This window comes from Streptomyces hiroshimensis (assembly GCF_014650335.1).
GTDB classification, from domain to species: domain Bacteria; phylum Actinomycetota; class Actinomycetes; order Streptomycetales; family Streptomycetaceae; genus Streptomyces; species Streptomyces hiroshimensis.
On sequence record NZ_BMUT01000007.1, the window covers coordinates 305,819 to 363,489 of the forward strand.

The following is a 57,671-nucleotide window of genomic DNA, read 5'->3' on the forward strand; positions in this document are numbered from 1 at the left end:
AGGTCCTGGGCGAGGACGAACACGTCGTTCCACAGGCGGGCTTCGTAGCGGTTCTCGAGCTTGGGGAGGTAGAAGTAGGGGCCGTACCCGGCGTCGATCTGCCGCCGGGCGCAGTGGAAGAAGTACAGGCCGAAGTCCACGAGCGCGGCGGGGGCGGGGCGGCCGCCGACGGTCAGGTGCTCCTCCGTGAGGTGCCATCCCCGGGGCCGGACCATGATGGTCGCGAGCCGGTCGCCGAGCTCGTACCGCTTGCCTTCGGGGGTGGTGAAGCCGATGCGCCGCTCGATCGCATCGAGCAGGTTCAGCTGGCCGCCGATGACGTTGTCCCAGGTGGGCGAGGTGGCGTCCTCGAAGTCGGCCATCCAGACCTGCGCGCCGGAGTTGAGGGCGTTGACGGTCATGCGCCGCTCGGGCGGGCCGGTGATCTCCACGCGGCGGTCGGTCAGGCCGGGCGCGGGCGGTGCGACGCGCCAGACGGGGTCGGTGCGGACGGCGGAGGTGACGAGGGGGAAGTCGAGGGCCGCGCCGGAGGCGAGGAGCAGGGCCCGGCGGCGGCGCTCCCTGAGCAGTTCGGTGCGCCGGTCGGCGAAGGCCGCGACGAGGCGGCCGGTGAAGTCCAGGGCCTCGGGCGTGAGGATCTCGTCGTGGCGCTCGCCCGGCGGGCCGAGAACCTCGACGCGGCCGGTCGGTTCGGTGGTGGGCATGCGGGGTCTCCATCGGCGGAGCGGTGGGGGCAGGACGAGGACGGGTCGTCCTCGCCCTCGTCCTGCCCTCGTCTGGGCGTGAACCGGCGTGGTGCCGGGGCGGGGTGGACGTGAACCGGCGTCGTGCCGGGGCGGGGCGGGCGGCTCCTAGTGGAACTGCTCCTCCTCGGTGGAGCCGGTCAGCGCGGTGGTGGAGGAGGCGGGGTTGACGGCGGTCGAGACCAGGTCGAAGTAGCCGGTGCCGACCTCGCGCTGGTGCTTGACGGCCGTGAAGCCGTCGGCCTGGGCGGCGAACTCGCGCTCCTGCAGCTCGACGTAGGCGGTCATGCCGTGCTCGGCGTAGCCGCGGGCGAGGTCGAACATGCCGTGGTTGAGAGAGTGGAAGCCGGCGAGGGTGATGAACTGGAAGCGGTAGCCCATCGCCCCGAGCTCGCGCTGGAACTTGGCGATCTGGTCGTCGTCCAGAGCCGCCTTCCAGTTGAACGAGGGCGAGCAGTTGTAGGCCAGCATCTTGCCCGGGTACCGGGCGTGGAGGGCCTCGGCGAACTCGCGGGCCTGCGCGAGGTCCGGCGTGCCGGTCTCCACCCAGATGAGGTCGGCGTACGGGGCGTAGGCGAGGCCGCGGGCGATCACGGGCGCCATGCCGTTCCCGACCCGGTAGAAGCCTTCCGCCGTGCGCTCGCCGGTGCAGAACCGCGCGTCGCGCTCGTCGACGTCGCTGGTGATGAGGCTGGCGGCGAGCGCGTCGGTGCGGGCCACGATCAGGGTGGGGACGTCGGCGATGTCGGCGGCGAGGCGGGCGGCGTTGAGAGTGCGGATGTGCTGGGCGGTGGGGACGAGGACCTTGCCGCCGAGGTGTCCGCACTTCTTCTCGGAGGCGAGCTGGTCCTCGTAGTGGATGCCGGCCGCGCCGGCCGCGATCATCGCCTTGGTGAGCTCGAAGGCGTTGAGCGGGCCGCCGAAGCCGGCCTCGGCGTCGGCGACGATCGGCGCGAGCCAGTCGACGGCGGTGCCGGTGCCGGTGCCGGTGCCCTCGGCGGTGGCTATCTGGTCGGCGCGCAGCAGGGCGTTGTTGATGCGCCGCACCACCTGCGGCACGGAGTTGGCGGGGTAGAGGCTCTGGTCGGGGTAGGTGTGCCCGGCCTGGTTGGCGTCGGCGGCGACCTGCCAGCCGGACAGGTAGATCGCCTGCAGCCCGGCCTTCACCATCTGCACCGCCTGGCCGCCCGTGAGCGCGCCGAGCGCGTGGATGTAGTCACGCTCGTGCAACTGCCGCCACAGGCACTCGGCACCGCGGCGGGCCAGGGTGTGCTCCTCGCGGACGCTGCCGGACAGCCGGACGACGTCCGCCGCGCTGTAGGTGCGCTCGATGCCCTTCCAGCGAGGGTCCGTCGCCCACCGCTGCGCCAGTGCTTCCGCCGCCGTCTGTGCCTGCGCCATGTTCGTCTCCCGGTGTCGCGTTCCGGAGCGTGTCCTGAACCGCGTCGAAGTTCCGTCGATCCTGCGATCTGTCAATCCTGCGAAGGGAAGCAGGGGAATCCGCCCCCTTGAAAAGTCATGTGAAAAGTCATGGCCCGCCGTGCCTGGGCCGGGGTACGCAAAGGCTCTGCCGCCTCGGCTCTCCTCGGTTCCTGCGGGCCTGGCTACGACTCTGGCAGTGGCACTGAGTGCCATCAAGGGTGGCCTTCTGCCAAGTGTTGCGAATCTTCTCCGCGCGTTCCGCCAAGTCTGCGAAGGTTCAACTCCGCACTCGAAGACGGACAGAAGACCGACGCAAGACGGACGCAAGACGGACAGGAGTCGACGGTGAGCAAGACGTACGCAGGAGCCCGGCTGCGGAGGCTGCGCGAGGAGCGGCGGCTCAGCCAGGCCGAGTTCGCCCGCGTCCTGGCCATATCCCCGAGCTATCTGAACCAGATGGAGCACGATTCCCGGCCGCTGACCGTCCCCGTCCTGCTGCGCCTGACCGAGGCGTTCGGCGTCGACCCCGCCTTCTTCTCCGAGACCGACACCACCCGGGTCCTGGCCGACCTGCGCGAAGCGCTCGCCGACGAGATCTCCGCCGCCCGCGTCTCCCCGTCGGACCTGTCCGAACTCGCCTCCCGCCTGCCCGCGATCGCCTCCGTCCTGCTCGACCTGGGCCGCCGCAACCAGGCCCTGACCGAGCGCCTGGCGGAAGCCTCGGACGGCCGGGGCGGCGCACCCGGCCCGGCCGCGCAGCGCTCCCCGCACGAGGAGATCCGGGAGTTCTTCTACCGCCGCCAGAACTACCTCCACGACCTCGACGTCGCCGCCGAGAAACTGGCCGCCGGCCTCGGCATCCGCCCCGGCGGCGTGCTCCCGGCCCTGACCACGCGCCTCACGCAGCGCCACGCCGTACAACTGACCACGGACTCCGGCCGCCTGCACCACTACGATCCGGCGCGCCGGACCCTGTACCTCTCCAACCGGCTCCGCCCCGGCCAGCGGGCCTTCCGGATGGCCACGCAACTGGCCCTGCTCGAATTCGCCGACGAGCTGTCGGCGCTCGCCTCGGAGGACTACGACGAGGGCTCCACCACGTGGTCGCTGGCGCGGATCGGCATCGCCAACTACGTGGCGGCCGCGCTGATCCTGCCCTACAGCGCCTTCCACGCGACGGCCGAGGAGCTGCGCTACGACATCGAACGGCTCACCGACCGCTTCGGAGTCGGCTACGAGACCGTCTGCCACCGGCTCAGCACGCTCCAGCGTCCGCGGCTGCGGGGCGTGCCGTTCTCCTTCGTCCGCGTCGACCGCGCCGGCAACATGTCCAAACGCCAGTCGGCGACCGGCTTCCACTTCTCCCGCGCGGGCGGCACCTGCCCCCTGTGGAACGTCTACGAGGCCTTCGCCGCCCCCGGCCGCATCCACGTGCAGATCGCCTCCATGCCCGACGGGCAGCGCTACCTCTGGACCGCCCGCACCGTGACCCGCCAGCGCGGCGGCTGGGGCGAGCCCGGCAAGACGTTCGCCATCGGACTCGGCTGCGAGATCCGGCACGCCGCCCGCCTCGTCTACTCCGACGGCCTCGACCTCGGCAACGCCTCCGCCGCCACCCCCATCGGCATGGGCTGCCGCATCTGCGAACGCCTCGACTGCCCCCAGCGGGCCGTACCCCCGCTCGGCCGCCCCCTCGCCGTCGACGAGAACAGCAGCACGTTCGTGCCGTACCCGGTGGCGGACGAGTGATCGCGCCGCGGTCAGGCGGACACCACCCCCGGACGGCGCACGCTGAGCGCAGGCTCGGAAGTGTCCACTCCATACTGTCCGAGGTTGAGAACGACGCAGTCACACACCCGATAGGTCAGCAGCCCGCCCGTCCCCATCCGAGGAGCCCCGCATGAAAATGTTGATCAACGTCCCCGAGACCGTCGTCCCCGATGCCCTGCGGGGTATGGCCGCTGCGCATCCCGAGCTCAGCGTCGACGTCGAGCGGCGCATCGTCGTGCGGCGGGATGCGCCCGTGGCGGGGAAGGTGGCGCTCGTGTCCGGGGGCGGGTCCGGGCATGAGCCGTTGCACGGGGGGTTCGTGGGGGCCGGGATGCTGGATGCCGCGTGTCCCGGGGAGGTGTTCACCTCGCCCGTGCCCGATCAGATGGTGCGGGCCGCCGCTGCCGTGGACAGCGGCAAGGGCGTGCTGTTCATCGTGAAGAACTACACGGGTGACGTCCTCAACTTCAACATGGCCGCCGAGCTGGCCGAGGACGAGGGCATCCAGGTGGCGAGCGTGCTCGTCAACGACGATGTCGCCGTCACCGACAGCCTGTACACGGCCGGCCGGCGCGGTACCGGTGCCACGCTCTTCGTGGAGAAGATCGCCGGCGCGGCGGCCGAGGAAGGGGCGCCGCTGGAGCGGGTGGAGGCGATCGCGCGGCGGGTGAACGAGGCGTCGCGCAGCTTCGGCGTGGCCCTCGCCTCCTGCACCACTCCCGCCAAGGGCGGTCCCACCTTCGACCTGCCCGCCGGGGAGCTTGAGCTCGGCGTCGGGATCCACGGTGAGCCGGGGCGGGAGCGCCGCGCGATGATGACGTCGGGCGAGATCGCGGACTTCGCCGTGGACGCCGTGCTGGCCGATCTGCAGCCGAGCGGCCCCGTGCTGGCGCTGGTGAACGGGGCCGGAGCGACGCCGCTGCTGGAGCTGTACGGCTTCACCGCCGAGGTGCACCGGGTGCTGCGCGAGCGCGGCGTGCCGGTGGCGCGGACGCTCGTCGGCAACTACGTCACCTCCCTCGACATGGCCGGTGCCTCGGTGACGCTGTGCCAGGTGGACGAGGAGCTGCTGCGGCTGTGGGATGCGCCCGTGCAGACGCCCGGGCTGCGCTGGGGGCGCTGACCCGCCGTTCGGCGTCCCCCGCTTCAGCGCCGCGTACTCCTCGAAGGCGGTCCGTTCCTTGCTCGACGGTGACAGCCGCTACTTGACGTTGACCGCCGCCCACGTGGCGGCGACCGTCGCGTACTCGTCGCCGTTCGTGCCGTAGAGGTCGGCCGCGGCGCGCAGGGTCGCGGCGCGGGCTGCCGCGTAGTTGGTGTTCGAGGTCATGTACACCGTGAGCGCGCGGTACCAGATCCGCTCCGCGGCGGACCGGCCGATGCCCTTGACGGGCTTGCCGTCGTACGTGGGGCTGTCGTAGGGGACGCCGTTGATGACCTTGGGGCCGCTGCCCTCGGCGAGCAGGTAGAAGAAGTGGTCGGCGGGGCCGCTGGAGTAGTGGACGTCGATGCCGCCGATGCCCGGGTACCAGTAGTCCTTGGAGCGCCCGTCCTTCGAGGGCTTGTCCATCCAGCCGGTCGCGGTGTTCCCGAAGATGTCGGTGCCCTCGCCGGTGAGGTAGTCGCCGGGGTCGTTCGGGTTGTTCGCGAAGAACTCGGCGGCCGCGGCGAAGATGGTGCTGGTCGCCTCGTTGAGGCCGCCGGACTCGCCGCTGTAGGTCAGGTTGGCGGTCGCCTCCGTGACGCCGTGCGTCATTTCGTGGGCGGCGGTCTCGATGGTGATGAGGGACCGCCCGTTCCCGGTGCCGGTGCCGTCGCCGTACGTCATGCAGCCGCTGCCGGAGGACCAGAAGGCGTTGGCGTAGTGGTCTCCGTAGTGGACCCGGCTGCAGGTACCACGGCCGTTGCCGTAGACGCCCTTGCGGCCGTGCGTGCCCAGGTAGTAGTCCCAGACGACGGCCTGGACGTAGTGGGCATCGACGCCGGCACTCTGCCGGCCGCCCTCGCACCATACGTTGTCGGCGTCGGTGAACAGCGTGCCGCTGCCGGTGGTCGCGCCGTTCATGTCGTACGTCTTGTGGTTGCCGCGCTTGGGGTCGTTGAGCTCGTAGAGGCCCGTGGTGGTGTTGCGGGTGGTGTCGAGCGTGACGTTGCCGTAGGAGCTGCAGCCGCGGCCGGTGGCCGGCTCGCCGGCGGACCGGGCGCCTGCGGGGCCGGCGCTCGCGGGGCCGGCCTGCAGTCCGGACACGAGGAGGACGGCGGCGGCCGGGAGAGCCAGGGCGAGGGCGAGGGGCTTTCTGCGGGACTTTCCGAGCGGCATGGCGGCACCTTCTTCGGCTTCTTCGGGCTGCGGGGGTGCGCTGCGACGGTGAGGGGCTGTGCCTGTGGGGGAAACGTGGGCAGGAACGAGCGTGCCACCGTATGCCGCTTCTTGTCAGGATCCCGACAACAAATGTCAGTTGTGCGGCACCTGCGATCCGTTCGGCCCGTGCGGCGCGTGCCGGAGATAGGCGAGGACGGCGCTGACGCGCCGGTGCAGCTGTGGTATTTCGGCGAGGCCCAGCTTGGCGAAAGTGGAGTTGACGTGCTTCTCGATGGTCGACTCGGACAGCCGCAGGGACTCGGCGATCGCCCGGTTCGTCTTGCCCTCCGCCATGTGCCGCAGGACGTCGAGCTCCCTGCGGGTGAGCCGCGACAGCGGGGCGTCGGCGGCGCGGGCATGGCTGCCCATCAGCACTTCCACGATGCGCGGGTCGACCACGGAGCGCCCGGCGGCCACCTCGCGCAGGGCGCGCAGCAGTTCGTCGACCTCGCCGATGCGCTCCTTGAGGAGGTAGGCGAGACCGTCGGTGCCGCAGCGGAAGAGGTCGAACGCGTAGTTCTCGTTGGCGTGCTGGGAGAGCACGACGACGCCGATGCCCGGGTGGCCGGCGCGGATGGCGTGCGCGGCGGTGATGCCCTCGGTGTGGTGGCCGGGCGGCATGCGGATGTCGGCGATGACGACGTCGGGGCGGAACCGCTCGACGGCGTCGAGGAGTTCGACGGCCGTGCCGACGGCGGCGACGACGTCGGCCTGGCCGGTGTCCTCCAGCAGCCGCCGGGTGCCTTCGCGCACCAGGTAGTGGTCCTCGGCGATGACGACGCGCAGGGGGCCGGACAGGTCAGGCACGGGTCTCCTCCCTCACTCGCTCCAGGAGCCGGGCGCGGATGGTGGTGCCGGCGCCGGCGCCGCTGGTGATCGTGAGCTCGCCGCCCACGGCCTCGATGCGGTCGCGCATGCCGGTGAGCCCGGATCCGCGGGTGGTCTCGGTCGGGAATCCGGTGCCGTCGTCGCGGACCTCCACCAGGAGCCGGCCGTCGCCGCGGGCGATGGAGATGGTGACGTGGGTGGCTCCGGCGTGTTTGAGCACGTTGGTGAGCGCCTCGGAGACCAGGTAGAAGGCGGATTCCTCGATGTCGAGGGCGAAGCGCAACCCGCCCAGCGACTCCGCGCTGTGGACGGTGACGGGGATGGGCATCCGGCGGGCGCAGGAGGTCACGGCGGCCACGAGGCCCTGGTCGGTGAGGATCGGCGGGTGGATGCCGTGGGCGAGTTCGCGCAGCTCGTCGATGACGCGGTAGGCGTCGTCCTGCATCTCGGTCAGGGCGGCGTCGATGTCGCCGCCGCGGTGCAGGCGGTTGCGGGCGAGGGCCAGTTTGGCGACGAGGGCGACGAGTTCCTGCTGGATGCCGTCGTGGAGGCGGCGCTCGATGCGGCGGCGCTCGGTGTCCTGGGCGTGGACGATGCGGGCGCGGGAGGCGTCGAGCTCGGCGGCCTGGCGCTGCACCTCCTCGACGCGGGCGCACAGCTCGGCGGTGAGGCGTACGTTGTGCACGGCCAGGGCGGCCGAGCGGGCCAGGGTTTCGCCGATGTCGTGGTCCTCGGGGGTGCAGCGGCCTTCGGCCTTGGGTCCGTAGGTGATGAGGCCCAGGACGTCCTCTCCGTACAGGAGGGGGAACTCCCCGAGGGGCGCGGCGCCGGCGGGCCGTTCCCCGGCTTCGGCGGCGGACACGGGCAGGCCGTCGCCGCCGAGCCGGACGGCGACCCACTGCAGGTTCAGGCCCTCGCGCAGGCCGGTGGCGAGCTGCGGCGCGAGCCGGTCGAGGTCGTAGGCGTGCTCCAGCGTGGTACCGAACTGGACGAGGAGCTCGAACCTGCTCAGGCGCTTGCCGAAGACGCGGCGCTCGGCGAGGGCGTTGAGGCGGGCGCGCAGCGGCTGGAAGAGGGCCGTGGCGACGACGGCGACGAGCAGGGACAGGCCGATGGGGAAGTACTGGCCCGCGGTGAGCCCGAGGGTCAGCGCCATGCCCAGGTACCAGCTGTTGATGATGAGCCACAGGGATCCGTAGACGGCCGAGCGGCGCAGCACGAGGTCGACGCCGAGGAGGCGGTGGCGGAAGGCGGCGTAGACGATCACGAGGGAGACGGACACGTACGGCAGCGCGCCGAGGACGGCGCCGACGAAGTAGAGCACGCCCTGCTCGCCCTGCCAGGAGCGGAAGAGCCGGGAGGCGGCCCGGGCCAGCAGGATCGCCGCGCCGGGGGCGGCGAAGGGCAGCAGGGCGGCGACGTCCCGGCGGCCGGCGGCGTGGGCGCGCAGGCAGCGTACGACGAGGAGGACGGCGCCGAGGCCCGGCATCCACGCCTCGGGGTAGTAGAAGACGATGTAGTGGACGGTGAGCTGCGACATTCCGGTCAGGGGCAGCAGGAAGGGCAGGGCCAGCAGGCCCCACAGGGCGCGCAGGATCCGGCGCTCGTAGGGGAAGAGGACGGCGCCGTCGGGCAGCAGGGCGAGCAGCCGCACCAGGAGGATGCTGACGATCAGGTCGAAGGACTGGCTGAGGATCTGGAGGCCGAAGTCCGCGGGCAGGAGGAGGGCGTAGGGGCGCGGGCGGAGGTTCCAGCCGAAGGCCCGGATCAGCAGGCTGGTGCTGTAGCGGATCGCAATGGTCACCGAAAGCCAGGTACCGATCAGCAAGAGGCGCCTTGCGACCGGACTTGACGGTGCGTGCCACCAAATGAACAGACCGGCGAAATAGCACGGGAGAACGGAACCCAGGATCCACGGCAGCGTATACCGATTCTGCAACTGCGTCGTCCCGATGAGCGTTGCCCAGAGCATGCACAGTCCGCCGCATACGGCGATGATGCGCATCCCCCCGCTTCGGGCTCCTGCCATAAAGGACATTATCGCGGGCCGTCCCAACGGCAGTCCAGAGAAGTAATCCTCCGACGTGCATGGCGGAAAACCTCCATGCGCATTGGAGGGCCCCGGGGTGCCCAGGAAAGACGGCGCCCAGCAGACTCGGAGCATCGCATCAGGGAAGTCGCGGTACGGGGGAGACCGGACCCGGGCCGGAGCGCCCGCCGGGGCGCCCGGGCCCGGTCTGCCGGCCCGCCGCCGGCCTTTCGGCTTCTCCGAGTTCTTCGGGTCCTTCGAGTGCTTCGAGTCCTTCGAGAACGGGGTGGCTGCCATGAGTCGTTCCTCCGGTTCTGAGTCCGGTCCTGAGCCTTCTTCCGAGCCTCGCGTTGAGTCCGGGACCGAGGACGAGCCTGAGTCCGGGACCGAGGCCGGGCCCGAGGTGGTCGTCTGGGACACCACCTACGCCTGTCCCCTGCGCTGCTCGCACTGCTACTCGGAATCGGGCCGCCGCCCGTCCCGGCAGCTGAGCCCACCGGACATGCTGCGGGTCGCCGACGCCCTCCTCTCGCTCGGCCCGCGGGTCGTCGCCCTGTCCGGCGGCGAACCCCTTATCGTCCAGGGCATCTTCGAGGTGGCCGCGCGGCTGCGCGACGCAGGGGTGAAGATGTCCGTCAACACCAGCGGCTGGGTGATGAACCGGGCGCTGGCCGAGCGCCTCGCCGACCACTTCGACGAGGTCATCGTCAGCCTCGACGGGGCGACGCCCGAGGTGCACGACCGCATCCGGGGCCGGGCCGGCTCCTTCGACCGCGTCATGGCCGCGCTGGCGCTGCTGGACGAGGTGGCGCAGGAACGCCTGGCGGCGGGGCGGAAACGCCTGGTCTTCGGCATCGACTGCGTGGTCATCCGCAGCAATTTCGGCCAGCTGGAGGACTTCGCCGCCGACATCGCCCACCGCTTCCCCCGGCTGCGCAGCCTGGCCTTCAATTCGGCCGTTCCCGAAGGGCTCGCCAGCCGCCGGGAATTCTGCCGCCGCGAACTCCTCGACGACGCCCAGGTGGCCCGGCTGACCGGCGCGGAACAGCTGGCCCGGCTGCGCGAGCTCGCCCCCGCGTCGGTATCGGTCTTCACCACGGACAACTTCAATCTCGTCATGAACCCCGAGCGGGTGTCGCGCCGCGTCGACACCCTGGTGATGCAGGTGGAGCCGGACGGCAGGGTCCGCGGGATCCCCGTCTACGAGGGGACGGTCGGCAGCCTCCTCGAGGAGCCCGCGGCGCTGCTGTGGAAGCGCACGCTGGCCCGGCTGAGCGATCCGTTCGTGGTGGAGACCCTCTCCTCGGTGCACTCCATGCAGACCTGGGCCGAGGCCGTCCGGCGCATGGACCTCCACTTCGGCTCCCGGGAGGACCTGGCGAGGATCGCCCGGCGCTCGGTCCGGACCGATCCCCCGGAATTCGCCGCCTTGATGCGATGAGCGACGCTGTTACGCGATGACCGGCGTTGCGAAATCGTGGTTGCGCAATGGGCTTTTCCCATCGATCGGCGTTACGGACAACAGCTGCGGGTGCGTGATATCCGGTCAGAATTCTCCTCGGAATGGAATTCCTCGCCGCAACCGAACGGAGGGGCCGCCATGATGAAACTCAAGGACTACGACCGCTTCTACCGGGCGGACCCCGACTTCTTCGAATTCCCCGAGCGGCTCGACGACGTCGGGGAAAGGCTGCCCGCGGCGCTCCGTACGCCGCCGAAGGGCTGGGACCGCACGGACGCCGGCTGGTGGGTGACCCTGCGGCCGCGGGCGGCGACAGCGGGACCCGGGGCGAGGGGGACACGGGCGAAGGCGGCGGAACTCCCCGCGCAGGGATGGCGGATCCACGTCTCCGTGACGCTTCCCCACCTGCCGCGGGCGGCGGAGATCGTCCGCGGCTTCTGTCTCCGGAGCGGCATCCCCTTCGACCTCGTCCGCAGCGTCCCCGCCGCCCGGGCGCTGGGGGACGAGCACGCCGAGCGCCTCACCGGCGGCGACCTGATGACGCTCTACCCCGCCGACGAGGCCGCGCTGGCCGGTGCGCTCACGGAGCTCACCACCTTGCTGGAAACGCTCCCGGGCCCGTACGTCCTGGGCGGCCTGCGACACCGTTCCGGCCCCCTGTACGTGCGCTACGGCGCCTCCGGGACGCGGCGATGTCCCGACGGCGCCGGAGGCGGCGACGGCGGGGCCTATGCGCCCGGTGACGAGCCCGTCCTGGTCCCCGCGCTGGAGCGCCCCGACGGGAGTCTCGTCCCCGAGAACCGCCGCCCGGTCTTCCGCTGCCCGGACTGGGTGCCCCTGCCCGGGATCCTCGGCCCGGATCTGGAGGCGCTGCACGCCGCGCCCGACGGCCCGTTCCCCTACCGGGTGCGACGGGCGCTGAACGTCACCAACGGCGGCGGCACCTACCTCGCGTCCTGCACCAGCACCAGCGCCAGCACCACGGTCGTCCTGCGCGAGGCACGGCCCCACGCCGGTCTCGACCTGCGCGGCGAAGACGCCGTCACCCGCCTCGCCCGCGAACGCGCCGTCCTCGCGCAGCTGGCGGGCCTGGACTGCGTTCCCCGCGCCCTCGGCCACCATGTCCACGCCGGGCACCACTTCCTCGCCGTCGAGCACATCGAGGGCCGCACGCTGGCCGAGGCCGCGGCCGCCGGATTCCCGCTGACCTCGGACGAACGAGCCGCCAAGGAGGCACCCGGGTACGCGGCGTGGGCCCTGGAAACCGTGGACCGCATCGCCGACGCCCTGCGCGCGCTCCACGCCCGGGGCGTGCGCCTCGGGGAGCTCAACCCGAAGAACGTCCTCCTCCGTCCCGACGGGCGCGTCGTCCTCGTCGACTTCGAGACCGCCACGGACCTGACCGACGGCCGGGCTCCGGCACTGGGCGAAGAAGGTTTTACGGCTCCGCCCGGCCTGCGGGGCGCGGACGCGACGGCCTTCCTCCTCGACTCCCTGCGGCTGTGGCTGCTGCTGCCCGTCCCCTACCGCAGCCCTGCCACGGTGCGTGTCCTCACCGCGGCCGTGGACGAGCTGTATCCGCTGCCCGCGGGGTTCGGGGGCAGGCTGCTGACCGGGTTGCAGCCTGCATACGGAAACGACGCCGCCGCGGAGAACTCGGAGGACCACGCCGGGATGCTCGCCGCGGAGCGCCCCGACTGGCCGACCGTCCGGGACTCCCTGGTCGCCGGCATCCACGCCATGGCCACACCGGAGCGCGAGGACCGGCTCTTCCCCTGTACACCGACCGGCCCTGACGCCCTGGGCGGTTACGCGTTCGACTACGGCGCGGCCGGGGTCCTCTACGCCCTGCACCGGGTGGGCGCGCAGGTGCCACCGGAGTACGTCGCATGGCTCGTGGCCGCCGCCGAGCGCGACCGCGATCCGCGGCCCGGCCTGTACGACGGACTGCACGGCGTCGCCCTGACCCTCGACCTGCTCGGCCACCGCGAGCAGGCCCTCGGCGTCCTCGCCCGCTGCCGCCCGCTCGACGCGCAGGTGATCCGCCCCGACCTGGCGGGCGGCAAGGCGGGCATCGCCCTGAACCTGCTGCGGTTCGCACGGCTCACCGGGGACGCAGCGCTCCACGAGGGCGCAGTGCGTACCGCCGCTGAGCTGGCCGGGCTGGTCACGGCCGGTCCGCTCGCCGCCCGGCGCGGTGTCCCCCCGCCCTGCGGCCTCCTGCACGGCGCGGCGGGGATCGCCCTGTTCTTCCTGCACCTGTACGAGGAGACCGGAGCGACGCGCTACCTCGATCTCGCCGACCGCGCGGTGGGGTACGACGCCGACCGGTGCACCGTCCGGCCCGACGGCGCCCTCACCCTCTTCGACGGCACGCATCACCTGCCGTATCTGCACGGCGGGAGCAGCGGGCTCGCCTTCCCCTTGCAAGGCCTGCTGAGGCACCGGCCCGGCGGCGGCAGGGCCGCGACGCTCGCCGCCGTCCGGCACACCTGCCGTGCCCTGTACGTGCGCAACTCCGGGCTGCTGCGGGGGCGGGCGGGTGCGATCGCCACGCTCGCGGCGCTGGACGGCCCTGTGGCCGCCCGCGGGGACGGCCCCGGACACGGGGACGAATCCGCGGTGCTCACCCAGATCCGCCGTCTGGCCTGGTACGCGCACTCCTACCGCGGGCACCTCGCGTTCCCGGGCTTCCGGATGCTGCGGCTTTCGGCGGACCTCGCCACCGGTTCGGCAGGCGTCCTGCTCGCCCTGGGCTCCGCGTTCGAGGGTCACGGCCCCGCCCTGCCGTACCTCGACCCGCGGCCACCGACCCCACGAGCCGAAGAGCGGAGGTGATTCGGATGTCGGAGATCCTGGACCTGCAGGAGCTGGAGGAGGAGACCCCCTCCCTGTGGCCCTGTGCCAACAGCTCGCACAGCTCCCTCGGCATGGCCTGACGCACCGTTCCGCCGCGCCGCGCCGCCGGGCCGCGCCGGAACGTGCCGGATCCATGCGATGCACCGCCCCGAGAGGAGGTGAAGCACATGTCGGAGATCCTGGAGCTGCAGGAGCTGGAGGAGGAGACCCCTTCCGTGTGGCCCTGCGCCAACAGCTACGAGAGCGCTCGCGGCGTCGCCTGACGCTCCGTTCGCCGTAGAGACTGCCGGCCGTGGGCTGCCCGCGGCCGGCAGGTCGGAAGACGTCGGCAGACACCGGAAGGCACCGGAAGGCACCCGAGTCCGGGAGGGAAGGTCACCATGCTCGCTCAGGGTCATCTCGTCGCGGACCCCTTCTTCGTGGAGAGCCTCGACCGCATCGAGGACGCCGCCGACCGCTTCGCCCGCGCGGCCGGTCCGCCGCCTCCGGGCTGGCAGCGGGCCGAGCGCGGCGGCTGGGTCAACATCCACCGCCCGGAGGCCCGGCTGCCCCGGCAGGGCTGGAAGATCCACGCCTCCGCCACGGCCGCCCGGGCGGAACACGTGATCGACACGGTCTGGGACTACTGCGCCGAGCGCGGCATCTGCTTCAAGTTCCTGCGCAGCGCCACCGTCCTCAAGCAGGTCAACAGCAAGCAGGCGCCGCGCTCGGCCGGGGGCAAGCTCGTCACGGTGTACCCCTGTGGCGAGGAGGAGCTGGAGCGGACGCTGACGGACCTCTCGGCGCTGCTGCGCGGCATCGAGGGCCCGTACGTCCTGAGCGACCTGCGCTGGGACGAGGGCCCGCTGTACGTGCGCTACGGCGGCTTCAGCCTCGCCTACTGCTTCTCGCACGAGGGCGAGTACGTACCGGCGGTGGAGGGGCCCGGCGGCGTGCTCGTGCCCGATGTGCGGGGCACGTCCTTCCGGGTGCCGCCGTGGGTGGAGGCGCCCGCCTTCCTCGCCGCCCGCATCCGGGAGGCCAAGGCGAGCGCGCCGGGCGGGTTCCCGTACCGGGTGGAGAAGGCGCTGCACTTCTCGAACGGTGGCGGTGTGTACCGCGCCGTGGAGGCGGAATCCGGCAGGCGGGTCGTCCTGCGCGAGGCGCGGCCGCACGCCGGTCTGGACGACAGCGGCACGGACGCCGTCGCGCGGCTGGAGCGCGAGCATGCGGTGCTGCGGCGGCTGGCCGGCCTCGACTGTGTGCCTCAGGTGTACGCACGGACGCGGCACTGGGAGCACCACTTCCTCGTGGAGGAGCTGATCGAGGGCGAGACCCTGCAGGAGGCGGTCGGCAGGCGGCACCCGCTGTTCCGGCACGGCTCCGGCGAGGAGGAGGTCGCCGCGTACACGCGGTGGGCCTGCGACGTCCTCGGGCGGATCGAGAAGGCCGTGGCCGAACTGCACGCGCGCGGGGTCGTCTTCGGGGATCTGCAGCCCGGCAACGTCATCGTGCGCCCCGACGACAGCGTGTGCCTGGTCGACTTCGAGACGGCCTTCGCGCGGGACTCCGCCGACGCCGGCCTGCGGCCGGCCCTGGGCACGCCCGGCTTCACGGCCGCATGGGCCCGGTCAGGTCCCGCCGTCGACACATATGCGCTCGCCGCCCTCGCCCTCGCGCTGTTCTGCCCGCTGACGCCGCTGCTGCGCTTCGACCGGGACAAGTACGCGCAGCTGGCGGGCTGGGTGGAGCGGCGGTTTCCCGTACCGCCCGGCTTCGGCGAGCGGCTGCGCAGGGAGCTCGCACCGCCGGTCTCCGCAGAGGGCGCGCAGGACGCACAGGCCACACCGGGCGCACCGACCGCCCCCGTATCGTTCACAGACGAATCGTTCGCGGACGACTCGCTCTGGCCGGAGGAGCGTGCGGCCGACGGGCGGGCCGCGCTGGACTCCCTCTGCGAGGGAATCCTGGTCAGCGCGACGCCGGAGCGCGAGGACCGGTTGTTCCCCGGGGACGTACGGCAGTTCGACGAACAGGGCGCGTCGCTGGCGTTCGGCGCGGCCGGGGTGCTGCACGCCCTGTACGTCACGGGACGGGCGGACCACCCTGCGTTCGGCGAGCATGTCGACTGGCTGGTGCGGGCCTGCGAGCGCACCCGCTGGCCGCGGCCCGGGCTGTACGACGGGCTCGCCGGCATCGCCTACGTCCTGGAGGAGCTGGGCCGGCCCGGCGAGGCGCGTGAGGTGCTCACGCGGCTGGACGGGATCGGCCTCCAGGGGTGTGGTGCGGGCCTGTTCGGCGGAATCGCGGGGATCGGGCTGACCCGTCTGCACTTCGGCGAGGCGGACGAGGCGGCGCGGCTCGGCGCCCGGCTGGCGCGTGCCCTCACGGGCCGGGAGCCGATGGCGGGCAAGGCGGACGCCGCCGGCCTGACGCACGGCTGGTCGGGACCGGCGCTGCTCTTCACCGGGCTGTATGCGACGACGCGTGACCAGGAGTGGCTGCGGCACGCGGAGACCGCGCTGGCCAGGGACATCGGCCACTGCGGCGCGCCGCGCGAAGGGCAGGTCCACGTCCGGGAAGGGCAGCGGTGGCTGTCGGCCCTGGACCGCGGCAGCGCCGGAATCGCCCTCGCCCTGGACGCGTACCTGCAGCACCGCGACGACCCGCACTTCGCGCTCCTCCGCGACCGTATGCGCGACAGCCTCGGCACCGAACTCCTCCTCTCCCCCGGCCTCCTGGACGGCCAGGCGGGGCTGCTGTACGGCCTCGCCCACCTTGCCGGCCCCGACTCCGCACTGGTCCCGCACCTGCGGAGTCTGGGCCTCCACTGCGTACGGTTCCGAGGGCGGCGGGCCTTCGCGATGGACGGGCTGCTGCGCCTGTCCATGGATCTCGCCACCGGTGCCGCGGGGGTCCTGCTGGCGGTGCACACCGCGCTGGCCGGCGGCCCGGCCCGGACGCCGCGCCCGCCCCTGCCCCTGCTCCCGCTGCCGCCGACGCCGACGGCGTCACCGGATGCGCCGCTGCAGGCGGAGCTGTGAAACCCGGGTCGGCCGGGCTCCCGGCCCCGCGCTCCGACAGCCTGCGCCGCAATCGCGACTTCCAGCTGCTGTGCGCCGGGCAGGGCCTGTCGATGCTGGGCTCGGGCGCCTCGGCCGTCGCGCTGCCGCTGCTCGTCCTGCAGGCCACGCACTCGCCGTTGCACGTGGGGCTGGTGGAAGCGGTGTGGACCGGCGCGCTGGCCCTCGCCTGTCTACCGGCGGGCCCGGTCGCCGACCGCTTCGACCGCCGTACGGTCCTGCTGGTCTGCGAGACGGGCCGTGCGGCGGCGAGTGCGGCCCTGGCGGCCGCGGTCCTCACCGGTTTCTCATCACTTCCGGTGCTGCTGGCCGCGGGGGTGGTGCTGGGGTTTCTGACGGCGCCGTTCAACGCCGCGGTCCTGCCGGCGGTCCGGCAGATCGTGCCGGAGAGCAGACTGGCCACCGCTCTCGCGGTCAACCAGGTGCGGGGCCAGCTCGCGTTCCTGCTGGGGCCGGTGGCCGGGGGCGCGCTGTTCGAGGCGGGGGCGAGCTGGCCGTTCTGGCTGGACAGCGTCTCCTACGCGGTCTCCGCCGGATGCGTCGGCGCACTGCGGACGCGGACACGGCCGCCCCCACCGGAGGCCGGGCACGAGGGCCTGTGGCGGTCGTTCACCGTAGGCGTCGGCTTCCTCTGGAACGAACGCCTGCTGCGCCGGCTGACCCTGATCGCATCGGCGCAGAACTTCGTCTTCGACGGGGTGTACCTGGCGATCGTGGTGATCAGCGCGCGGCAGGGGGCGTCGGGGCTGTCCGTCGGGATGCTCACCGCCACGTCGGCGGTAGGGGCGATGGCAGGGGTGGTCCTCGCCCCGAAAGCGGGCCGGCTCCTGCCGCCTTCCAGGGTCCTGTTCGCGACCGGTGTGCTGTGCGCGCTGCTCGTCGGCGCGATGGCCCTGACGGCGAGCGCGCCGGTCCTCGCCGTCCTGCTCGCAGGCTGCACCCTGGCCGTGGCCGTCTCCGGTTCGGTGCTGACGGTCGCCCGCCTGCTGCGCACCCCGGCACACCTGCAGGGCCGGGCGAACAGCGCCATCGGACTGCTGTTCATGGCCACTCCCCCGCTCGGCTCGTCCCTGACCGGCCTCTTTCTGGACGAACTGCCCGGCTACGTCCTCTTCCTGCTCTTCGCCGCACTCCTGGCCGCCCTCGCCGCCGCGTCCCCGCGCGACGCCACCCTCGGCACAGCGGACGCCCTGGACCGTTCGAACGGTGTAGGTCACACTCGGGCGCATGCGATGGACTGACATCCAGCAGATCGCGGCGCAACTCGCCGCAAAGCACCCGGACCGCAAGCCGCTCACCGTCGAATTCCCCGAGGTCCGCGACCTGGTGGTCGGACTGGACGGGTTCGGCGACGACCCGGCCCGCTACAACGTACGCATTCTGGAGTCCATACAACTCGCGTGGAGCGACAGAAAGGGCCGACCTCCGCTGTCTTCGTAGCTTCGTAGCTTGTAGCTCCATTTCCCAGCTGCTGCCGGCCTTCGTCGCCCCATCCGCCCCTGCAGGAACACACGAACAGCGGGGCGGATGGGGACCATGCCCGCACTCGCGTACGCGGCGGGGCCGCCGTTACCACCTGCCCGCCGGTGGCGACGCGCACCGAACCGGACAACGTAGGAAAACTCCGCGCCACATCTTTGTCGCGCACCTGTCAACTTTGAGCGCGAGCTGGCACCATCCTCTCGATTCACTCCTGCATCAACGGGCAGTCCGCCCTGGGATGTCCGATCCCTCGCCGGGCCGCGGCCCGGCGCCCCTGCTAGGAGACAGAGTTGAGACGCTTCACCACCCCCCGCAGCCACACCGTCCGCACCACCGCCCTCCTCGCCTCCGCCGCCCTGTGCGCAGTCGCCGTGCAGACCGGCGTGGCCGGCGCCCAGGCCGAGAGCGGCCCGAGCGCCATGGCGGTCCGGATGACCCCCGATCAGCGGGCCTCCGAGATACGCAGCGCACAGGACAACGCCGCTGCCACCGCCGGGAAGATCGGCCTCGGCGCCAAGGAGAAGCTGGTCGTCCGGGACGTCGTCAAGGACGCGGACGGCACCGTGCACACCCGCTACGAGCGCACCTACGCCGGACTCCCCGTCCTCGGCGGCGACCTCGTCGTGCACCAGGATCCGAGCGGCCGCACCTCCGTCACCAAGTCCACCGAAGCAGCACTCTCCCTCACCTCCACCGATGCAGCGCAGCCCGCCTCCGCGGCGGCGAAGGCCGCCCTGTCGGCCGCTTCCGCGCAGCACACCACGAAGCCCTCGGCGGGCACGCCGCGCAAGGTCGTCTGGGCCTCCGCCGGCACGCCGGTCCTCGCGTACGAGACGGTCGTCGAGGGCGTGCAGCCCGACGGCACGCCGAGCGAGCTGCACGTCATCACCGACGCCGGGACCGGCGCGGAGCTCTTCCGCTACGAGGCGATCGAGACGGGCACCGGCACCAGCCAGTACAGCGGGACCGTGCCGCTCACCACGACCAAGAGCGGCAGCAGCTACCAGCTCAACGACAGCGCACGCGGCGGCCACAAGACCTACGACCTCAAACAGGGCACGTCCGGCACCGGCACGCTCTACAGCAACGCGACCGACACCTGGGCCGGCGGCCGGCTGACCGCGGGCGTCGACGCGCACTACGGCGCGGCCGTGACCTGGGACTTCTACAAGAACACCTTCGGCCGCAACGGCATCCGCAACGACGGCAAGGGCGCCTACTCGCGCGCCCACTACGGCAACAGCTACGTCAACGCGTTCTGGAACGACTCGTGCTTCTGCATGACCTACGGCGACGGGTCGGGCAACAAGAAGCCGCTCACCGCCATCGACGTCGCGGGCCACGAGATGAGCCACGGCGTCACCGCCGCGACCGCGAAGCTGGTCTACAGCGGCGAGTCCGGCGGGCTCAACGAGGCGACGTCCGACATCTTCGGCACCGCCGTCGAGTTCTACGCCAACAACTCCTCGGACGTCGGCGACTACCTCATCGGCGAGAAGATCGACATCTTCGGCAACGGCAAGCCGCTGCGCTACATGGACAAGCCCTCCAAGGACGGCAACTCCGCCGACAACTGGTCCAGCGGCGTGGGCGGCAAGGACGTCCACTACTCCTCGGGCGTCGCCAACCACTTCTTCTACCTGCTGTCCGAGGGCAGCGGCAAGAAGACCATCAACGGCGTGCAGTACGACAGCCCGACGGCCGACGGCTCCAAGGTCACCGGAATCGGCCGGGACAAGGCCGCCAAGATCTGGTACAAGGCGCTGACCTCGTACATGACGTCCAACACCAACTACAAGGCCGCGCGCACCGCGACGCTGTCGGCCGCCGGAGCGCTGTACGGCACCACGAGCACCGAGTACAAGACCGTCGGAGCGGCCTGGAGCGCGGTCAACGTCAAGTAGACCCGCGTCCTCACCACCCCGCTCGACCCGCTCACTCCGGGCCCGCCCACCTCCACGGGGCGGGCCCGGACCCCGTCCCGGAGGGCCCGGATCCCGCCATATACCCCGCTCCACATGTGCCGAGAGAATTTGCCAAAACTCTCCCCTCACAGCACTCCCATCGATTACCTTCCGTCGCAGCGATGACGCCACTGGTAATCGGGCACGGGGGGCTGGAGAGGATCGTGTGACCGGTATCGACGGGTGCCTGGCCGAGGCCATGACCATCCCGGGCGCACGGGGCGCAAGCCTCGTGGACTGGACGAGCGGGCTCGCGCTGGGCGAGGCGGGTGAAGGCCCCGGGCGCGACCACGAGAGCGCGGCCGCCGACGCCGCGGAGCTGGCCCGGCTCGCCTTCGAGAACAGCGCGTTCACCGCAGCGGACACCGCGCGGACCGGGCCCGTCGAGGACCTGATCGTCACCGCCCGCGGCAGCTACCACCTCCTCCGCTTCGTGGAGACGGAGTTCGACAGCAGCGTCTTCCTCTACCTGTGGCTGGATCGTGCCGAGGCGAACCTCGCCGTCGCCCTGTTCCGGCTCAAGGGGCTCACGGAACGGCTGGTCCTGGCATGACGGGCGGCATACCAGGCATATCAGCTGCATCAACTGCATCAGCTACAGCTACAGCTACAGCTACAGCTACAGCAGGCATACCCACCCTGGACCGGCTCGCCGCCGAAGGGGCCACCGGCGCGCTGCACGGCTGCGTCGGCGCGCTCTACCTCACCGACGGTGCCGTGGTGCACGCCGAGAGCCCGGTCGTGCCCGACATGGGGTGGCGGCTGACTGCCGGCGGACGGCTGTCCCCGGAGGCGTGGGAGGAAGCGGTCGCGGAGGGCGGGCCCGGCTACCGGGCGGGCAACCTCCTGGTGGAGCGCGGCCGGCTCAGCCGCGGCGAGCTGGAACTGTGCCATCTGAGCGCGCTGTTCGACGCCGCCTATTTCGTCCTGTCCCCGCTCGACCGCTCCCAGCACGCACCCGACCGCTTCCTCGGCGAGGCCCGCCACTGGCTCGGCCCCATCCGCCCCGTCCCCGTGCCCGTGCTCCAGCGGGAGGTCGGCCGCCGGCGGAGGCTGCTGGAGCGGGCCTGGCCGTGCCCGGAGGTCGACGCGGCGCCGGTGGTGCCCGTGAGCGACGGCGACCGGGGCGGCCCGGGCCCGGCGAGCGGGCGGCAGGCGGTGCTCGCGGCGGCCGACGGCGTCCGTACGCCGGTGCAGATCGCGCGGGCGCTGGGGCGTTCGGCCTTCGCCACCCTCCTCGACGTGCGGCGGCTGGCGGCCGCCGGCCTGGTCCGCACGCCCCGCGCGGACGCCCCGGCCCTGCCGGGACCGCCGCCTCCCACCGCTCCGGAGATCTCCCTGCTGTACCGGATCCGCGACGCTCTGGAGGCTCTGTGACCCCCTGTCCGACCGGCACGACCGTGCCGTACGCCGCCCTGCACCTGCCGATCCCATGATGAGGCGCGCTTTCAGACAGCTCGCCGGAAGGAGACAGCCGATGACCGCCGCACCCGAGGTGCTCACCGAGCTCCAGGGGTTACGCGCCCGGGTCCCGCACCTGACCGGGGCGATGGTGGCCAGCACCGACGGGCTGGTGATCGCGCACCTGGTCACCGGCATGGAGCCGGACGGCGTGGCCGCGCTGACGGCAGCGGCGCTCGGAGTGGGCGCGCGGCTGACGGACGCCGTGGGCCACGGCGGCTTCCGCGAACTGCTCGTCAGCGGCGAGCGCGGCTACGTGGCGACGTACGCGGCCGGCTCCTCCTGCGTACTGACGCTCCTGGCCTCGGCCGACGCCAACGTCGGCCGGCTGAACCTGGAGGCCCGCAGAGCCGGGGCCCGCATCGCCCCCTTGATCGACGGAGCCCTGGAGCGCCCGCGCCAGGCGCCCGTCCCGCCCCCTCCCCGGACCTCCCCTCCCCGAATACCCCCGTCCCGTACACCCCGTCCCGACAACCAGAGCGGAGTCACCTCATGACGAACACCGAAACGGCCCTCAAGGACGCGATGAGCTCGATCGAGGGCGCCCTCGGCGCGGCCCTCGTCGACTACGGCAGCGGCATGGCGCTGGGCACCCTCGGCGGATCCCAGTCCCTCGACCTCAACGTGGCCGCGGCGGGCAACACGGATGTGGTCCGGGCCAAGCTGCGGACGATGGAGATGCTCAACATCCAGGACTCCATCGAGGACATCCTCATCACGCTCAGCGGGCAGTACCACCTGATCCGCCTGCTGACCGGCCGCGGCGGCAGCGGTCTCTTCCTGTACCTCGTACTGGACGCCCGGCGCGCCAACCTGGCGATGGCGCGCCACCAGCTCAAGCGGATCGAGGCGGAACTGGAGGTGTAGCGGCGGTCCTAGCCGCGGTTGCCGCTCCCGTTGCGGTCCAGCAGCGAGATGCGCTCCGCGATGTGCGACAGCGGGTTGTTGCCGTTGGCGGTCACCGAACCCCTGGTGCACTGCTGCTGCTCCTGCGACGTGAGCACCGGGACGTCCTGCAACCCGACGTTGACGAGCAGCGGGAGGACGGACTGCCCGCCGATCTTGCCGACGCCGATGCAGAGGTCGTTGAGCGAGTCCTGGACCGCGGTCGTCTGCGGGCTCATGTAACCGCCGGTGACCGTTTCACCGAAGCCGGTTCGCGCGCCGTTGGCGTTGGCCACCTCCCGGCCGTCGCCGGCGGCCGCCGCGGGCGCGGCGATCATGCCGACCGCCGAGGCCGTCAAGGCCGTTGCGGCCATCACCTTCTTCAGCACTTCTGCACCTTTCGCTCAGTCCGCGCCCTCGGGGGAACGCCCGCGGGGGAACGCGCCCTGAGTAACTCCCCCATGCCGTAAATGTTCCGGATTGTCACCCATTCGACCTCCGCCCGACGCCGGGCGCTTGCCTTCACCATGCGTAGTCGACAAGATGCGGTGCGTCACCAACCGTGCGGGCTCGTCGGTGGAGCCCGGTCCGCCAGGAAAGGTCGTACGCGTGCATCCGGAGGGCTCAGAGGGTTCGGCGGAGAACGACCGGGCCGTGGCCGTCGTCGGGGCGGCCTGCCGTCTGCCCGGGGGCATCAGCGACCTCGCGGGGTTGTGGGAGGCCCTGGAGCAGGGGCGGGACCTGATCACGCGGGTGCCCGATGACCGCTTCGAGACGGCCCGCTTCGTGGACGAATCGGCGCGGCGCGCAGGCAAGAGCTACACCGCGGCGGGCGGTTTCCTGGACGACGTCGCGGGCTTCGACGCCGGCTACTTCGGCATCTCGCCCAGGGAAGCCGCGCAGATGGACCCCCAGCAGCGGATGCTCCTGGAGATGACGGCCGAGGCCCTCGACGACGCCGCGATCGACCCGGCCGCGCTGGCCGGCTCGGACACCGCCGTGTACGTAGGGGTCTCCGACGCCTCCTACGGCGCACAGCAGATGCTGCGGATCGAGGGGGTCGACGCCTACACGATGACGGGCGGCGCGGCGTCGATCGCGGCGAACCGCATCTCGTACGCCTTCGACCTGCGCGGCCCGAGCATGGCCGTCGACACCGCATGCTCCTCGGCGCTCGTGGCGCTGGACCGGGCCTGCCGGACGCTGCGCGAGGGCACCAGCCGTACGGCCGTCTCCGCCGGCGTCAACGTGCTGCTCAGCCCTTACCCGTACGTCGGCTTCTCGCAGGCGTCGATGCTCTCGCCGCACGGCAGGTGCGCGTCGTTCTCGGCCGCGGCCGACGGCTACGTGCGGGCCGAGGGCGGCGGGGTCGTCGTCCTGAAGCTGCTGCGGGACGCGCTGGCCGACGGCGACCGCATCCACGGGGTGATCCTGGCGTCGGCCGCCAACAGCGACGGCAGGACGGCTGGGCTGGCGCTGCCGAACCCGCGGGCGCAGGAAGCCCTGTTGACGTCGGTGTACGAGCAGGCGGGCGTCGATCCCGACGACGTCGTCTACCTGGAGGCGCACGGCACCGGGACACCTGCCGGGGACCCGGCCGAGTGCGAGGCCATCGGCCGGGCGCTGGGGGCGCGCCGCCGCACGGGGGCCCTGCCGATCGGCTCGGTCAAGTCCAACCTGGGCCATCTCGAACCGGCTTCGGGGATGGCCGGGCTGTTCAAGGCGCTCCTGGTGCTCCGGCACGGCCGGATCCCCGCTTCCCTGCACGCCCTGCCGCTCAACCCGGGCATCGACTTCGAGGGCCTGGGGCTCGCTCCGGCCACGGAGGCCCGCCCGGTCGGCGAGGCGCAGGGGCAGGGGCGGCCGGTCGTGGGCGTCAACTCGTTCGGTTTCGGGGGTGCCAACGCCCACGCCGTCGTCGCGGCCGCACCGGCTGCCCCGCGGCGCGCCCGGCATGCCGCGGGCCGGGCGCGCACGCTGCCGTTCGTGGTCTCCGCCCGTACGCCGGAGGCGCTCGCGCAGGCGGCGGCACGGACGGCGGAGCGGCTGGCGCAGACGGGGCCGGACGACTTCTACGATCTCGCGCACACCAGTTGCGCCCGGCGCGGGAAGCACCCGTACCGGGCGGCCGTTCTGGCGGACGGGCCGCAGGAGGCGGCGCAGGCCCTGGGGCGGCTGGCCCGCCGCTCCGCGCTCCCCCCGCAGCCGGCGCCGGCGGGCCCGGCCGCAGAGGCCGTCACCGGCGAGGCGGTCCGGCAGGGACGGATCGCGTTCGCGTTCTCCGGCAACGGCTCCCAGTGGGCGGGCATGGGGGCCGACTTGCTCGCCGCGGAGCCCGCCTTCCGGGCGGCCGTGGAGGCCGTGGACGAGGTGCTGGCCCCGCGGCTGGGCTGGTCGGTGGTGCGGGAGCTGACGCAGGCCTCGCCCGGGCGCCTGAAGGCCACGGAGGTGGCCCAGCCGCTGCTGTTCACGCTGCAGACCGGCGTGGTGGCCGTGTTGCGCGCCCACGGCATCACGCCGTCGGCCGTGCTGGGCCACAGCGTCGGAGAGGTCGCGGCGGCGTACGCGGCCGGGGCGCTGACCCTCGACCAGGCGGCGTGGGTGATCGCCGAACGCAGCCGGGCCCAGGCGGCGGTGGCCGGGTGCGGGCGGATGGCGGCCGTCGGCATGTCCCGGGAGCAGGCCGCCGACCTGCTGGCCGGATACCCGGGGCTGGAGATCGCCGGCGTCAACACCCGGCGGGACGTGACGGTCGCCGGTCCCCAGAAGCAGCTCTACCGGCTGCTGGGGGACCTGGCCGGGCAGAGCGTGGTGTGTGCCGAACTCGACCTGGACCACGCCTTCCACAGCGCCGCCATGGACCCGCTGCGTGAGCCCCTGCACGAGGCCCTCGCGGGCCTGAGCCCGTCCCCGGTACGCGTGCCCCTGCTGTCCACCGTCACCGGCGAGCCGCTGGAGGGGCCCGAGCTGGACGCGGACTACTGGTGGCGCAACGTCCGCGAACCGGTGCTGTTCGCGGACGCCGTCGAGCAGGCACTCGGCCGGGGCGCCGACGTCTTCCTGGAGGTCGGGCCGCAGCCGGTGCTGCAGAGCTACCTGCGGCGCATCACCGCCGCCCACGACGCGCCCGGGCTGCGGGCGGTCACCCGTACCCTGCGCAAGGGCGACGACGGCGTGCGCGCGCTGCACACTGCGGTGGCCTCCCTGCTCGCGGCCGGTGCCGAGGCCGACTGGAGTGCGCGTTTCCCGCGCCCGGGGCGGGTGGCCTCGCTGCCCGCCTACCCCTGGCAGCGCGAACGGCACTGGAGCGGCGGCCCTGAGTCCTGGGTGCGCAGCAGCGGCGAGGGCCGTACGGAGCACCCGCTGCTGGGCGAGCGCATGCCGGCGCCGCTGCCGGTGTGGCACGGGGCGGTCGAGCCGGCCCGGCTGCCGTGGGTGGCCGACCACCGGCTCGCCGGGTCCGTCGTCATGCCCGCGACCGCCTACGTGGAGATGGCGCTGGCGGCGGGCCGCCAGGTGCTGGACACCGCGGTGGAGGCCGACCATCTCGAGTTCGTCCGGCCGCTGTTCGTGCCGTGGGGCGAGCCGGGCACGGTGCACACGCAGGTGTCGTTCGACCCCGAGGACGGGGTGGTGCTGATCAGCAGCACGGACGACCAGGTCACGGCGCAGCGCAGGCACGCGCGCGGGCGCGTGCGTGCCCGGTGGGGGCAACCCCCGGCCCCGGTCGACCTGGCCGGGGCCCGGGCCCGGTGCGGCCGCCGTGTGGGCGGCGAGGAGCACTACCGGCAGGTCGGTGAGGCCGGCCTCGGCTACGGCCCGTCCTTCCAGGTGCTCACCGAACTGTGGGCGGGCGAGGGCGAGGTCGTCGCCGCCTACGGCGATCCCGGGCCGCTGGAGGGGCTCGGGGTCAGCCCGGCCCTGCTGGACGGGGCGGTGCAGACGGGGGCGCCCCTGCTGGACGACGAGATCCTCGCGGGCTACACGTATCTGCCCGCGGCGATGGATGCGGTGCGCGTGTGGCGCAGCCCGGCGCCCAAGGGTGCGGTGCATGTGCGCGAGCGGGGCCGGACGGCGACCGAGGTGTGCTGGGACATCACCGTCACCGACGAGGACGGCACGGTCGCGGTGGAGCTGAAGGGTTGCCGCATGCGGCGCCTGACCGGGGCGCGGCGCACGCCGGTGACCCGCCAGGAGACGGTGCTGCGCGCCGCACCCCGGCCCGGCGCTCCGCAGGGGACCGGGCCCGTGGCGGCCCCGCAGGAGATCGCCGAGCGGGCCGCGGGCCGGATCCTGGCCCTGCGCCGCGACTGGCGCGCGGCCGGATACCCGCGCTTCGCCGCCCGGTTGCAGCAGGCTGCGGCCCACGCCTATGCGACCGCGCTCCCCGGGCTGCTGCCGGAGGGGGAGGGCTCGTTCACGGTGGGCGACCTGGTCGCGGGCGGGATGCTGCCGAGGCACCGGCAGGCGATGGAGCTGATGCTGACCGCCATGACGCAGTACGGGCTGGTGCGGCAGGATCCGGACGGCCGCTGGCTGCGGGAGGCCGCGCCCCGGTGCGCGATCGGCATGCTGCGCGAGGCGCTGCGGGACCAGCCCGCGTTCTCCACCGAACTGACGCTGGTCGTACGCCAATTCCTCCACCTCGGCGACGTCCTGCGCGGCACGCGCGACCCGCTGGACCTGCTGGGGGTCGAGGGCGCCACGTCGTCCCTCGAACAGCTCTACGACGTCGCGCCGGTGCTGCGCTTCCACAACCGTGTCGCGCAGGCCCTGGTGCGGGAGATCGTGGCGAGCCTGCCGGACGACCGCCCGCTGCGGGTGCTGGAGATCGGTGCGGGCACCGGCGGGACCACCGCGGCCCTGCTGCCCCTCCTTCCGGCCGGCCGCACCCGCTATCTCTTCACGGACGTGTCGTCGTCGTTCTTCGCACGGGCCCGGCAGCGCTTCGCCGCGTACGACTTCGTGGACTACCGCGCCTTCGACGTCGACGCCGACCCCGCGGGCCAGGATCTGCCCGGCGGCGGATTCGACCTGGTGATCGCCGCCAACTCCCTGCACACGAGCACCGATCTGGAAGCGGCCGTGCGCCGGGTGGCGGCGCTCACCGCCCCGGGCGGCCGGCTGCTGATGCTGGAGAGCCACGACCCGCTGTTCCTGCTGCCCTTCTTCGGCACGCTGGAGAGCTTCTGGAACCGCACGGACACCGGGCTGCGGCCCCGCTCGCCCCTGCTCGGCCGCGAGGAGTGGGCCGAGCTTCTCGCGCGGTGCGGATTCACCGGCACCGTACGGACCGGTGACGACGCCGAGCCCGCCTGCGAGGACTTCTCCGTCTTCCTGTCCGCCCGCGCCGACCGTCCCGTGCGGCCCCCCGCGCTGCCCGCTGCCGGCATCGGCACCGCCTGGGTCCTGGCGTCCGAGGCCCCGGAGGAGGACGGGCTGGTGGGGGCCACGGCGGGCCTGCTGCGTGCGGCCGATGCCGTCGAGGTGCACACCACCGTGGCCGGCGAGGACCCGGACGCGTGGGCGCCGTTGCTGTCCCGGGAGACGGTGATCGTCCTGGTGCTGGCCCCGGCCGGCGCCGACGACCCCGTCGAGGTGGTGGAGCGGGCGACCCGGCGCAGCGCGGTGCTGCGCGCCCTGGCGGTGGCGTGCGGGCGGCTGCACGGTAGCGAGAGCATCTCCCTGTGGCTGGTGACGCGCCCCTGCGGAGCCGTACCGGAGCCCGGACCGGCCGATTCCTCGCCCGCCGATGCCGCCGCGTGGGGCATGGCGCAGTGCTTCGGCAACGAGCAGGCGGCGCTGACGACGCGGCGGCTGTCCCTGGCACGATGCGGCGACACGGCGGCCGACGCCGACCGTCTCGCCCGGGAGCTCCTCGCCCCGTCGGACGAGAGCGAGGTCGTCCTGACGCGTGGCGGCGGCCGGTTCGTCCCGCGCGACCGGGACTTCCCCCGGCCCCTCGTGCCCTCCTCCGCGGTCGGCGCCTTCGCCCTGGAGGTCCGCGAGCCCGGGCTGTCCTTCCGGCCGGCCTGGGTGGAGACGCCGCGGCCGGCGCCGGGCCCCGGGCAGGTCCTGATCGCCGTGCGGGCGGCGGCGCTGAACTACCGCGACGTGGTCCTGGCCACCGGTGCCCTGGCCGGCGAGGACTCCGCCGACGGGCGTTTCGAGGCGGCGTACGGGCTGGAGTGCGCGGGGACGGTCACGGCCGTCGGACCGGGCGTCACAGGGATCGCCGTGGGCGAGTGGGTGTTCGCCAGCGGCTCGGACTGCCTGGCCTCGCACATGGTCACCTCCGCGGACGCCGTGGCCCGGATCCCCGACGGGACGGGCTTCGCCGAGGCGGCCACCCTGCCCGCGGTCTTCCTGACCGTCCACTACGGCCTGGGCTGGCAGGCCGGGTTGTCGGCCGGGGAGACCGTGCTCGTGCACGGCGGGGCGGGGGGCGTGGGGCTCGCGGCCCTGCAGTACGCGCGGCTGCACGGCGCGCAGGTCATCGCCACGGCCGGCAGCCCCGCCAAGCGCGACCTCCTGCGCGCCCTGGGTGTCGAACACGTCCTGGACTCGCGCAGCCTGGCCTTCGCCGGCCGGGTGCGGGAGCTGACCGGCGGGCGCGGCGTCGACGTCGTCCTCAACTCCCTCGCGGGCGAGGCGGTTTCCCGCAGCCTGGAGCTGCTCCGGCCGGGCGGCCGCTTCGTCGAGCTCGGCAAGCGCGATATCCTGGAGAACAACCGGCTGCTGCTGCGCCCCTTCGAGCGCGATCTCGCCTTCTTCGGTGTCAACCTCCTCGCGCTGCTGGCCGACCCCGGGCGGGCGGCCTCCCTGTTCGCCGAGGTCAAGGAGCGCATCCAGGCAGGGGATTACCGTCCGCTGCCGCACACGGTCTTCCCCGCCGCCCGCGCCGAGGAGGCCTTCCGCCTCCTGCAGCACTCCCGGCACATCGGCAAGGTCGTCGTCTCCTTCGACCCGCTCGACGAGCCCGCCCTGGTCGAACCCCTGGCCCGCGCCCCGCGCTTCGACCCCGGCGCCACCTACCTCGTCACCGGAGGCCTCGGCGGCTACGGCGCGGCCACCGCGCACTGGCTCGCCGACCACGGCGCGCGCCACCTGGCCCTCGTCGGACGCAGGGGGGCGCGGACCCCGGGCTGCGAGGTGCTGCTCGCCGATCTGGAGAAGCGCGGCGTGCGCGCCGTGCCCTACGCGGCGGACGTCGCCGATCTGCCCTCCATGCGGCGTGTGGTGGAGGAGATCGACGCGGGCGGACACCGGCTGCGCGGCGTGGTGCACTGCGCGATGCACCTCGACGACGCCCCGCTGGAAGAGCTCACCGACGACCGGTTCCGCGCCGTGCTGGCCCCCAAGGCCGGGGGCGCGGCCGTGCTCGACGCGCTCACGCGCGGCCGGGAGGACCTGGAGCTGTTCCTGATGTTCTCCTCCGTCGCCGCACGCGTCGGGCAGGTCACCCAGGCCCCCTACGCCGCGGGCAACCTCTTCCTCGAAGCTATGGTCCGCCGGCGCCGGCGCGACGGCGAGGCAGGGCTGGCCGTGGGCTGGGGCGCCCTCGGCGGTACCGGCTACGTGGCCCGCAACGGCCTCGCCCGCGCCCTGGAGAGCGGCGGCCTGGAGACGCTCTCCCCGCGCGAGGTGTTCGACGCGGCCGGCGTACTGCTGAGCGACGGCACGGAGGTCGCGGGGGCCGGCCGGTACAACTGGGCGCGGCTGCGCGGCTGCCTGCCCGCGCTCGACGCGCCCCGGTACCGGCAGCTGGTTCCCGAGCCCGACGAGGAGACCGGCCGTACCCACGAGGAGATCGTGCAGGCCCTGTCGGCGATGAGCCCCGCGGACGCCCTGCACGCGCTGGCCGGGAACCTCGTACGGATCCTGGCCGACATCCTCCACCTCGACCCCGGCCGTATCGACCCGTCCCGGCGGCTGGAGGACTACGGCGTGGACTCCCTCATGGCCGCCGAGCTCCTCGCCACGCTGCGGCGGCGCTTCGACGTCCAGGTGCCGCCCATGGAGCTGATGCGCAGCGGCGGCACGGTCCTCGACATGGCGCGCATCGTGCAGCTGCGGCTGGGCCTGGGCGCCGGCACGGCCGCCCTGCAGCCCGCTGCTCCTGACAGCGGGTCCGCGGCCGCGCCCCGGCCCGGCGTGCCCACGCAGCCCGGCCCGGCCGCGGACCCGGCGGGCCAGGCGCCGTGCTGACGTCCCTGGCCCGCTACTGCGCCCGCCGCCGCCGGCCGGTCCTCGTCCTGGCCGCGCTCGCCGCCGTGGCCTGCGCCCTGCTCGGGCACGGGGTGGCGTCCCGGCTGGCGAGTGGCGGCTGGACGGCGCCGGGCTCGCCCTCGGCCCGCGCCGAGGCCCTGCTGACGGACCGTTTCCACGCGGGCGCGCCCGATGTCGTGCTGCTGGCCCGGGCGCAGGACTCCGTGGACGCTCCCGCGGCGCGTGCGGCAGGCCTGGCCCTGGCCGGCCGCCTGTGCCGCGAGCCCGGGGTGACCGGTGTCGACTCCTACTGGACCGGCCCGGTCGCCCGCGGCTCGTGTCCTACGACTCCTACGACGGGAGGCGGCAGGGCGCCGGGAGGCGGTGCCGATGTGGACGATGCCGCGCTGCGCTCGGACGATGCCCGGACCGCGCTCGTGGCGGTGCGCCTGGACGGGGACGGGCGCACCGGCCGGGCGGCCGTCGAGCGCCTGTTGCCGGCCGTCACCGCGCCGCACGGCCCTCTGCAGGTGCAGGCGACCGGGCATGCCGTCCTCGACCGCGCCCTGGAGCGCTACAGCGAGCGGGACCTGCTGCGTACTGAACTGATCGCCCTTCCCGCCACGTTGCTGCTGCTCGTGTTCGTCTTCGGGAGCGTGGCCGCGGCCTGCCTGCCGCTCGCGGTGGGCGCGGTCGCCGTGGCCGGAACGCTGGCCGTGCTGCGGGGCCTGACCGCCGTGACCGAGGTGTCGACGTTCGCGCTGAACCTCACGGGCGCCGTCGGCCTCGCGCTGTCCGTCGACTACAGCCTCTACCTGGTGGCGCGCTACCGCGAGGAGATCGCCTCCGGAAGCCCGCCGGAGGCCGCTCTGGAGGGAGCGGTGCGGTCGGCCGGGCGGATCGTCGTCGTCTCGGCGGCGGCCGTGGCGCTGTGCCTGCTCGGCCTGCTGGCGTTCCCGCTGTACTTCCTGCGGTCGTTGGCCTACGCCGGGGTCAGCGTGGTGCTGCTCGCGGCGCTCGCCGCCCTGGTGCTCGTCCCCGCGGCGCTGGCCTGCTTCCCCCGGGCGATCGGCCGGGGCGACCTGTTCGCGCGCTGGCGCAGGGCGCCGGGCCGCGCCGGGGGCGGATGGCGGCGGCTGGCCCTGCGCGTGATGCGCCGTCCCCTGCTCGTCACGGCGCTCGCCACCGGGGTGCTGCTCGTCCTCGCGCTCCCCTTCCGTCAGGTCGTGTTCGGTTTCAGCGACGACCGGGTCCTGCCCCGCGACGCCCCCGAGGTGCGGGCGACCCAGGCCCTGCGGGACGGCTTCCCTCAGCTGCGCAACCCCGTCGAGGTGGCCCTGCCCGGGTGGCGGCCCGACCGTCCCGGGCGCATCGCGGAGCTGGACGCGTACGCCCGGCGGCTGTCGGCCCTCCCGGGCGTCCAGGGGGTACGGACCGCGACCGGCTCGTACGTCCTGGGCCAGGACGTCCCCCTCGCCTGCCCGGCCGAGGCCTCCCCCGCGCACGGCACGCTGCCGGGCTGCCCGGCCCTGCGCCACTTCACCTCGCCGGCGGGCACCTGGCTGGCGGTCAGCGGCGCGGCGGAGCCGTACGCCCCCGCGTCCACCGCGCTCGTCGCCCGGCTGCAGGCGGCCCGGGCGCCGACGCCTGCGGCGCCGCTCGTCGGCGGGCCCACGGCGCAGTTCCGGGACGCCCGGGACACCCTCGCGCAGCGGCTGCCGTGGGCGCTGGGGGCGATGGCCGTCGCCACGTTCGTGCTGCTCCTGGCCTTCACCCGGAGCGTGTTCCTGCCCCTGAAGGCGCTCGCGGTCAACCTGCTCAGCCTGACTGCGACGTTCGGCGCGATGGTGTTCGTCTTCCAGCAGGGACACTTGAAGTGGCTGGTGGGGGACTTCACGGCCACGGGCACGGTCAGCGTCGTCATGCCCGTCGTCGCGTTCTGCCTCGCCTTCGGGCTGTCCCTGGACTACGAGATCCTGCTGCTGGCCCGGATCGGCGAGGCCCACGCCCGCACCGGCGACACCGTACGGGCGACGGCCGCCGGGCTCCAGGCGGCGGGGCCGCTGTTCACCGCGTCCGCCGCGCTCGTCCTGACGGTGCTGCTCGCCCTCGCCACGGCCGAGGTCGCCCTGATGAAGCTCCTCGCCGTCACGACCGCCCTGTCGGTCGTGCTGGACGCCGCGGTGATCCGCCCGCTCCTCGTACCGGCCGTCATGCGGCTCGCCGGCCGCGCCAACTGGTGGATGCCGGCGCTGCCCCGGCGCGCCGCGCGCACCGTACTGCCACAGCCGTCGCCGTCCCCCGAAACGGCCGGCGCGTCACGCCTCGGCACCTCCGGCGCTTCCAGCACCTCCCGGAACAAGGAGCGTTCATGACCGACTCCACGACCGAACCCCATGGCCCACTCCATGGCCGAGGAGCCCTCGTGACCCCCGCCCGGCCCGTCCCGCTCGCCCGGCGCCTCCTGACGATCACGGTGTCCGCCCTCCTCGCCCTCGGCACGACGGCCGCCGCCGGGCGGACCCAGGAGGCCACCGCGCAGGCGCCGGGCACCCGTCTCACGTGCTCCGTGCGGACGGTGCCGGGCAGGCCGCTGACGTTCAGCCCGCCGCTCGGGGCCATGGCGCGACCGGTCACCGCCACCGGGGCCGTGCTGCTGGACGGCTGCTCCTCGCCGGACGGGAGCGCGCCGCGCATCGCCTCCGGCCGGCTCGACTTCCGCGGCAGCGGGCGGGCGAGCTGTACGCGCGTGACCGGCGCCCGGGGGACGGGCCGGCTCGTCTGGTACGGCGCAGCCGGCCGCCAGGGCCGGGCCCTGGGCACGTCGGCGCTCACGCTCACCCCGCACCCGGGCGCCTCCTCCGTCGCCGCGGGCTTCCTGTCCGGCACGGTCGCGTCCGGGATGCTCGCCCACCGGCAGGTCACGGGGCACGTCTCCGCCGCGGGCACCAGCCGCTGCCTCACCCGGGGGCTGCCGGCGGTCGAGGCCGCGGGCCGCGTCTCCTTCTCCTGAACGCTCTCCGTGCGCGCCGCCCCTGAACGATCTTCCTACGTGATACGGCAGTTCACGGGGGAGGCGGCCCGCCCCGGGGTAGCGGCGCGTGCGGTTCCGGCGGCAAGGTGGGGGTGCACCAGGAACACGGAAGCGGGAGGGGACGTCCGGTGAGCGGACTCAACAAGGGGACGGGCAGCCTCAGCAAGGGGCTGGGCAAGGTCCAGGTGTCATTGAGATGGGATCCGAGCCCTATGGGCATGCCCGACAACGACCTCGACCTCATCGCGGCCACGTACACCGCGGAGGAGCCGTACGGCAAGCCGGCCTATCTCGTGCACTTCGACAGCCGGTCACCCGACGGCACGATCCTCCTCAACCGTGACAGCCGCACCGGCATGGGGCTCGGCTCGGACGAGGTCATGACGCTGGAGTTCGACCGGCTGTCGCCCTCGTACGCCCGGGTCGTCGTCGGGGTGGCCATACAGCAGGGCGGCGGCCGCAAGACCTTCGGCGAGGTGGCCAACACCGGCGTCCGCGTCACGGAGGGGTACACCGAGCTGGCCGCGGACGACTTCACGAGCGTCGCCGAGGCGACGGCGGCGACGGTCGTGGAGTTCGTACGCACCGGTCAGGGCACATGGGAGTGCCGCCGCGCCGTGCGAGGCTTCGACGCCGATCCGGTGGCCTTCGCAGCGGTGATGGGCAGCGCCTGACCCGGACGGGAGCGCCGCACGGCACGCTCACACGCGCGCTCGGGCGGCACTCCCCCGTACCGGGTCCTGCCGGCCGGCCCAGGGCTCGCTCAGGCCGGCCCGGCCTCTTCGATGCAGGCCTCCTTCGTTCCGGGCCTCCTTCGACGCGGGCCTCCTTCGATGCGGGCCTACTTCGACCCAGGGCAGAACTCCGCCTTGAAGACGTCCCCGGCGGCGTCCGTGTCGCTCAAGGTGTCGGTGTTGAAGTTGAAGACCAGGCTGTGCCGGGTGTCCGCCGAGACGAAGGCGACGCTCTGCGTCCCGACGAACAGTCCGGTGTGCCCCCACACTTCCGTCCCGCAGAGCGTGAAGCGGAACAGCCCCAGGCCGTACGCCGCGCCGGAATCCTCCCCGGTGGGGACGGTCGTCTTCAGCTCCCGCTGCTGCGCCGGCGGCAGCAGTCCGCCCTGCAGCAGGGCGGTGAGGAAGCGGTCGAGGTCTTCCGGGGAGCTGATCAGGTCGCCGGTGGCCCGGATCAGTGAGGGGTCGAAGTCGGTGACGTCGTGCATCCTGCGGTCCGGGTCGTCGGTGAACCAGCTGTAGCTGCGTCCGGCGGGGGCCGGGACCGTGCGCTCGTGGCGCGGCAGGCGGGTGGAGTGCAGGCCGAGCGGTGCGATGATCCGGCGCTCGACCTCCTCCTCGTAGGACCGTCCGGTCGCCTTCTCCATGATGAGGGCGGCGAGGACGTAGCCCGTGGGGGTGTACGCGTAGCGGGTGCCCGGTGCGAAGTTCGGCGGGTGGGCCGTTGCGGTCCGCACGATGCGCCGGGGTGTCCAGCGGTCGTAACGGTGCTCCAGGAACGCGGTGGTGGTGAGGTTCTTCAGGACCCCGGGGTCCTCGGTGTAGTCGAAGAGTCCGCTGGTCTGCTGGAGGAGATGGCGCAGGGTGATCCTGCGGCCGTCGTTGCCGTGCCCCTGCACCATGCCGGGAAGCCACTTCTCGACGGTGTCGTCCAGAGAGAGCCGGTGCTCGGCCTCCAGTTGGAGGATGACGGTGGCGATGAGGGGCTTGGTGATGCTGCCGGCGCGGAAGCGGTCCCCGGGGAGCCTCGGCCTCTTGGTGTACAGGTCGGCGACGCCGGCGGAGCCGTTCCAGGTGCCGTGGGAGTCCCGGGCCCGGGCCAGGGCGCCGGGGACGCCCGCCTTGACGGCGGTGTCCAGGGCGGCCTGGGTGCGCTCGTGTCCTCCGCCGCGCGCGGCGGGCAGGACGTGGACGGTGGCGTCCGCCGGAGCGGATGCCGGCACGGCCCCCGCCGGATCGGGTGCAGGAGCGGCCCCCGCCATCGCGGCGGCCGTCAGGAGTGCGGCCAGCACGGCTCGCGCCGTACGGACCGTCCTCGGTGGACGCTTCGTCATGACAGCCCTCCTTCAGCGGGGGTCGGTGGTGTCGGTGCGCGTTCGGGTCCGGGAGCGGGGCGGTCAGAGCACGGCGCTGCTCACCTCCTCCGGCGCCGCAGGCATGCCCCGGTCGTTCTGCAGGGACCACAGCTCCCGGAAGAGGCCGGGGGCCTCGACCAGTTCGGCGAAGGTGCCCAGCTGGATGACCCGGCCGTGGTCGAGGACGACGATGCGGTCGGCGACGGCGACGTTGGCCAGGCGGTGGGTGACGAGGACGACGGCCCGTTCCTGGGCGACCTTGCGCAGCCCGGCGAAGATGCGGTGCTCCGCCCGGGCGTCCAGGGCGCTGGTGGGTTCGTCCATGACGAGCAGGCCCGCCGGGCGGTAGAAGGCCCGGGCGATGGCGATGCGCTGCCACTGGCCGCCGGAGAGCTCCACCCCGCCGTACCACTCGCGGGCGAGGAGGGTGTCGAGCCCGCTGCGGAGCTCCTTGACGACTTCGTCGGCGCCGGCGTGCGCGGCCGCCTGGAGGACGACGCCGTCCCCGTCGTACGCCTGCCCGAGGGTGATGTTGTCCCGGGCGGACATGGGCCAGTGGGCGAAGTCCTGCGGGACGACGGCGGTCTGCCGCCACATGGCCTGCGGGTCGAGCTCGCCGGAGTCGACGCCGTCCCAGGTGACCCTGCCCTCGGTGGGCAGGTACAGGCCGGTCAGCAGCTTGCTGAGGGTGGTCTTCCCCGAGCCGTTCTCCCCTACCAGGGCCACGACTTCGCCGCGCCGCACCTCCAGGCTGACCTCGTGCAGCGCGGGGCGTTCGGAGCCGGGGTAGCAGAAGGTGAGGGACTCGGCCCGGACCGCCTCCGGTGCCGCGGGGGTACGGGTGCCGCGCTGCATCCGGTGGCCGCCGGCCTCGTCGATGAACTCGGCCCAGTCGTCGAGGTAGAGGCCGGTGCGGAACAGGCGGGCGCCGTAGGAGACCATGCCCCGCAGGGACGAGCCGACCGACCGCAGGGCGAAGACCGCCGTGCCGGCCGAGGCGAGCGACATGCGCCCGGTGCCCAGCAGGAGGGCGAGGGCCGCCCACACCAGGCCGGAGGCGAGCCCGCCGGCCACGGCGCCCGCGAGCGCGTACCGCGCGCCCCGGTGGACCGCCTTGTCGGTGGTGGTGTGGATGCGGTTGCTGATCGAGCGGTAGCGGCCGAGGAGGAACTCGGCCATGGTGCCCGAGCGCAGCTGGTCGGCGAATTGCTTGTCGGTGACGTGCCACCTCAGGTGGTTGAGCACGCGGCGGTCGCCGCTCAGGGCACGGGACGTCTGGTAGTGGACCCGCGCCCCCTTCACGCTTGCGAGGCCCTGCGGAAGGGTGGCCAGCAGGAGCAGCGGCAGCAGGACCGGGTGCAGGAGCGTCACCACGCCGGCCGCCGCGATCAGCGACGCGATGCAGGCCATGAGGTCCTGGGACTCGGTGAGCAGGTCCTGGGCGACGTCCGCGCCGCGGTCGGCGGCTTCGCGCTTGTCGTTGAAGCCGGGGTGGTCGTAGGCCGCGAGTTCGGCGTTGATCGCCGCGTCGAGCATCTGCAGCTCGGCCTCGCGGGAGATCCGGGGTGCCAGCCGGCTGGAGATGTTGGCGACGGCGATGGCGAGCAGGGCCCGGGTCCCGGCCGCCCCGGCGAGGAGGGCGAGCGAGGGCAGCGCGTCCACGAGCCGGTCCTCGATGTGGCCGGAGGTGATCAGCGCCGTGATCGTACGGCTGGTGGCCAGCAGGCCGAAGGCCTCGAACGCGCCGGAGAGCACCTGGCAGACGAGCAGCGTCAGGACGGCGCGTCTGTCCACGCGCCAGGCGAGGTCCAGCGCCTTGCGGACGAGCTGGGGCAGGCGCCTGCTCATCGCCCGGGCGGTGAGCGGGCTCTTCTCGAAGGCGGTCAGGGTCGGGGAGCGGAAGCGTAATTCCTCATGTACCTCGGTGGTCTCGGCGGGCAACGTGATTCCCCTTGGTTGCGGGTGTCGACGGTCCGGTTCCGATGGTGAGCGCCTGCACGATGCCGTATGGCGCGGGCAAGTTCAGGGTGAACGCCCTTAATCCACTCGAAGGTGGGCCTTTTGACTGACCCCTTCGGGCCGAGCATCCTTCGGATTTTGACGCGCCCCTGTCAATCAAGGGAGGCGCGTGGCACTCTGCCTCACGCACCTTCCGGTATCTGGTACTTGCCGTATCCGCACCGCAGAAGGAGTACGCGTGAGACGATCCCGCCGTACGACCGCAGGTGTGCTGCTGGCCGCCTGCGCCCTGGTCGCCGCAGGTACGCAGGCCGCTACGGCCGACGCCGCTCCGGGCGGAGCCCCGGACCCGGCCGTGCACACCGCCGCGGCCTCGCCGGACGCACAGCATGCCGTCGGCTCCTACTGGACGCCCGAGCGGATGCGCGCCGCCGTCCCGCTCGACCTGCCCTCCGTCGCTCCCGGCAGCCTTTCGGCGCCGCCTGCCCGGGGCGATGTCCTCACCGTCGCCGCCACCGCCCCCGCTGCCGGGTCCCTCGCCGCCGGGTCCCTCGCCTCCTTCCCGCAGGCGGGCGGGCCGTGGACCGGCGGCGGCGCGGTGGCCAAGACCTCGGGCCGGGTGTTCTTCACCATGCAGGGCCGCAACGCCTCTTGCTCGGCCGACGCCGTCACCAGCCGCAACGGCAGCACCGTGATCACGGCCGGGCACTGCGTCAAGTACCAGGGCAACTGGCACACCAACTGGACCTTCGCCCCCGGCTATCACGACGGGCAGACGCCCTACGGCACCTGGGCGGCGGCCAAGACGCTGGCCACACCCCAGTGGGTGGCCAGTGAGGACATGAACTACGACGTGGGCATCGCCGTCGTGGCCCCGCTGGGCGGCAAGCGGCTCGCGGACACCGTCGGGGCGCAGGGTCTGCAGTTCAACGGCGCCTACAACAAGCCCATGTACTCCTTCGGGTTCCCCGCGGCGTCCCCGTACGACGGCACGAAGCTCATCCACTGCAGCGGGAACTCCACCAAGGACTTCCTCCTCACCAAGGATCACGGACTGGGCTGCAACATGACGGGCGGCTCCAGCGGCGGCCCGTGGTTCGCGTCGTTCGACGAGGCCACCGGCACCGGTCTGCAGGCGTCGGTGAACAGCTTCGGGTACACGTTCCTGCCGAACACCATGTTCGGCCCGTACTTCGGCGACGAGGTCAAAGCCCTCTACGAACAGGCTCAGACGAGCTGACACCACATGCATGCAAAAGGGCCCCCGCCGTGAGGCGAGGGCCCTTCTCGGTGCGCCACCAGGGACTCGAACCCCGGACCTGCTGATTAAGAGTCAGCCGCTCTAACCAACTGAGCTAGCGGCGCGAAATGAATACTACCGTACGAATGATGGTGCGTTACCCCCGGTCCCGGACGGGCCGCTGCTCTCGGCCCGGCCGTGGTCGACGATCGGGAAGGCGAGCAGGGCCAGGCCGAGACACGCGGCTACGAGACCCTGGACGACGACGGTGATGAAGGCCCGCGCGAACGCCAGGCCGACGGCCGCGACGAAGGCGAACGCGGCGAGGACGGCGAAGAACGCAAACAGCTGTCCGGAGGTGTCGGGCGGCGGGGGCGCATCCCGCTGACCCCCGTAACCGGCGTTGTGGCCCCACCCCTCGATGCCCACGACGTACAGGCAGCCGATGCTCGCCACGACCTCCAGCGCCAGGAGGCCGAGGGCGATCAGCAGATCCGCGTACCAGGGGATGCCGGCGCTTGCGCCGGTGCGGGAACGGTGCGGGACCACGGCAGGGGGTGCCACGGGGAGAGGTGCCATGACCTCAGTGTTTCCCGGGGGCTGCGGAGGTGGCATGAGTACGCGTACTCATGCTCACCCACCTGTAAGCCGACGCTCATCTGCAAGGCGGCGCTCACGCTCAAGCCGGCGCTCATGCGACGCCGCCGAGGGTTTCCAGGCTCACCCGGACGAGGCCCAGGTCGGTGTCGGCGATCTCCTCGAACGCGGCCCGCGACAGGTCGATGCAGCGACGCGTGTCCCTCGGACCCCGGTCGTTGATCCTCACCATGACCGAGTCACCGGTTTCGGCGTTGGTGACCCGTACGCGGGTGCCGAACTTGAGGTCCCGGCTGGCGGCGGTCATCGCCTCCGGGTCGAAGGGCTCGCCGCTGGCGGTGGGCCAGCCGTCGAGCATCTCCTCCGGCGCGCCGTACCACGAGGCGGTGCAGGTCCGCACGTCGCGGCCGTCGGCGCGGGCCGGGAGGGGGACGGTGCAGGCCAGGACGGCCGCCAGCGCCATCACCGTGGCCGAGGTGCGGCGGCCGGGCGTCCTGCGGTACGTCATGGGGGCCTCGGTCCGTCCTCGGATCCTCAGGTCTGGAAGATCGTGTCCGCTGCGGACGGATTCCAGTCCTCCGGGCGCGGCAGTGCAGCCGATCAGCGGCATGCGACGGCATGCGGCGGCACTGCGGCGGTGGGCAAGCGGAAGGACCGGCAGGGGCGGACGCCGCCCCCTGATGTCCGTCCGCGTCGCCGCTGCACACCTGGTCAGACCATGGATGCTCTCTACCCCGACTCCATTGGCATGAGCTTTACTCAACGCAACTGGCGGCGTCGGCGTCCTTGCGGTCACGAGAGCGGAGGCGGGTGGGCATGGGTGGAGAAGAGCCTGCGGAAGGCTTGCGGTTCAGCGTCCTCGGTCCACTGCGCGCCTGGCGCGACGGGACCGAACTTCCGCTGGGACCGCCCCAGCAGCGGACCCTGCTCGCGATGCTGCTGCTCGACCTCGGACGCGCCGTCACCACCGCCCAGCTGATCGACGGCCTGTGGGCGCAGGAGCCCCCGGACCACGCGCTCGGCACCATGCGGACCTACGCGTACCGGCTGCGGCGCGTCCTCGGCCACGACACCCTGCTCTCCGTCGCCGGTGCGTACCGGATCCCGGAAGAGGCCGTCCGCCTCGACTGCCGGCGCTGGGAGGAACTCACTGCGGAGGCGCAGCGCCACCGTGCGTCGGGCGACTACAGCCGGGCCCGCGACGCCGCCGAGGAGGCGCTGGCCCTGTGGCGGGGCGAGGCGCTGATGTCGCTGCCCGGCCCGTACGCGCAGCGGCAGCGCACCTGCTGGGCCGAGCGCAGGACGGAGCTCCTCGCGCTCCGTCTGGAGCTCGACCTGGCCCTCGGCCGGCACGGCGCCGCCCTGGAGGAGCTCGCCGACCTGACCAGTCGTCACCCACTGCACGAGCGCTTCACCGAGCTGCGCATGCTGGCCCTCTGTCACGCCGGACGGCAGGCCGACGCCCTGGCCGCGTACGCCGCGATGCGCAGCACTCTGGCCGAGGAAGTGGGCGTCGACCCCGGGCCCGCCGTGCGCGAGCTCCACCAGCGGATCCTGGCGGGCGATCCCGTGCCGGCCCTGTTCCCCGCACCCGACGCCGCCGCGCACGAGGCCCGGCCCCTGACGCCTTCCCCGGCGCACGCTCCGGCACCGCTGCCCACACCACGGCAGCTCCCCTTCGGCGCGGCCGACTTCACCGGGCGGCGGCAGGAGGTGGAGACGGCCGTCGCCGCACTACGCGCCCCCGGCGTCGTGCCGGTGGTGGCCCTGTCGGGCCTCGGCGGAGCCGGCAAGACGGAGCTCGCCGTCCACATCGCGCACCGCGTCTCCGAGGAGTTCCCCGATGGCCAGCTCTACGCCGACCTGCACGGGGACTGCGGACGGCCCGCGCCCCCGGAGGAGACGCTGGAACGATTCCTGCAGGCCTTCGGCGTCCCCACGCAGACCATGCCGGCCGGTGTCACCGCGCGGGCGGCGCTGCTGCGATCCGTCCTGGCCGGGCGGCGGGTCCTGATGCTGCTGGACAACGCCAAGGACGGCGAGCAGGTCCTGCCGCTGCTGCCGGGCAGTCCCGGCTGCGCGGTCGTCGTCACCAGCCGGGCCCGCCTCGCGCCGCTGCCCGGTGCGCGCTTCCTCAGCGTCGGCGTCCTCGATCCGGCCGAGGCACAGGAGCTGTTCGCCCGCATCGCTGGGGAGGAACGGACGGCCGGCGAGACGGAGGCCGTACGACAGGTCCTGGAGATGTGCGGCCATCTGCCGCTAGCCGTCCGCGTCCTCGCCTCCCGGCTCGCCTGCCGCCCCTCCTGGACGATCGCGGGCGTGGCCGGCCGGCTGGTGGACGAGCAGCACCGGCTCGACGTCCTGCGCAGCGGCGGCATCGAGGTCGAGGCGACGTTCCGGATGAGCTACGAGCAGCTCGATCCGGCCCAGGCGGAGGCCTTCCGGATGCTCGCCCTCCCCCGGCTGCGCGACCTCCCCCTCGACGTCGTCGCCGAGGTGACCGGACTGCCCCGCTGCCGGGCGGAGGATCTGGCGGAGTCCCTCGTGGACTGCTCGCTGCTGGAGACCCCTGCACCCGAGCGCTACCGCTACCACGACCTCGTACGGGCCTTCGCCCGCACCCTGACACCCGCCGACGCCCCCGTGCGCGACCTCGTCCTCGGCCGGCTCCTCGGCCTCTACCGCGAGGCGCTCGCCGGGCGGCGTCCCTGGGCGAACCCGCGTGACATCGCCACTCTCCTCCTGCAGTGCGCCCAGGAGGCACCCGCCGGGCTCAACCTGACGGACGCCTCCACGCTCCTGCTCGACACCACCCTCACGCACGACTGCGGGCACGGCGCCCTCCGGCTCGGCCGCGCGGCCAACGCCCTGCTGCGGCACACCGTCGACCGCGGGGACGCGCCCGCCGAGGCCCGCGTACGCCTGGCCCTCGGCCGGCTCCTCGTCGAAGTGGGCTCCGCCACCCCGGCCCAGGCCGAGCTCCTGCGGGCCCTGGAGCTGTGCGACACGCACGCCCTGCCGCCCGTCCTGCGCGCCCACGCCAACACCGCCCTGGGTATGTGCTTCACCCACGTCGGCCGCCACGGCGACGCCGCGGAGAGCTTCCGGACCGCCGCCGCCCTGCACCAGGACGCCGGCGACCACGACGCGGCCGTGCCCGAACTGCTCAGCCTGGCCCAGGCCCTGGCCAGGAGCGGCCGGGTGCCCGACGCCCAGCGCACCGCCGACTCCGCCCGCGTCATCAGCCGCAGCCTCGCGAGCCCCCGGCTGGAAGCGATGGTCTCCCACACGCTCGGCACCATCGCCGACGAACTGGACGACCACCCGCGGGCCGCCGGACACTTCCGCGCCGCCCTGGCCCTGATCGACCCCGCCGACCACCGCCGCACCGGCCGCACGCTCCTCGCCCTGGCCCGGGCCCTGCGCAGCGCGGCACGCGCCGAGGAGTCCGCGGAGGCGGCCGCCCGTGCCGCGGACGCCCTCGCCGCCGACGGCGACCAGTACGGCACCGGCCTCGCCCTCGCCGAACTCGGCCACGCCATGGCCGACCGGGGCGGCGGCGAGAACGCCCAGCGCGCCCGTGACCACTGGACCCGCGCCCACGCCCTCCTGGCCGCCATCGGCGCTCCGGAGGCCTCCCCCCTGCAACGCCTCAGCGGCGCACCACGACCTCCGCGCCGCACGACACCGTGGCCGTCATGGGCACCGCGCGACACGGTCGCCTAGAGACGACCGGTTGCGCGTAAAGCGGGCACTGCTTCCTTCTCGGTGCGGCTTGCTGCGGGCGGTCACACTCTGGTCGGCACCCCCGCGTTCCCCAGGATCTCGCGCACCGGCAGGGCCGTGCTCCGGGCGGCGGTCAGGCCCGAGGCCGTCAGGTGGGCGTCCACGATCCGCAGGCCGACCCCGTACCCGGCGTAGTCCGGCAGCCCCACGGGCTCCTGGCCCATGCGCTGTGCGGTGGCGTCGCCCAGCACGTACGCGGCCAGGTTCTGCATCCCGGCCACGTCGATGTCGTCGGTGATCTTCGCGTAGGCGCTGTCCAGGCCGGCTCCGGTCAGGGCCTGCGACCACGGGCCCAGGGCCTGTTCGCCGGCCAGTTCCCGTACGAACGCCTCGGCCAGCCCCTCGGCGACGACGTGTTCTCCCACCGTGACGGTCATCGGGTTCCAGGTGACGTTCGCGTAGCGCACGTTGTGGTGGAGCTCGTGCGCGGCGCCGTAGCCGATCTTCTCCAGGCTCGTGTCGGTGGGCCACACGATCAGCTGGATCGCGCCGGGGATGCCGCCCACACCGAAGTAGCCGGCGCTGCCGCCCATCAGCTGCTCGTCGTCGGGGTTGCCGAGCACCACGACGACGTGCACGGTCTCGGCGTGCTTGATGCCGGGCACCGCACCGCTGATCCGCTCCCACGCGGAGGCGAGCGTGTCCTCGATGCGGGTCCACACGCCCGCCTCCTGCATCCGGCGCACGGCCGGCAGGTACCGCGGGTCATCGTGCTCGAGCCGGAAGCCGCTGCTCTGGCGGTGCATCTCGACCAGGTCGACCTCGCCCATCACGGGGGCCAGGACGCTCTGGAGCGGGCTGAGCATGTCTCGCAGGGCGTCGGGCCGCTCCTCCAGCGGTCGCTGAAGGAGGTCAATCATGGCGGACGCCGTGTCGTGAACAACAATCTTCATGTCCCGGACCGTAGGGCCTCCTGTTACAGGAGGGTCAAACAGCGCGGGTTACAGCGAGGCGCTCCCGGAGCGCGTGTAGGCGGCCGAGGCCACGATGTACGTGAAGCCGCCGAGCGCGCTCAGCACGGTGAAGGGACCGCCGAGTTCGTCGCGGGCCAGCTCGTAGGCGACGCCGCACACGAGAGCGGCGACGAGGACGTTCCCGGTCATCGCGGCCGCCCGCAGGTTGATGAGCTGCCGGCGTTCGTCCTCTTCGTGCCCGCTGAGCTGCGCGGCGACGTCGCTGCGGGATGCGGACAGCGTCACGGTGAGCCCGTAGCCGATGCTGATCGCCGGCAGGAGGACGGCCATCATGATGTCTCCGCGCAGCGCCATGACCAGCGCCATTGCGACGCCCGCGACGGAGGTCAGGGCGAGCACGGCCCACCGGGTGGGCGTGCGACCGGTGCTAGGCCTCGTCGGCATGGAAGATCTCCTCAACGGGGAGCCCGAAGTATCGGGCGATTCGTATGGCCAGTGGCAGCGACGGGTCGTAGCGGCCCTGCTCGATGGCGTTCACCGTCTGCCGGGAAACCCCCAGCGCCGTGCCCAGTGCCTGCTGGGACAGCCCTTGGAGACCGCGCAGCCGGCGGACCTCGTTTCGCATGAATGGAAAGTAAGCTTTACATCCCCGGGTGTCAACGGTCTGCTGACAGCGGCTCGTTCGGTGCGAGGGAGGGCGCGATGCGGACCCCGTACTCGCGGCGCAGCACGGAGAGGGCGGCGAGGTAGCCGGACATGCCGTGGACGCTCGGTCCGGGCGGCGTGGAGGCGGAGCACAGGTATACGCCCGGCAGGGGCGTGGGGTAGGGGTCGATCTGGGGCACGGGGCGCAGGATGCTCTGAGTGAGTGTCATGGCGCCCGATCCGATGTCGCCGCCCACGTAGTTCGGGTTGTACGCCTCGTATCCGGCGGCGGTGATGCCTCGCTGGGCGAGCACGGTGTCGGTGAACCCGGGGGCGTAGCGCTCGATGCGGGCGCGCACGAGGCCGACCGGGTCGCGCGTGTCGCCGTGGGGTACGTGTGCGTAGGCCCACACCGGGCGTTTGCCGGGCAGACCGCGTCCGGGGTCGGCCGTCATGGGGTCGACCACCAGCACGAAGGGCTCGTCGGTGGCGATGCCCTTCGCGGTGAGGCTCTCCTGGCGGAACATCTCGCGCTGTGTGCCGCCGAGGTGGACCGTACCCGCCCTGCCGACGTCCGGGTCGGTCCAGGGGATCGGGCCGGAGACGAGGAAGTCGGCCTTCGCGGCGCCGGGTCCGTAGCGGAAGCGCGCGAGGCGGCGCTTGTAGCGGTCGGGCAGCCGGTCGCCGGCGATCTGCAGGAAGGTCTTCGGGCTGGTGTCGAGCAGCACCGTTGCGGCGTGGCCGAGTTCCCTCAGGTCGGTGATCCGCCGGCCGGTGTGGATGACTCCGCCGTGGGCCGTGATGTCGTCGGCCATCACCTGGGCGATACGGCTGCTGCCGCCCCGCGGTATCGGCCAGCCCGTGCCGTGCGCGAGATGTCCCAGCAGCAGGGCGACCGCGCCGGCGGCGAGGCTGGGCAGCCTCCCGACGGCATGCGCGGCGACACCGGTCAGCAGCGCCCGGGCCCGCTCCGTACGGAACAGGGCGGGCGCGAACGGGCTGCCGTGGGCGAGCACCCTGGGGGCCAGCACGAAGGGGGCCAGGAGATCACCGGGGATGCCGCGCTGTCCGGAGAGGATCAGGTCGACGACACCGGTGCTGCGGCGGAGCAGGGGCTCCATCGCCGCCCGCCAGCGGGCTCCGTCGGGTCCCAGGTGCTCGCAGGTGGCGTCCAGGTCGCGGAAGGCGAGGGCGGCGGGGGCGCGGTCCAGCGGGTGGGCGTAGCTGATCTCGGGGTGCAGGAGGTCCACGCCGCGCGCGGACAGGTCGAATTCGCGGAAGAAGCGGGAAGCCGCGGCCATCGGGTGGACGGCCGCACAGACGTCGTGGACCACATCGGCGTCGAAGAGCGCCTTGCCGCGCAGGCCGCCGCCGATGTCCCGGGCCGCCTCGTAGAGCTCGACGCGCAGTCCGGCACGGGCCAGGGTCACGGCGGCGGCCAGGCCGTTGGGGCCTGTGCCCACCACCGCCGCGTCTGTGCGGTTCACGGGATGCCTCGCGTTTTCATGAGAGCTCGGCTGCGATGACGAGCAGGAACAAGGACAGAAGGCCTGCCGCGTACCGCGCTCCCAGGAGCGCCGCTTTGAGGGGTGGCGGATCCTTGCGGGCGCCGTCCGCCGGGGGGAGCCGCAGGACGGCCCACCAGCAGCCCACCGCGAGGAGGACGCCGCCCACGGCCCACAGCCATGGCGGCACGGAGACCCAGTCTCCGATGCGCCGCGCCAGGCCGAGGAGGGCGACGCCGAAGGCGACGCTCAGGACGGAATGGACGCGGTGGACCCTTCTGGGGAATCTCCGCCGGGCCACGTAGAAGACGGGACATGCGGCTCCGGCACAGCACAGCACTGTGAGCAGGATGGGCGTGGCGTCGTGCGTGGGGTACGACCTCTCCGGCATGAGCCCCAGCAGGTGTTGGCCGATGGCATCGACCGGCTGGTCCGTGTTGGAGAGGACGACCACGCCCTTGCCGCTGGACCGGTCGAAGCCCATGTAGGAGGTGAATCCGCCCGTTTCGCCGTCGTGCCAGGTGATGTCGCGGCCTTGCAGGCGTGTGGTGTACCAGCCCAGCCCGATGCGTCCCACGGCGCCGGCGTCGAACTGTGGTGTGGCCGCTCCGGAGCCTGGTGCCGTGCCGAGCATCACGGCCCGCATGAGACCCGCGAGGTCTCCACTGGTCGACCAGAGGTCTCCGGCGGGTGTGTAGCCCGACGCCAGCCAGTGCTGCATGCCCGCGCCGTTGGCCCGGTGGCCGACGGCGCTGTTCGGCGGTATCTCGCTCTCGGAGCGCACGGTTTGGGTGTGGCTCATGCCCAGCGGTACGAGGAGGTGTTGCCGCAGGAGTTCCTCGTAGGGCTTGCCGGTGACGCGCGCGGCCGTCTGGCCCGCGAGCGCCATGCCGAGATTCGAGTACCGGAATCTCCCGGTTCCGCTGGAGGAGGCTTGGCGGCCGGCCGTGACGACGTCGTCCGGGGTGATGCCCCGGTACGGATCCATGCCCAGGGTCCGCAGCTCCGCACCGCGCAGGAGCACGTCGAGGCTCGACGGCATCAGGTCGACTCCGGCCCGGTGGGTCGCCAGGTCCATGAGCGTGGCCTCCCCCAGCGTCGGGTCGCTGAAGGGCTCATCGGGCAGAAGCCTTTCCAGGGGAACGTCCAGCCGAAGGGTGTGCCGGGCGGCGAGTTCCGACAGGAGCATGCCGGTCATCGCCTTTCCCAGGGAGCCGGCCTCGAAGACCGTGGACTCGTCCACGGCAGTGCGTTCCCGGTCGCCCGAGTCGCCCAGGCCGGCCAGACGGATCCCGTCACGGCTGATGACGGCCACCGACAGCCCGCGATAGCCCCGGCCGTCACCGGCGGCCTCGCGCACCTGGGCGGCGAGGGCGGTGTCACCGGTCGTCGCGCTGCCGAGAGCCGCCGGGCGGGGGGCGAGGAACATCCCCGCCCCCGCACCCGCCAGCACCGTGAGGCCCAGCAGGGCCATGCGGCGGCGCCCATGCCGCCGTACGCGCATGCGCAGCGCCCCGACCGCCCCGCCGTCCCGTGCCGCGCGCGCCTGTTCAGTCGGCATGAGTCGTCGGCAGGCGGCCGCCGAACTTCGCTGCCAGCGCTCGTGCCGCACCGGCGAGGCGCCGGTAGTGCTCGTCCCCCATGATGACCAGCTCCAGAGCGATCATGGTCAGGGAGAACGTGATGAGCCCTGCCATGTGAATGGCGATGCCCAGGTGCAGCAGGACGCCGCAGGCGACGGCGAAGGGCCGCAGCCCGCGCTTGAGGAGCAGGAACGAGAAGCCGAGCTGGAAGAACACCGTTCCGTACGTCATCGCCACGACCAGTGTGGCGTGCTCGTAGAGGAAGTGGTTGACGCCCGGCCAGCCGAACTCCGCGCCGCGGAGGATGTAGTAGAGCGCGGTCCCGTTCTGCCAGCGATCGCCCTGGACCTTGTACATGCCCGAGACGAGGTAGATCGTGCACACCTGGAGGATGACGGCCAGGAGTCCCGCGTGGTGCAGGAGCGATCCGATCCTGTACCTCATGGATCCGGAAGCAGGCGAAGTGCGTGCCGGCTTCTTCCGCCGGCGTGCCCGGGCGTCGAGCGAGAACCGGGACCCGCAATCGACGAACAGAATGAAGACCAGGACGATGACGGTCGCGTTGTCACCACCGTCCAGGAGCAGGGGATTGCGCTGCTGCAGCGACCACAGGAAGACGTAGTGGACCACTGTCATCACACGGGTTTTCCACCCCAGCATGAACAGCAGGGCGGCCACCGCACCGGCATGGAAGACGACTTGGAACCACGTTTCGGACTTGCTGAGGGCGTACAGCGAGAACGCCTCGTCGTCCGCGTCGATGAAATTCTGCCAGGGCCATACGGCTTCGGGGCCCCAGAGAAAGCTCCGGTCGGAGTAGTCTCGCAAGTAGAAGTAGAGCCCGGCTGCGCCCAGGAGGATTCTCGTGAGAGCCGCCCCGATGAGGGCGTGCCGCTTGCCGCTGAACTTCTCGAACCAGGCGTAGAACAATGCCTTCGGGCCGGACGGCGCGGGGTTCGAGGCGGAGCCGGTGGAAGAGCTTGCGGGCGAATCCTTCTCCGCCGCCGCTTCAGTCGTCGCTTCGGTCATTGTCATGGCGCGACCTTGATCGGCTTCATCCACGGCAGGTCGTAGTAGGAAATCTTGCCCTTGGCGTCCCGCGCGTAGCGCTGCGAGAACCTCGGAAATTCATTGGAGACGATGCGCACCTGCACGGATTCGACGCCGGTCCCCCACAGCTTCGCCGCGCAGGCGCTGGCGAACGACTGGGCGTAGCGCACGGCCGACTCCCGGTTGTCCTTCTCGTTCTGCGTGAGCGGAGGATCGAGATCCTTCAGCTTTTCTTCCTCGGGCTCTTTCCCGGGCTCTTTCCCGGGCGCGCTCTCCGGCCGGTTCTTCTTCCGGATCTTCTCGAGCTCGGTGTCGCGCCAGGAGTCCAGCTGGGTCGGCACGCCGGAGGAGAGGCGGGATTCTCGCGACGGCCAGAACCGGGCGTCGTAGAGCTCCTGAAGGCCGGGCGAGGTGGCGTCGGACCACTGCGTGGTGACCGTCGATCCGTCGGGCTTCCGCATCTTCGCCCTGACCAGCACGCCCAGGTCCTTGTCCACGGGATCCGGCGCGAAAAGGTGCCAGTCCTGGCCGAAATACGGCAACATATAGGAGGAAATCTCCTTGTTGTACTTCTCTTTGACCGGGTTGAACGGCGTGTGGTAAATGGCCGTCATACCGAAGTGGAACGCCAGGGCCAGAGATATTGCGGCACCGGCCGCCAGCAATGCCCTCCGCCTGGCTCTGCTCCACTGCGTGAGCGGCATTTCTTCGGGATGGGAGTCTTCCACTTTTCCAGCTGCTTTCCTGGCTGCGCTGCGCCCGGGTGGCGGAACCCGGTGAAGGGGTCCGCCACCCAGGACCGATCGTGCGGTGCTACTGCGGTCAGTCGAAGGCGCGGGACAGACCGGACCCGCTGATCTCCGGAACCGAGGTGGCGCCACCGCGGCGGAACTGCTTGGCGCGCGGCTTCATCATTCCCGCGGCCACCTTCTTGCCGGTCTCCCAGGCCGCGCTGGCCACGACGCCCGCCGCCACGTTCTTGGCGAACGCCGCGTTGCACTGCGGCGCGAGGTCGCCGTCCGGGTCGACGATGTTCTCGGACTTGGTGGCCGCCTCCTGGAAAGCGGCCACGGTGGTCTCGCTTCCCGAACGGGCGGAGGACGGCGATGCGGACGCGCTCGTCGCAGTAACGGCCGAGGCGCAAACGGCCACGGCGATTCCCGCGACGACGAGCTTCACACTCTTCATTTTTTATATCTCTCTCAATGGGTGCGATTTCACCAGGTCACTGCCCACCGGGCCCGATTACGGGCAGCAATAGGTGGCCGACAGGGTGTGACATTACACGGAGAAGATGATCTTGGACAGTGGCGGGCATCACAAGACGGCAAGGAATTGCGTAAAGGTTTGCAGGCACGCCTGAATCAGGGGTTCCGGTTTAAAAACCCCGGACCTCGCCATGAATTTGTTGCACATTAATCTATTCCACTGTGCGGGCCCCCGGACGCAGGAAGCGCCGGAGCTTCTGCAGCGGCCATGTGTTGATGACGTCGTCCTTCGTCAGCCACCCGCGCTGGGCCGTGCCCACGCCGAAGCGCATGTACGGCAGGTGGGTCACGGAATGCGCGTCCGTGTTCACCGCGAACTTCACGCCGTAGCGCTTGGCGCGCAGGATGTCCTCGTCGCACAGGTCGAGCCGTTCGGGGTGGGCGTTGATCTCCAGGGCGGTGCCGGTGCGGGCGCAGGTTTCGAAGACCGCGTCGAAGTCGGCGTCGATGCCCCGCCGTTTGCCGATCAGCCGCGTCGTGGGATGCCCGATGATGTTGACGTGCGGGTTCTCGCAGGCGCGCAGCAGGCGGCGGGTGAGTTCGTCGCGGGTCTGGTTGAAGTGCGAGTGCACCGAGGCGACGCACAGGTCGAAGCCTTCGAGGAAGGCGTCCGGCCAGTCCACCTCGCCGTCGGGGCCGATGTTGAGCTCCGTGCCGTGCAGCAGGCGCATTCTGCGGTGTCTGCCGTCGAGGGCGCGGACGCGGTCGCGCTGGGCCAGGATCTTCTTGTCCGTCATGCGCTGCATATAGAGGTTCGGGGCGTGGTCCGTCACGGCGTAGTACGCGTATCCGCGCCCGGCGGCCGCGGTCACCATGTCCTCCAGCGTGGCCACGCCGTCGGTGAGGTCGGTGTGGGTGTGCAGGTCGCCGCGGATGTCGTCCTCGGTGACGAGGTCCGGCAGCTCGTCGCGCAGTCCGGCCGCGATCTCGCCGCGGTCCTCGCGCAGGGCCGGAGGGATCCAGGGCAGGCCGAGCCGCGCGTAGACCTCCGCCTCGGTCTCCGAGACGATCTTCTTGCCGCTCTTGGCGTGGAAGAGGCCGTACTCGGACAGCTTGTACTTGTGGCGGACCGCGATCTCGCGGACGCGGATGTTGTGCGCCTTGGAGCCGGTGAAGTACAGCAGCCCCGCGCCCCAGGCGTCCGCCGGCAGGACGCGGAGGTCGACCTGCAGGCCCTTCGTCGTGCGGATCGAGGTCTTCTTCTCACCGTGCGCGATGACCTCGGCGGTGATCGGCAGCTCGGTGATCGCCTCCATGAGCGGGGCCGACCGTGCGGCGGCGACGAGGATGTCGACGTCCCCGATGGTCTCGCGCATCCGCCGCAGCGACCCCGCGTACGTGCACCGCTCACATCCGCTCACCCCGGAGAGGTCGGCGACGACCTGTTCGGCGACGTCCATGGCGGCGTTCAGCAGGATGCGGTCGCCTGCCTGCTGCATCAGGGCGATGCCGTGGAGGATGTTCTCCTCGGTCTTGGCGCCGAAACCCTTGAGGTCGCGGAGCTTCTTGTCGTGGACGGCGTCGAGGAGCTCGTCGACGGAGGAGATGTGGAGTTCCTCGTAGAGGAGCATGGCCTTCTTGGGGCCGAGCATGGGGATGGTGATCAGCTCGCGCACTCCGGCGGGGATGACCGCCCTGGCCTCCTCGACCATGGAGAGCCGGCCGGTCCGCAGGTATTCGAGGACCTTCTCGGCGATCGACTTGCCGACGTTGGGGATGTCGAGCAGCCCCTTGAGGTCGAGGCGGGAGACATCGGCGTGGTGGCCGCCGATCGCGCGGGCGGCCTTCTCGTAGGCGCGCGCCTTGTACGCGTCGCCGCCGGTGATGGTGACGAGGTCGGCGTACTCCTGCAGCAGCGCCTCGACCTCTTCGTTGGGCCGGGCCATGGGTCTGCTGTTCCCGCTCGGCGCGGATACGACACATTCCGCACAGAAAGTCACTGTTTCCGCAAAATTTCTACAATGAAGTGAGCGGGGGCGAGGAGGTGGTTGAACCGTGAAGCTCGCACTCGCCGGGGACACCATGCTGGGCCGGGAGGTCGCCGGACGCCTCGCCACGGACCCGCCGGAGAGCCTGTTCGCCGACGAGGTGGTGGCCGTGGCGCACGAGGCCGACCTCTTCGTCCTCAACCTCGAATGTGCGGTCTCCGCGCGCGGCGAGCGCTGGCGGGACCCCTTCAAGCCGTTCTTCTTCCGGGCGCCGCCCGTGGCGACGGAAACGCTGCGGCACCTCGGCGTCGGCTGTGTGAACCTGGCCAACAATCACGCCCTGGACTACGGCCCCGAGGCCCTGCTCGACACCTTCCGCCATCTGGCCGACGCCGGGATCGCCTGGGCAGGGGCGGGCCGCGATGAGGAGGCGGCGCGGCAGCCGGCCGTCCTGGAGCGCTGCGGCCTGCGGCTGGGCGTCGTCGGGATCACCGATCACCCGCGCGACTACGCGGCGGGCCCGGACCGGCCGGGAGTCGCCTACGCACACCTGGAGTCCGGCGCCCCGGCCTGGCTCCTGCGGACCGTCACCGCTCTCGGCACGGACATCACCCTCGTCACGCCGCACTGGGGCCCGAACATGACCTCAGGCCCGGCCGACTACATCCGCCGGGCCGCGCAGGAGTTCCTCGCGGCGGGCGCCACCCTCGTCGCCGGGCACTCCGCGCACGTCTTCCACGGCGTCCGGGACCGCGTGCTCTACGACCTCGGGGACTTCATCGACGACTACGCGACGGACGAGCGGCTGCGCAACGACCTCGGACTGCTCTTCCTCGTCACGTTCGACGACACCCGCCCCGTACGCGTGGAAGCGGTGCCGCTCGCGCTCGACTTCTGCCGCACCCGGCTCGCGGACGAGGCCGAAACCCGGTGGATCGCCGGCAGGTTCCACCGGGCCTGCGCGGCCTTCGGCACGGACGTCGCGCAGGAGAACGGCCGCCTGGTGGTGGAGTGGGCCGGGCCTGCGTAGCCACCGGCCGTCTCACTCCCCGGCCACCGGCCCTCACACGTCCCCCGTACCGTCCGTTCGGCTCGCGTCGCCGCGCTTGAACAGCCGGGTCCGCCGGGCGTCGTCGACCGAGCGGAACAGCTGGTGGGGAACGGTCGTCCGCTCTCCCCTGAGCGGATAGTCCCCGTCGTGGACGATCCGCTCGTAGTCGCCGCCGCGCACCCAGCGGTCCAGCTCCGCGGCCCGGACGACCAGCAGGGGGTGGGTGGTCGACGGCATCATCCACTTGACGACGCGGTTCTTCACCCCGGTCGTATGGACCTCGAACTCGGCGGCCTGGTCCAGGAAGGCCCGGGGGTTCATCTCGGCGGTCCGGCTGCCGCCCGCGAGCTTCATGAAGGTCCGTACCGCGACGTCCGTGTCCTGGCCGACCAGCAGACCGGCCCGGTCACCCGACAGCTCGGCCTTCCTGCCCCAGTCCTGCAGCGCCAGCTCGAAGCCGCGTGCCACGAAGGCGGCCACGGGCACACTGCTGAACCCGCTGAGGCCGATGCGCGTCAGGATCCAGGCCAGCCCCTGGTACAGCGCGTGCCCCGAGATCGCGTGACCCAGCTCGTGACCGATGACGAAGCGGATCTCCTCCTCGTCCAGGGAGTCGATCAGGTCGCTGCCGAGCACGATGAACGGGCGCTCGAAGCCGATGGTGACGGCGTTGAACCCGAGATCCCTGTTGACGTACAACTGCGGCGGTTCGGCGACGTCCAGAGTCCGTGCGGCGTCCTCCAGCAACAGGTGGAGCCGGTGGAACTGGGTCTCGCCCACTTTGACCGCGGAACCGAGGTGGTACAGCCGCACGGCGGCCTCGGAGGTGGAGCCGACGATCTTCTTCAGCAGCTCGTCGAAGCCCTTCACCTTGTGCACGGTCGTCAGCGCCACCTGCGCGGCGGGATGCTCGTACGCCTGGGAGGAGATCCGGGGGAAGCGGACCCGGGACGCGGAGGGGACTGTCACGACGGTTGACCTCCTGACAAGGGCAGCAGCACGCAGAGGCCGCCGCCGTGCGATGTGGTGCACCGGGGGCAGGGCACCGGCAGCCGGGCGACGGTCATCGTGGTGCCCTCCGCCGTCCGCCACACGGGGGTGAGCTCCATGCACCAGGTGCCCGAGAGCCGCCGCTCGGGCGGCTCGTCCAGCCTGAGCAGGGCGTGCCTGCGGGGCTCCGCGACGGGTCCGGCGCCGGGGAGGGCCGCACACCCGGCCCTGCGCACGTGCCACCAGAGGCGGGCGGCGACGGGCGCGGGGTGGACCACGAGCGTGCCGACTTCCCTGCCCTCGAAGCCCAGGACGGCTTCCCGGAAGCCGTCCTCGGTCCGCGAGGACCAGTCCAGGCCCAGTGAGCAGAGCCAGTCCCCGCCCTCGCCGGCGGCACCGCAGCCGGGCGAGACCAGCACCAAGGCGCCCTCCTCGGCGGCTGCTTGCACCCTTGCGTAGGACGCGGCCGCCGCGGAGGCGGCTGACGCCGCGGGCACAGTGCCCCGTTGCGTCGCCGTGCCTCGTCGCGTTGCAGGGTTCCCTCGCGTTACGGATGCAGTGTCCCCTCGTGTTACGGGCGCGGTGTCCGCCCGCGGAGACGACGCCGGCGGCTGCACACCCGCCAGGCCAGCACGGCCACCGCCACGCACCCGGCGGCCGCCGCCGGCGTCCAGGCCCGCCATCCGCTCGCCCGGGCGGACACGGCCCGGGCTGACGCTTTTCCCTGGATCGCCACCGGATCGGGCCGGAACCTCTCGCCTGCACTGTCGGCCAGCACGATCAGCCGTTCCCCGGACCGCGGCCTCGGCACCTCCTCATAGCGTCCGAGGCTGTTGAGGAGCAGGGCCCGCCCCGGGACGGTGCCGGCCAGGAGGGCGCGGACGTGTGCGTGGAAGCCCGCCCGCGCCTCCTCTCCGCACAGCGCGGCGACCCAGGAGCCCTCGGGCAGGGAAGACACCTTGCCGGACAGCGTCTTGGCGGACGACGAGGTACCGGGGCGCTCGACGGCAGAGCTCGCGTAGGCCTGCACGGCGGCATCCAGCAGGGCTTCGGCGGAGCACCGGTCGGCGAACAGCCCGGCCACGGCCTCCTCGTCGAAGACGCGGTCCAGGCAGGCCGCCGCCTCGGGTGCGGTGGGCGCGCCCGCCTGGTCGCCCGCGCGCTCCTCGATCAGGGAGGCCGTGAACGCCGTGCCCGGCTCCTCGCCGCAGGAGCCCTCCAGCGCGAGCGAGAGCCGGATCGGGGTGCCCGTCACATCGTCACGCGAGGTGGGCACGCCCCCGACGTAGGCCCGCCAGCGCCCGTCGCCCGCCTCGACCAGCAGCACGGGATAGTCGAAGTCGGCGCATTCGCCGTACTCCTCCCACCACCGCTTCTCAGGAGCCTGCGGGAAATAGGCGTAGTCCTCCTGCCTGCGCCGGCCCCTCGTCAGTACGTGTGCCCGCACGGTGGTTCCTCCTTCCCCTCGGCCGCCACGGCTGCCGGTCACAGTTCACGGACGCGCGAGCCGAAGGGGCGCGCGGCGAGCTCGTCGACCATGCGCTCGAAGTGCTCCAGCTTGCGCTGGGCACGCCGGGCCCGCGCGCCGGTGGCGCGCCGGTTCTCCGCCAGCTGGGCCTGCGTGCCGTCGAGCCACCTCCTGACCCTCTCGATGAAGGGGCGCCGGATCTGCGCCTCCTCCTCGACCTGCCTGTGGGCGTCCGTCGCCTCTTCGGCGAGCGCTTCTTCCGCCGTCCGCCGGGCTTCGGCAAGGACGCGGCAGACGGCGATGAGGATGTCCTCGGCGCCCACGACGGAGATCTCGCCGGGCTGCCGTACCCGGAACTCGGCCGAGAGCTGGAGGCCGTCGCCTTCGTCGTCGGGCACCCAGGCCGGGTCCCCGGCGAGCTCCACACAGCCGAGGGTGTCCAGCGGGCAATAGAGGATGCGGGCGTGCGGGGCGTTCATCCGGACGATGTCGCACATCCGGGAATAGGTTTTGCTCACGGCCTCGGCGAGTTCGGCCGCGCGGTCCTGCGAGCCTCCGTTGTCGGCGAAATAGCTCTCGCATTTCATGGGCACCAGGAGCAGCAGGGCCGGCTCTTCCTGCGCGTACTGCCGTTCCGTGGCCCAGTCCTCCGCCACGGATTCCACTTGGGCGATCTTCAGCAGTTCGGGAATGGCCCGGTGCTGTTCCGCGTGCCGGGCGGACATGAGCACCGGGGAGTCGACGGGGACCAGCAGCACCGTGCTCTGCGCCATGAATTCCCGGCAATCGCGCCACGTGTCCTCCGGGCGCTTGGTGTCCTGCCCCGGGCTCAGCCAGCCGCCCGGGAAGTCCAGCAGCGTGAGGTGGACGGCGACGCCGGCGATCCCCGACTCCAGGGCCAGTTTGTAGTACGACGCGCGGTCGGTGCCGCGCAGCGCCTGCTTGCGGAACGAACCGGCCCGGACGGCGCCTTCCAGTTCGTTGCGCCGCCGCATCACGGCGTCTTCCGTCCAGGTGTCGCGGGTGCGCAGCGCCGCGGGCAGCCGCGCGAGAATGCGCGGTGCGTCGGTGATGAGCGATACGATCAACGAGGTCTTGCCGACCCTGCTCGGGCCCACCACGCTGACGCCGAAACCGAGTTGCCCCTGTGGTCCGGCCGGAAATGCGTCCACTGCTCTCTGCCCCCGTCCCCCGGATCCGCCCCGGAGAGAAGCGGGGCGGGTCACCCAGCATTGCACCGGGAGCGCTCCGGAGCGCCCTGCTTACCGAAGGCGCGGTGTGAAAGCGCGGCGCACGGTGCGCAGCGGGGGCGCACTATCGAGCGAATGCGCCGACCGGTCGGGAGTCACCCGGGACTCCGCGGCCCCGATGGCGATATTCCGTGCCGGGTATCTGCTCCCGCGGCGAGGAAAGCCCTACCATCAGGCAGACATTCGCTCCGGCGCGCGGGCGACAGAGAGGCTCGGGGGAAGCGCATATGGAGGCGCTCGATTTCCATGTCTCCGTTTACGCCACCGGGGGCGTGCAGTTCGCGACGATCCGCACCGACGGCGGCAGGAACACCACGGTGGAGGGACCGCTCGTGACGGACTCCCCCCGGGTCCGCAGGCTGCTCGCCAGGGTCGCCGAGGCCGTGGGGCTGTCGTCGTCACGGCTCCCCGCCCTCCCCGCCCTCCCTGATGTGCACGAGGAATCGGTGCGTGAACTGGGCGGGCTGCTCTTCGCGTCGCTCTTCGACGCCGACGCCCGCAGTCTGCTCCTGGCGGCCAAGGACCGGGCGGAGCGCGAACGGCTGCAGCTGCGCGTGGTGCTCAACGTCCAGACCGCCCGGCTGGCGCAACTGCCGTGGGAGTTCCTCTACGACGAGGGCGCGGGGGAATACCTCGCGCTGGAACACCCCGTCGTGCGGGAGCCCCGGCTGCTGACCCAGGAGCGCCCCCTGGCCGTGACCGTGCCGCTGCGCGTCCTGGGCATGGTGGCCCTGCCGTCCGACCGTCCCCGCCTGTCCGCCGCGCAGGAGCGCCGGC

Annotated in this window: 42 protein-coding genes, 1 tRNA gene and 1 pseudogene (2 of these 44 running past the window's edge); 20 read left to right on the forward strand and 24 right to left on the reverse strand. The window is 72.5% G+C overall.

The window, feature by feature from the left end; all coding sequences use genetic code 11:
- Both aceB and aceA read right to left on the reverse strand, forming a co-directional pair.
- On the reverse strand, window positions 1-704 hold the 5' portion of the coding sequence (gene aceB / locus IE241_RS18300) for a malate synthase A (protein ID WP_190022829.1). 904 nt of this gene lie to the left of the window's left edge; the window shows 704 of its 1,608 coding nt (coding positions 1-704); its start codon is at window positions 702-704; its stop codon lies off the left edge, out of view.
- 147 nt (window positions 705-851) lie between these two features.
- Complete coding sequence (gene aceA / locus IE241_RS18305) at window positions 852-2,144, reverse strand: isocitrate lyase (protein ID WP_190022830.1); 1,293 nt, start codon at window positions 2,142-2,144, stop codon at window positions 852-854.
- A 366-nt stretch (window positions 2,145-2,510) separates the two neighbouring features.
- Between aceA and IE241_RS18310 the strand changes: the two genes are divergently transcribed.
- Together IE241_RS18310 and dhaK are read left to right on the forward strand one after the other, a co-directional pair.
- Window positions 2,511-3,914, forward strand: a complete 1,404-nt coding sequence (locus tag IE241_RS18310; protein WP_190022831.1) for a short-chain fatty acyl-CoA regulator family protein — start codon at window positions 2,511-2,513, stop codon at window positions 3,912-3,914.
- Between the two features lie 151 nt (window positions 3,915-4,065).
- Window positions 4,066-5,058, forward strand: a complete 993-nt coding sequence (gene dhaK / locus IE241_RS18315; protein ID WP_190022832.1) for a dihydroxyacetone kinase subunit DhaK — start codon at window positions 4,066-4,068, stop codon at window positions 5,056-5,058.
- Between the two features lie 78 nt (window positions 5,059-5,136).
- Here dhaK and IE241_RS18320 read toward each other — a convergent pair.
- From IE241_RS18320 to IE241_RS18330, 3 genes and pseudogenes are all read right to left on the reverse strand, one after another.
- Window positions 5,137-6,114: pseudogene (locus tag IE241_RS18320) on the reverse strand (M4 family metallopeptidase); the annotation flags it as partial.
- Window positions 6,115-6,390: 276 nt separating this feature from the next.
- On the reverse strand, window positions 6,391-7,104 hold the full coding sequence (locus IE241_RS18325) for a response regulator (RefSeq protein ID WP_229899459.1): 714 nt from the start codon (window positions 7,102-7,104) through the stop codon (window positions 6,391-6,393).
- The gene (locus IE241_RS18330; protein WP_190022834.1) at window positions 7,097-8,929 is read right to left on the reverse strand and encodes a sensor histidine kinase; all 1,833 of its coding nucleotides are present in this window, start codon (window positions 8,927-8,929) and stop codon (window positions 7,097-7,099) included. Before IE241_RS18330 ends, IE241_RS18325 begins: the two co-directional genes overlap by 8 nt.
- A 628-nt stretch (window positions 8,930-9,557) precedes the next feature.
- Between IE241_RS18330 and IE241_RS18335 the strand changes: the two genes are divergently transcribed.
- From IE241_RS18335 to IE241_RS18380, 10 genes are all read left to right on the forward strand, one after another.
- Entirely contained in the window at window positions 9,558-10,595 is a 1,038-nt protein-coding gene (locus tag IE241_RS18335; RefSeq protein WP_190022835.1) for a radical SAM protein, read from the forward strand.
- A 159-nt stretch (window positions 10,596-10,754) separates the two neighbouring features.
- Window positions 10,755-13,454: a class III lanthionine synthetase LanKC gene (gene lanKC / locus IE241_RS18340; protein ID WP_190022836.1), complete on the forward strand. Its 2,700-nt coding sequence runs from the start codon at window positions 10,755-10,757 to the stop codon at window positions 13,452-13,454.
- Between the two features lie 401 nt (window positions 13,455-13,855).
- A complete protein-coding gene (gene lanKC, locus IE241_RS18345; protein ID WP_190022837.1) occupies window positions 13,856-16,498 on the forward strand; it encodes a class III lanthionine synthetase LanKC in 2,643 nt (880 codons plus the stop codon).
- Window positions 16,495-17,778, forward strand: a complete 1,284-nt coding sequence (locus tag IE241_RS18350) for an MFS transporter (RefSeq protein ID WP_190022838.1) — start codon at window positions 16,495-16,497, stop codon at window positions 17,776-17,778. Before lanKC (IE241_RS18345) ends, IE241_RS18350 begins: the two co-directional genes overlap by 4 nt.
- Complete coding sequence (gene iscX, locus IE241_RS18355; protein ID WP_190022839.1) at window positions 17,765-17,977, forward strand: Fe-S cluster assembly protein IscX; 213 nt, start codon at window positions 17,765-17,767, stop codon at window positions 17,975-17,977. The genes IE241_RS18350 and iscX overlap by 14 nt, the downstream gene beginning before the upstream one ends.
- Before the next feature lie 332 nt (window positions 17,978-18,309).
- Complete coding sequence (locus IE241_RS18360) at window positions 18,310-19,923, forward strand: M4 family metallopeptidase (RefSeq protein WP_190022840.1); 1,614 nt, start codon at window positions 18,310-18,312, stop codon at window positions 19,921-19,923.
- A 226-nt stretch (window positions 19,924-20,149) separates the two neighbouring features.
- A complete protein-coding gene (locus IE241_RS18365; protein ID WP_190022841.1) occupies window positions 20,150-20,536 on the forward strand; it encodes a hypothetical protein in 387 nt (128 codons plus the stop codon).
- Entirely contained in the window at window positions 20,533-21,360 is an 828-nt protein-coding gene (locus IE241_RS18370; protein WP_229899461.1) for a transcriptional regulator, read from the forward strand. The genes IE241_RS18365 and IE241_RS18370 overlap by 4 nt, the downstream gene beginning before the upstream one ends.
- Before the next feature lie 100 nt (window positions 21,361-21,460).
- Window positions 21,461-21,940 carry a roadblock/LC7 domain-containing protein gene (locus IE241_RS18375; protein ID WP_229899463.1) on the forward strand — a complete coding sequence of 160 codons (480 nt, stop codon included), beginning with the start codon at window positions 21,461-21,463 and terminating at the stop codon, window positions 21,938-21,940.
- Entirely contained in the window at window positions 21,937-22,311 is a 375-nt protein-coding gene (locus tag IE241_RS18380) for a hypothetical protein (RefSeq protein ID WP_190022843.1), read from the forward strand. Before IE241_RS18375 ends, IE241_RS18380 begins: the two co-directional genes overlap by 4 nt.
- Window positions 22,312-22,319: 8 nt before the next feature.
- Here IE241_RS18380 and IE241_RS18385 read toward each other — a convergent pair whose 3' ends face one another.
- Entirely contained in the window at window positions 22,320-22,718 is a 399-nt protein-coding gene (locus tag IE241_RS18385) for a rodlin (RefSeq protein WP_190022844.1), read from the reverse strand.
- A gap of 220 nt (window positions 22,719-22,938) precedes the next feature.
- On the opposite strand from IE241_RS18385, the gene IE241_RS18390 reads away from it, so the two are divergent.
- The 4 genes from IE241_RS18390 (at window position 22,939) to IE241_RS18405 (ending at window position 34,245) form a co-directional block, all read left to right on the forward strand.
- A complete protein-coding gene (locus IE241_RS18390; protein ID WP_229899466.1) occupies window positions 22,939-30,537 on the forward strand; it encodes a type I polyketide synthase in 7,599 nt (2,532 codons plus the stop codon).
- A complete protein-coding gene (locus IE241_RS18395; RefSeq protein ID WP_190022845.1) occupies window positions 30,531-32,912 on the forward strand; it encodes an MMPL family transporter in 2,382 nt (793 codons plus the stop codon). Before IE241_RS18390 ends, IE241_RS18395 begins: the two co-directional genes overlap by 7 nt.
- A 50-nt stretch (window positions 32,913-32,962) precedes the next feature.
- The gene (locus IE241_RS18400) at window positions 32,963-33,550 is read left to right on the forward strand and encodes a hypothetical protein (RefSeq protein WP_190022846.1); all 588 of its coding nucleotides are present in this window, start codon (window positions 32,963-32,965) and stop codon (window positions 33,548-33,550) included.
- A gap of 149 nt (window positions 33,551-33,699) precedes the next feature.
- Window positions 33,700-34,245 carry a TerD family protein gene (locus IE241_RS18405; RefSeq protein ID WP_190022847.1) on the forward strand — a complete coding sequence of 182 codons (546 nt, stop codon included), beginning with the start codon at window positions 33,700-33,702 and terminating at the stop codon, window positions 34,243-34,245.
- Between the two features lie 167 nt (window positions 34,246-34,412).
- Here IE241_RS18405 and IE241_RS18410 read toward each other — a convergent pair whose 3' ends face one another.
- Both IE241_RS18410 and IE241_RS18415 read right to left on the reverse strand, forming a co-directional pair.
- Window positions 34,413-35,639 (reverse strand): serine hydrolase domain-containing protein, encoded by a 1,227-nt coding sequence (locus IE241_RS18410; RefSeq protein ID WP_190022848.1) that lies wholly within the window; start codon window positions 35,637-35,639, stop codon window positions 34,413-34,415.
- Between the two features lie 63 nt (window positions 35,640-35,702).
- On the reverse strand, window positions 35,703-37,601 hold the full coding sequence (locus IE241_RS18415; protein ID WP_373300707.1) for an ABC transporter ATP-binding protein: 1,899 nt from the start codon (window positions 37,599-37,601) through the stop codon (window positions 35,703-35,705).
- Between the two features lie 256 nt (window positions 37,602-37,857).
- Between IE241_RS18415 and IE241_RS18420 the strand changes: the two genes are divergently transcribed.
- Window positions 37,858-38,859, forward strand: a complete 1,002-nt coding sequence (locus tag IE241_RS18420) for a trypsin-like serine peptidase (RefSeq protein WP_190022849.1) — start codon at window positions 37,858-37,860, stop codon at window positions 38,857-38,859.
- Window positions 38,860-38,910: 51 nt separating this feature from the next.
- On the opposite strand, the gene IE241_RS18425 is transcribed toward IE241_RS18420, so the two are convergent.
- The 3 genes from IE241_RS18425 to IE241_RS18435 all read right to left on the reverse strand — a co-directional run bounded on the left by IE241_RS18425 (window position 38,911) and on the right by IE241_RS18435 (window position 39,964).
- Window positions 38,911-38,984, reverse strand: a tRNA-Lys gene (locus IE241_RS18425).
- A gap of 10 nt (window positions 38,985-38,994) precedes the next feature.
- Window positions 38,995-39,438 (reverse strand): DUF6234 family protein, encoded by a 444-nt coding sequence (locus tag IE241_RS18430; protein WP_190022850.1) that lies wholly within the window; start codon window positions 39,436-39,438, stop codon window positions 38,995-38,997.
- 112 nt (window positions 39,439-39,550) lie between these two features.
- Window positions 39,551-39,964, reverse strand: a complete 414-nt coding sequence (locus tag IE241_RS18435; RefSeq protein ID WP_229899468.1) for a septal ring lytic transglycosylase RlpA family protein — start codon at window positions 39,962-39,964, stop codon at window positions 39,551-39,553.
- Between the two features lie 308 nt (window positions 39,965-40,272).
- Between IE241_RS18435 and IE241_RS18440 the strand changes: the two genes are divergently transcribed.
- Window positions 40,273-43,182, forward strand: coding sequence for an AfsR/SARP family transcriptional regulator (locus IE241_RS18440; RefSeq protein ID WP_190022852.1), 2,910 nt, complete (start codon window positions 40,273-40,275; stop codon window positions 43,180-43,182).
- 62 nt (window positions 43,183-43,244) lie between these two features.
- Here the strand turns inward: IE241_RS18440 and IE241_RS18445 are convergent, their stop codons facing one another.
- The 9 genes from IE241_RS18445 to polX all read right to left on the reverse strand — a co-directional run bounded on the left by IE241_RS18445 (window position 43,245) and on the right by polX (window position 52,093).
- Window positions 43,245-44,135 (reverse strand): DUF2268 domain-containing putative Zn-dependent protease, encoded by an 891-nt coding sequence (locus IE241_RS18445; protein WP_190022853.1) that lies wholly within the window; start codon window positions 44,133-44,135, stop codon window positions 43,245-43,247.
- A 48-nt stretch (window positions 44,136-44,183) separates the two neighbouring features.
- Entirely contained in the window at window positions 44,184-44,600 is a 417-nt protein-coding gene (locus IE241_RS18450; protein ID WP_190022854.1) for a hypothetical protein, read from the reverse strand.
- A complete protein-coding gene (locus IE241_RS18455; RefSeq protein ID WP_190022855.1) occupies window positions 44,584-44,781 on the reverse strand; it encodes a helix-turn-helix transcriptional regulator in 198 nt (65 codons plus the stop codon). Before IE241_RS18455 ends, IE241_RS18450 begins: the two co-directional genes overlap by 17 nt.
- A 31-nt stretch (window positions 44,782-44,812) precedes the next feature.
- Window positions 44,813-46,288, reverse strand: a complete 1,476-nt coding sequence (locus tag IE241_RS18460) for a phytoene desaturase family protein (RefSeq protein WP_190022856.1) — start codon at window positions 46,286-46,288, stop codon at window positions 44,813-44,815.
- A gap of 16 nt (window positions 46,289-46,304) precedes the next feature.
- Complete coding sequence (locus IE241_RS18465) at window positions 46,305-47,867, reverse strand: serine hydrolase domain-containing protein (RefSeq protein ID WP_190022857.1); 1,563 nt, start codon at window positions 47,865-47,867, stop codon at window positions 46,305-46,307.
- Window positions 47,857-48,924 carry an HTTM domain-containing protein gene (locus IE241_RS18470; protein ID WP_190022858.1) on the reverse strand — a complete coding sequence of 356 codons (1,068 nt, stop codon included), beginning with the start codon at window positions 48,922-48,924 and terminating at the stop codon, window positions 47,857-47,859. Before IE241_RS18470 ends, IE241_RS18465 begins: the two co-directional genes overlap by 11 nt.
- Window positions 48,921-49,667: a DUF5819 family protein gene (locus IE241_RS18475; RefSeq protein ID WP_190022859.1), complete on the reverse strand. Its 747-nt coding sequence runs from the start codon at window positions 49,665-49,667 to the stop codon at window positions 48,921-48,923. The genes IE241_RS18470 and IE241_RS18475 overlap by 4 nt, the downstream gene beginning before the upstream one ends.
- A 94-nt stretch (window positions 49,668-49,761) precedes the next feature.
- Window positions 49,762-50,127 (reverse strand): hypothetical protein, encoded by a 366-nt coding sequence (locus tag IE241_RS18480; protein WP_190022860.1) that lies wholly within the window; start codon window positions 50,125-50,127, stop codon window positions 49,762-49,764.
- Window positions 50,128-50,359: 232 nt separating this feature from the next.
- Window positions 50,360-52,093 carry a DNA polymerase/3'-5' exonuclease PolX gene (gene polX / locus IE241_RS18485; protein ID WP_190022861.1) on the reverse strand — a complete coding sequence of 578 codons (1,734 nt, stop codon included), beginning with the start codon at window positions 52,091-52,093 and terminating at the stop codon, window positions 50,360-50,362.
- Window positions 52,094-52,202: 109 nt separating this feature from the next.
- Here polX and IE241_RS18490 point away from each other — a divergent pair, with 109 nt between their 5' ends.
- Window positions 52,203-53,165, forward strand: coding sequence for a CapA family protein (locus IE241_RS18490; protein ID WP_190022862.1), 963 nt, complete (start codon window positions 52,203-52,205; stop codon window positions 53,163-53,165).
- A 33-nt stretch (window positions 53,166-53,198) separates the two neighbouring features.
- Here IE241_RS18490 and IE241_RS18495 read toward each other — a convergent pair whose 3' ends face one another.
- From IE241_RS18495 to IE241_RS18510, 4 genes are all read right to left on the reverse strand, one after another.
- On the reverse strand, window positions 53,199-54,155 hold the full coding sequence (locus IE241_RS18495; protein WP_190022863.1) for a M48 family metallopeptidase: 957 nt from the start codon (window positions 54,153-54,155) through the stop codon (window positions 53,199-53,201).
- Window positions 54,152-54,598, reverse strand: coding sequence for a hypothetical protein (locus IE241_RS18500; RefSeq protein ID WP_190022864.1), 447 nt, complete (start codon window positions 54,596-54,598; stop codon window positions 54,152-54,154). The genes IE241_RS18495 and IE241_RS18500 overlap by 4 nt, the downstream gene beginning before the upstream one ends.
- Before the next feature lie 149 nt (window positions 54,599-54,747).
- The gene (locus tag IE241_RS18505) at window positions 54,748-55,623 is read right to left on the reverse strand and encodes a hypothetical protein (RefSeq protein ID WP_190022865.1); all 876 of its coding nucleotides are present in this window, start codon (window positions 55,621-55,623) and stop codon (window positions 54,748-54,750) included.
- Between the two features lie 38 nt (window positions 55,624-55,661).
- Entirely contained in the window at window positions 55,662-56,882 is a 1,221-nt protein-coding gene (locus IE241_RS18510) for a TRAFAC clade GTPase domain-containing protein (RefSeq protein ID WP_308433715.1), read from the reverse strand.
- Window positions 56,883-57,121: 239 nt separating this feature from the next.
- Here IE241_RS18510 and IE241_RS18515 point away from each other — a divergent pair, with 239 nt between their 5' ends.
- Window positions 57,122-57,671, forward strand: the start of a protein-coding gene (locus tag IE241_RS18515) for a CHAT domain-containing WD40 repeat protein (RefSeq protein WP_190022867.1). Its footprint extends 1,778 nt past the window's final position; only the first 550 of its 2,328 coding nucleotides appear in the window; its start codon is at window positions 57,122-57,124; its stop codon lies off the right edge, out of view.

Excerpts from the sequence above, each read along its gene's own strand:
- IE241_RS18450 (WP_190022854.1), bottom strand. The coding sequence starts at position 44,600 with ATGCCGACGAGGCCTAGCACCGGTCGCACGCCCACCCGGTGGGCCGTG.
- IE241_RS18480 (WP_190022860.1), bottom strand. The coding sequence starts at position 50,127 with ATGAAGAGTGTGAAGCTCGTCGTCGCGGGAATCGCCGTGGCCGTTTGC.
- lanKC (WP_190022836.1), top strand. The coding sequence starts at position 10,755 with ATGATGAAACTCAAGGACTACGACCGCTTCTACCGGGCGGACCCCGAC.
- IE241_RS18435 (WP_229899468.1), bottom strand. The coding sequence starts at position 39,964 with ATGACGTACCGCAGGACGCCCGGCCGCCGCACCTCGGCCACGGTGATG.
- IE241_RS18455 (WP_190022855.1), bottom strand. The coding sequence starts at position 44,781 with ATGCGAAACGAGGTCCGCCGGCTGCGCGGTCTCCAAGGGCTGTCCCAG.
- IE241_RS18465 (WP_190022857.1), bottom strand. The coding sequence starts at position 47,867 with ATGCCGACTGAACAGGCGCGCGCGGCACGGGACGGCGGGGCGGTCGGG.
- polX (WP_190022861.1), bottom strand. The coding sequence starts at position 52,093 with ATGGCCCGGCCCAACGAAGAGGTCGAGGCGCTGCTGCAGGAGTACGCC.
- aceA (WP_190022830.1), bottom strand. The coding sequence starts at position 2,144 with ATGGCGCAGGCACAGACGGCGGCGGAAGCACTGGCGCAGCGGTGGGCG.
- dhaK (WP_190022832.1), top strand. The coding sequence starts at position 4,066 with ATGAAAATGTTGATCAACGTCCCCGAGACCGTCGTCCCCGATGCCCTG.
- IE241_RS18430 (WP_190022850.1), bottom strand. The coding sequence starts at position 39,438 with ATGGCACCTCTCCCCGTGGCACCCCCTGCCGTGGTCCCGCACCGTTCC.
- IE241_RS18440 (WP_190022852.1), top strand. The coding sequence starts at position 40,273 with ATGGGTGGAGAAGAGCCTGCGGAAGGCTTGCGGTTCAGCGTCCTCGGT.
- IE241_RS18380 (WP_190022843.1), top strand. The coding sequence starts at position 21,937 with ATGACGAACACCGAAACGGCCCTCAAGGACGCGATGAGCTCGATCGAG.
- IE241_RS18375 (WP_229899463.1), top strand. The coding sequence starts at position 21,461 with ATGACCGCCGCACCCGAGGTGCTCACCGAGCTCCAGGGGTTACGCGCC.
- IE241_RS18370 (WP_229899461.1), top strand. The coding sequence starts at position 20,533 with ATGACGGGCGGCATACCAGGCATATCAGCTGCATCAACTGCATCAGCT.
- IE241_RS18445 (WP_190022853.1), bottom strand. The coding sequence starts at position 44,135 with ATGAAGATTGTTGTTCACGACACGGCGTCCGCCATGATTGACCTCCTT.
- lanKC (WP_190022837.1), top strand. The coding sequence starts at position 13,856 with ATGCTCGCTCAGGGTCATCTCGTCGCGGACCCCTTCTTCGTGGAGAGC.
- IE241_RS18410 (WP_190022848.1), bottom strand. The coding sequence starts at position 35,639 with ATGACGAAGCGTCCACCGAGGACGGTCCGTACGGCGCGAGCCGTGCTG.
- iscX (WP_190022839.1), top strand. The coding sequence starts at position 17,765 with ATGCGATGGACTGACATCCAGCAGATCGCGGCGCAACTCGCCGCAAAG.
- IE241_RS18470 (WP_190022858.1), bottom strand. The coding sequence starts at position 48,924 with ATGACAATGACCGAAGCGACGACTGAAGCGGCGGCGGAGAAGGATTCG.